Source organism: Rathayibacter sp. Leaf299, assembly GCF_001423055.1.
GTDB lineage: Bacteria > Actinomycetota > Actinomycetes > Actinomycetales > Microbacteriaceae > Rathayibacter > Rathayibacter caricis.
In genome coordinates this window covers 732,976-788,701 of the sequence record NZ_LMNT01000002.1, presented here as the reverse complement: position 1 = coordinate 788,701, position 55,726 = coordinate 732,976, and the positions used below count along the sequence as shown (strand labels likewise).

Sequence of the window (55,726 nt, the reverse complement as noted above, 5' to 3'; positions counted from 1 at the left end):
TGACGCTCGCCATGAGCGGAGCGCCGTACTGGGTGCCGTCGACCTGGCCGTACTTCTGCCAGTCCTCGGACCAGTTGTTCTGGACCTCGGTCAGGGCGCCCTCGGGCAGCTCCTGGACCTTGCCGGAGGCGACGGTGTCGGCGAGCAGACCCGGCTGAGGGAAGATCGCGAGGTCGGGGGTGTCGCCACCCTGGACCTTGATGCCGATCTGCTTCTCGAACTCCTTGTCGCCGGTGTACTTGATGTCGATGCCCGACTCCTCCTCCCAGTCCGCCCAGGACTGCTCGAGGAGGGTGGCCTCGTCACCGTTGATGGTGCCGTAGACGTTGACGACGCCGTCGGCCGTGCCGACGGAGTTGCCGGTGCCGCCACCGGCGTTCGGGTCGTTGGGGTCGCTGGCGCCGGAACAGCCGGCGAGCGCGATTCCGGCGGCCGCGAGAACGGCGACCGGAAGGGTGATACGGCGGTGCAGGGATGACCGCATGGTTCCTCCTCATTGAGTGGTGGTTCAGCCGAGGGCGAGGCCCGTCAGACTCGAGTGCCGCAGGGAGGTCCTCCGTGCGGATCACCGGTTTCACGTGGGCAGGGCTCCCACGGAGGGAAACCTTTCCACAACTTCGATGAAACCACAACGCCCACGATAGAGCGCTCTCTCAGATAACGATTCTGCGTCGAACCGCGGATCGCGCCGCGGAACGACGGCGTACGGCGCTGGCGCGGAATGGTGACGACCCCGCGGAAGGGGTATAACTTCCTGGAACCGTTTCCAGCATCGACGCCGGACGGGACGGGAGGTACGCCGTGACGGGCATCGAAGAGGTCGCCGAGCTCGCCGGGGTCTCGAAGGCGACGGTCTCGCGGGCCCTGAGCGGTCGCGGCTACGTCTCGGCGGGGACGAAGCAGCGGGTCGAGAAGGCCGCCGCGAGCCTGGGCTACGTGGTCTCGGCGAACGCCTCCAGCCTGGTCACCGGGCGCAGCAACAACGTCGCGGTGATCATCCCGGTGATCAACCAGTGGTTCTTCGGCGGCATCATCGACGGCATCGAGCACGCCCTCCTGGCGGCCGGCTACGACCTGCTGCTCTACAACATCGACAAGCACCGCGACGCCCGGCGCAGCGTCTTCGAGTACTACCTCGTCCGCAAGCGCGTCGACGCGATCGTCGCCGTGACCCTCGAGATCTCGCCCGGCGAGACGGAGGCGCTCCTCGCGCTCGGGAAGCCCGTGGTCGGCATCGGCGGCGAGCTCCCCGGCATCCCCACCTTCAGCATCGACGACGTCGCGGCCGCGCGGCTCGCGACCGAGCACCTGCTCTCGCTCGGGCACGAGCGCATCGTGCACATCGGCGGCCTGGCGGAGGAGGAGATGGACTTCCGCGTGCACACCAAGCGCCTCGTGGGCTTCCGCCAGGCCCTCGAGGCGGCGTCGCTCGAGTTCGACGAGAGCACCTTCGCCCCCACCACCTTCGACATCCCCGGCGGCCACCGCGCCGGGCGCCAGGTGCTGGGCGACCCGCGCACACGCCCCACCGCGATCTTCGCCGCCTCCGACGAGATCGCCATCGGCATCGTGCTGGCCGCGCGGGAGCTCGGGCTGTCGATCCCGGAGGACGTCTCGATCATCGGCATCGACGACCATCCGCTCGCCGACCTCTTCGGGTTGACCTCGATCCGCCAGGACCCGCGGCAGCAGGGCGAGCTGGCCGTCGAGCTGATCCTCGAGGCCCTGGCCGCGCTGGCCCGAGGAGAGTCCCCTCCCCCGGCCCGCCACACCACCATTCCGGCGTCGCTCGTGATCCGCACGAGCACCTCGGCGCCGCGGGGGGCCCGGATCGGAGCGTGAGGGCCCGGATCGGAGCGTGAGGGGCAGAATCGGAGCATGAGCGACTCCGACTCCCCCACAGTCCGCGACGTCCCCGAGCGATCGCGCTTCGAGATCTCGGTCGGAGGCGAGACGGCGGGCTACGCCGCGTACTCCCTCCGCGGCGACCGCGTCGTCTTCACCCACACCGTCGTCGAGGACGCCTGGGAGGGCCACGGCCTCGGCAGCACCCTCGCCCGCTCGGCGGTCGCCGCCGTGACGGAGGCGGGCGGCACGGTCGTCCCCCGCTGCCCGTTCATCGCCGCGTGGCTCCGCAAGCACCCCGAGGTGCAGGCCCGCGTGGAGTGGCCCGAGGACTGAGTCCCGGTCAGGCCGGCGGGCGGGCGTCGGCGCCGATCTGCTGCAGCGCCCACGAGTTGCCGTCGGGATCGGCGAAGTACGCGTAGAGCACGCCGCCCATGTCCTGCACCTCGCTGACCGCGAGGCCCCGGCCCACCAGTTCCTCCCGCGCCTCGGCCAGATCGTCGACGACCAGGTGGAGGTTGCGGACCACCCCGTCGGAGGGATCGAGCCCCATGCCGGTGCCGACGACGACCGAGCACGCCGAGCCCGGCGGAGTCAGCTGCACGATGCGCATCCCGTCGGCCGGGCGGACGTCATGGTCGATCGCGAAGCCGACGACACCGCTGTAGAAGGCCACGGCACGATCGACGTCGGCGACGGGCAGGGGGACGAGTTCGAGACGCAGGCGCACGGCCCCAGTGTGGCGCGCGACGCCGCCCGGCGGCCAGCCGGAGTTCCCCAGGACCGGATGCAGGAACGCGGGACGGCTTCAGCGGTAGACGGTGCGATCCCGTGACGCCTCGTAGCAGGAACGATCGAAGTTCGTGTTCCAGATCCTCCGGGGCGCAGTCGCTCTCAAGCCTCCGCCGCTCACGGAGCCTTCCTCACGCCACCGAGGGTTGAACCACGACACGGTCTCGATCCGCGCATACCGCTCAGGTTCCGCCTCGCGGAGATCGTGGACCTCGTCGAGGGCGGGAACGAGGTCGGTGTCTCTGGACGCGAGCACGACGAGATCGACGTCCGGCCGCGCAGCCTCCCGGACACAGGCGAGGGCACACAAGACGTCGATACTCTTCTCCCTCGGCCGTCCGATCGGAGCTGAACGTCGACACCGTCCTCTCGCCAGCGTGCAGCCTGATCCTGGGCACGTCGGTGCTGCTCCCGATGGTGGTCGACGTGATGCAGACCCCGGAAGGCGATGACGCGCTCGAGCCGCGCGAGGGCGAAGCCCTCCCGCTGCCTCTCGTTGCGTCCGATCATCGCCCGTCGGGCGAAGAGCATCGGATGGATGAGCGGATCGTGACGATCTCCACGCGGATCGAAGACATCGAACGCCGTGAGATGCACGTTCTGGTAGTCGACGATGAGAGTCGCGCGGAGCGGAGGACCGACCGTCACTACGTCAGCCTCCAGACAGAAAAGTCCCCGCCAATCCTGAGACGGCGGGGAACAATGCGACAAGTCTCTCCGCTCCTCGGAGGCGAGTCAACTTGGCGCGTGACACCTGCCCGGACGAAGGGCGACATCGTCTCGGGGGGGGGGGCAGGGCCGGTCAGCTGCGGGGGCCGACGACCAGGCGCTCGTGCATGATCTCGACGGCGCGCTCGAGGACGCGGCGGTCCTCCGGGGCGAGGTCGGCGAAGATCGGCGTGAGGGCGTCGCCCAGCTGGGAGCGCCAGGCCGCGAGGGCGGCGGCTCCGACGTCGGTGAGCTGGATCTGCCAGGCGCGGGCGTCGGCGGGATCGGCGATGCGGGCGAGCCAGCCGCTGTCGACGAGGTTCTTGACGATCTTGGTCATCGTCGGCTGCGAGACGCGGCTCTGCGAGGCGAGCTCCCCCAGGCGCATCGGGCCCATCGACAGGAGCACCGAGAGCGTGCGCCAGACGGCCTGCGACTCCTGGTTGTCGGTGGCCTGGGCGGCGAGACGGGTGATGCGGTGGGTGACCGAGACGAAATCGCTCAGCAGCTCGCTGAGCGAGACCTCGCTCGGCGGCACGTCGCGAGCGGGCAGGCCTGCGAGCGGATCAGGAGCGGACACGCACCGATTCTAGAGCCCGGGCGATTCCGCAGCCCGCGAGAACACGGCCACAGGAGCACGGCGCGGGAACGGCGAAGGGCGCCGCCTCCGAGGAGACGGCGCCCTGCGCGCATGCCGACCGGGGTCGGCGCAGTACTACTTGACGGTGACGGTCGCGCCGGCGGCCTCGAGCTGGGCCTTGGCCTTCTCGGCGGTCTCCTTGTTGACGGCCTCGAGAACGGCCTTGGGGGCGCCATCGACAACGGCCTTCGCCTCGCCGAGGCCGAGGCTGGTGAGCGCGCGGACCTCCTTGATGACCTGGATCTTCTTCTCGCCGGCGGCCTCGAGCACGACGTCGAACTCGGTCTGCTCCTCGACCTCTTCGGCGGGAGCGGCCGGGCCGGCGACTCCGGCAGCCGCGACGGGCGCGGCGGCGGTGACCTCGAAGACCTCTTCGAACTTCTTGACGAACTCCGAGAGCTCGATGAGCGTGAGCTCCTTGAAGGCCTCGATGAGCTCGTCCTGCGTGAGCTTTGCCATGATTTTTCTCCTAGTTTTTCTTGTCTACGAACCGCGTGCGCTGTCTCCCGGAGGAAGACGTCAGCTCGCGGACTCCTGCTTCTCGCGCAGCGCCTCGACCGTGCGAACGGCCTTGGACAGCGGGGCGTTGAACAGATATGCGGCACCGAACAGCGAGGCCTTGAAGGCGCCGGCGAGCTTGCCGAGCAGAACTTCGCGGGACTCGAGGTCGGCGAGCTTGCCCACCTCTTCTGCGGTCAGGGGGTTACCGTCGAAGTAACCGCCCTTCACCACGAGCAGAGGGTTTGCCTTGGCGAAGGCACGCAGCGACTTCGCGACGGCGACGGGGTCGCCGTGCACGAACGCGATGGCCGAGGGGCCAGCGAGCTCGTCGTCGAAGGACGAGATACCGGCGTTGTTCGCCGCGATCTTGGTCAGCGTGTTCTTCACCACGGCGTAGGTTGCGTGCTCACTGATGTCCTTGCGCAGCGTCTTCAGCTGCGCAACGGTGAGACCGCGGTACTCGGTCAGCAGAACGGCCGTCGAGCTCTGGAACTTCTCCGTGAGTTCGGCAACCGAGGCTTCCTTGTTCGCCATGGCTACTCCTGTGAATTCTCGTGCCGGTAGCCCGAAGGCACGCAAAGAAAAAAGCTCCGGCGCAGGCGCTCGGAGCTTCGGGAGACGCGATCTCTCGCGTGTCATGATCTCGTTCACACCTGCGCGGGCCATTCGCTTCGCGAATCCTTCGTCCGAGTGGCGATCTCGCGGGGCCGGGGCCCTGCTCGTGCGCACACCGGAAACCGGCGGTCTTTGGCTCCGGAGAGCGTACGACAGCCGGGCCCAGCGACGCAAGTCGACGAGGGGGCACCATGGAGGCATGACCGGTCAGAGCCCGCCCCCCGCCCGCGACGTCGACGCGGCCATCGCCTCCGTCGAGGCGGAGCTGAGCACGCTCTTCCGCCGGGTGAGGGCGATGACCCGCTCCTACGCCGAACGGGTGCACCCGGAGCTCACGGCCGCGGGCTACACGACGCTGTCGGCTCTCGAGCGGCGCGGGCCGATCTCCTCCGGAGCCCTGGCGGAGCTGCTCGAGACTGACAAGTCGACGCTCAGCCGGCAGATCACCGCTCTCGACCGCCTGGGGCTGCTCTCGCGGGCGCCCGATCCGGCGGACGGGCGCTCGACGATCCTGTCGGTGACGCCCGCGACCGCTGAGCGGCTGCGCGAGCTCCGCAGCTCGGACCAGGCGCAGCTGCACGAGGAGCTGCGCGGCTGGCCCGCCGGCGAGGTGGACCAGCTCGCCCGGCTGCTGCACCGCATCACCGCACTCGAGCTCTGACGCGCGGCGGTTAGCACCGAGCGCGCCTGCGGGCAACGCGCGCGGCGAGGGGCCCGTACTGCGTAGCGTCGGCGGAGATGGACCCTCTCACCTCCTCCCTCCCCCTGCACGCGCCCCTGCCGACGGACGTCGAGGGCGCGCTCTCCTTCGCCCGTGCGCTGGGCTCCGACGCACCGCTGCCCGGATCCGGCCGCACGGCCGAGCTGCTGGCGCTGCTGACGCGCCTCGCCCGGCACGATCTCGGGGTCGCCCGCACGGTCGAACCCCACCTCGACGCCCTGGCGATCCTGGCCGAGGCGGGCCTCGCTCCGGCCGACGTCGGCGTCGCCGCGACCGCCGCCTGGGGGGTCTTCGCGGCGGAGGGAGGAGAGGAGCCGCTCGTCGCGCGGCCCGACGGCGACGGTTGGCGGCTGGACGGCGTGAAGCCGTGGTGCTCACTGGCCGACCGGCTCGACGCGGCGCTGGTCACGGCGCACGTGGGCGAGGGCTCCGGCGAGCGCCGCCTCTTCGCCGTCGGGCTCCGCGACGGGTCGGCGGTTCCGCTCGAGGGCGCCTGGCACGCACGCGGTCTCGCCGAGATCCCGAGCGGCCCCGTGCGCTTCTCCAGTGCCGTGGCCGTGCCCGTCGGCGAGGCGGGCTGGTACCTCTCGCGTCCCGGGTTCGCCTGGGGCGGCATCGCCGTCGCGGCCTGCTGGTACGGCGGAGCGCGCGGCATCGGCGCCGTCGTCGCGGCGGCCGCCGCACGCCGCGACGACCCGCACCTGCTCGCGCATCTCGGCGCGGTGGACACGGCCCTCGAGGCGGCCCGACGGGCGCTGGCGGAGGCGGCCGCGCTCGTCGACGGCGGGGCGGCGACCGGGTCCGCCGGCGCGCTCCTGGCGAAGCGGACGCGGGCGAGCACGGCGGCGGCCTGCGAGGAGGTCCTCGCCCGGGCGGGCCGCGCCCTTGGACCCGCGCCGCTGGCGCTGGACGAGGAGCACGCGAAGCGGGTCGCGGATCTCGCGCTCTACGTGCGGCAGCACCACGCCGAGCGCGACGACGCGGCGCTCGGGCGGGCGGTGCTCGCCTCGGGCGGTTCGACAGCGTGGTGAGCTTCGACGGCCACCTCGAGGGGACGCCGCTCGAGGTGTGGCAGGAGGACGGACGCCGCGACCGGCTCCCCTCCGCCGACGTGCTCGCGGGCGTGCAGCGGGTGCTGGTGGTCGCCGCGCACGCCGACGACGAGACGCTGGGCTGCTCGGCCACGATCGCCCTGGCGCGCCGGCGGCGGCTCGCGGTCGACGTGGTGGTCGTGACCGACGGAGCCGCGTCGCACGGCGAGCCCTCCCCCTCGATCGCGGCCGAGCGCCGGAGCGAGGCGCGGGCCGCGCTCGACCGGCTCGGCGACGGCATCGGACTCGCCTTCCTCGAGGTGCCCGACTCCGCGACCCCCGAGCACCGCGACCGCATCGCGGACGAGGTGCGGCGTCGCGCCCGCGGACCCGCGGGCACGGTGCTCGTGCTCTCGACGTGGGAGGACGACGGGCACCGCGACCACCGCGTGGTCGGCGAGGTGTGCGCCGAGGCGGGAGCCGCGTGCGGCCAGCCGGTGCTCGCCGCGCCGATCTGGCTGTGGCACTGGGCGCGGCCGGACGACGCGGTCGTGCCGTGGTCGTCCCTCCTGCGCGTCGAGGCCGACGGGGACGCGCGGGCGCGGCGTCGAGCCGCTCTGGGCGAGTACGGCAGCCAGACGCGGCGGGGCGCGGACGGGGCGGCGGCGGTGCTGCATCCGCTCTTCCTCCGGCACTTCCTCGGCGACGACCACCTGATCCGGGTGGGCGGATAGCGCACCGCGGCCCCGCGGACAAGTGGCCGCCCGCCGCGCTCCGCGTGCCTAGGGTCGAGGGGATGGACGGCCGGACGACCTACTTCGACGAGCTCTACGCGCGGCACGAGGACCCCTGGGGCTACACGAGCCGCTGGTACGAGGAGCGCAAGCGCGCCCTCACGCTCGCGTGCCTGCCCGAGCGGCGCTACGACTCCGCCCTCGAGATCGGCGCATCGATCGGCGTGCTCGCCGAGGCGCTGGCCGAGCGCTGCGACCGCCTGCTCGCGGTGGACGTGTCGGAGGCCGCCGTGGATCGGGCGGCGCGCCGGCTCGCTCCGCTGCCCCACGTGCGCGTCGAGCACCACGACATCGCCGGCGGGGTCCCGGAGGGACCGTTCGACCTGATCGTGCTCTCGGAGGTCGGCTACTACCTCGGGTCGACGACGCTCGAGCGGGTGCTGCGGGGCGTGCGCGACGCGCTCTCCCCCTCCGGTGAGCTCGTGACGGTGCACTGGCGGCACCCCATCGCCGGGCTCGAGCTCGACGGGGACGCCGTGCAGGCCGCCGTCGGACGGCTCGGGCTGCACCGGATCGTGCGGCACGAGGAGGAGGACGTGCTGCTCGAGGTGCACACCCGCGATCCCCGCTCCGTGGCGCGCCGCACGGGCCTGCTGTGAGGGGCGTCGCACACGTGCTCGTCGTCGTGCCCGCGCACGACGAGGAGGAGCGGATCGGCGGACTGATCGCCTCGGTGCAGGCCAGCGCGACGCGGCTGCTCCGCTCGCACCCCGGGCTCGCCGTGCGGCTGCTGATCGCGGCGGACGGCTGCACCGACGCCACGGCCGAGCGGGCGAGGGCAGCCGGCGCCGAGGTGCTCGAGCTCGAGCGCTGCGGAGTCGGCGCGGCGCGCTCGGCGGGAATCGCGCACGCGCTCTCCTCCGCTCCCGCTCCCGTCGAGCGGATCTGGATCGCGAACACGGACGCGGACACGCGGGTGCCGGTCGACTGGCTCCTCGCCCACGTGGAGCACGCGCACCGGCACGACGTCCTGGTCGGCACGGTCCGGCCGGATCCGGACGACCTCGAGCCCGCGATGTACGCCCGCTGGCGGCGCACCCGCGAGCGGGAGCAGTCGATCGGGAGCATCCACGGGGCGAACCTCGGGGTGCGCGCGGGCTGCTACCTCCTCGCCGGCGGCTTCGGCGTGGAGCCGCTGCACGAGGACGTGCGCCTGGTCGAGCGGCTGCACGCGATCGGCGCGCGGGTCGGAGCGACCGACCGCGGCGAGGTCGTGACCTCGGGCCGTCGGGACAACCGGGTCGACGGCGGCTACGGCGGCTACCTGCACGAGCGCTTCGCCGGATCCTGCGCCTGAGCGGAACGCGCCGACGCGCTGCGAGCGGGAACGGCCCGGATGCGCCACTGCGCGCACGCGAACCAGGCCGGAGGGGTCGCTGTCAATGGTCGGGCCCTGAATTGCCACGCACTGCGCAGGAGAGTCAAATGGGGGTCGAGCACGTCCCTGTGCTCTCCGATGGAAGGGTCACCGCATGAATCCCCGCCTCGTCCTGCTGACGCTCGTCGCTCTCGCAGCGTACGTCTTCGGCGCTCGCGCCGGGCGTGCCCGCTACGAAGAGCTGCGTCACCTCGCGCTCGGCGTGTGGAACGACCCTGCCACGAAGAAGACGCGCAAGAAGCTCAAGAAGACCTCCAAGCGCGAGGCCAAGCACTTCGCCTCCATCGCGGACAAGGCCCGCGCGAAGGTGCAGCGCTCACTCCGCTGACCGGAAGAGAACTTCACAGGACGCCCTCACGACAGGCGTCCACGCTCGCATCGGAACGGCCGGTCGAGCACGAACACGAAGGAGAAACATCATGGGCATCATCGGATTCCTCATCCTCGGACTCATCGCCGGAGCCATCGCCAAGGCGATCCTCCCGGGCCGTCAGGGCGGCGGCTGGGTCATCACCCTGGTCCTCGGCGTCGTCGGCGCGTTCCTCGGAGGCTTCATCGGCAGCGCGATCTTCGGTCGCGGTCTCGAGGAGTTCTTCGACCTGGGCACCTGGGCCCTCGCCATCGTCGGCGCCCTGATCGTCCTGCTGGTCTACGGCGCGATCACCGGCCGCAAGTCCCGCGCGTAGTCACGCGCCCCGCACCCCCGGGTGCAGGATCGAAGGCCCCCGGCATCCGTGCCGGGGGCCTTCGTCGTTCCCGCGGGCGGCGCGACGGCGCCCGTACACTGGAAGCCCTCTACCGACGGGAGACCCTGCCGTGGTCCGCGCCTCCCTCGTCACGACCGTGGCGGACGCCCTGCTCGACGACATCGTCGCCGGCGTCCTCGCGATCGGCTCCGAGCTGCCCAGCGAGGCGGAGCTGGCCGAGCAGCACGACGTCAGCCGCGTCACGATGCGCGAGGCGCTGAAGCGCCTCCAGGGGCTGGGCGTGCTCGACGTGCGGCGCGGGAAGCGGGGCACGGTCGCTCCCCTCTCGCTCTGGACGGATCTGGGCGCGATCCTGCGGGTGACCGCGCACGGCACCGACCCCGGCACGACCGAGCTCGAACTGATCGAGGTGCGCGAGATGATCGAGAGCGGAGCGGCCGCGCTCGCGGCGACCCGTCGCTCCGATTCCGACCTCGAGGATCTGGAGCGGCTGCTGGGCCTCATGCGCGCGGCGCACGACGACGAGGACGTCGCCGCGTTCGTCGAGGCCGACATCGCGTTCCACGACGTGATCCTGCGCTCGACCGGCAACGTCTTCGTCGGCACGGTGTTCGCCCCGCTCTCCCGGGTCATGCGCGAGAAGCGCGCGCAGACGTCGGCCGTCGAGCGGATCCAGCGCAACGCGATCGCGAAGCACGCGGCGGTCCTCGAGGCTCTGCGGGGCGGCGTCGCCGAGGAGGCGCGCCTCGCGATGGCGGACCACATGAAGCAGACCGCGGACGACTTCCGCGAGCACGTCCTGCCGACGCTGCGCTGAGCGGTCCCTGCAGACCCGCTCTTGACGCGGCTCCATCAACTTGTATGATATCTGCTATCAGCTACAAAGGAGTGATGATGGAAGAGTCGAGCGCCCTCGCGGGCCACCCCGAGCACGTCCCCGTCGATGCGGCCGACGTCGCGGCGGCCGTCGGACGCGGCACCCGGGTCCTGATCGTCCTGGACGACGACCCCACGGGCACGCAGTCGGTCGCCGACCTGCCCGTCCTCACGTCGTGGGAGACGGCGGACTTCGACTGGGCGCTGGCGCAGGGCGCCCCCGCCGTCTACGTCCTCACGAACACGCGCAGCCTGGACCCCGAGTCGGCCGCCCGGCGCAACCGCGAGATCGTCGCCCACGCGACGAGCGCGGCCGCCGATGCCGGCACTCCGATCGCCTTCGTCAGCCGGGGCGACTCGACGCTGCGCGGGCACTACCCGCTCGAGACCGACGTCATCGAGGAGACGGTGCGGGAGTCGACCGGCCACGGCTTCGACGCGGTGCTGCTGGTGCCCGCGTTCCCCGATGCCGGCCGCGTCACGATCGGCGGCGTCCACTTCATGCGCTCGCCGGACGGCCTCACTCCGATCGCCGAGACCGAGTTCGCCCGCGACGCGACGTTCGGCTACGCCTCCTCCGACCTCGCCGACTACGTCGCCGAGAAGACGCAGGGCCGGTGGAGCGCCGAGCAGGTCGTGCGCCTGGACCTGAGCGTCCTGCGCGGCGGAGTCGACGGCATCGTCCGCGCGCTCCTCCCCCTGACCGGCTCCGTCCCGGTCGTCGTCGACGCCGTGACCGAGGACGACATGCGCCTGCTGGCCCTCGGACTCGCGGCGGCGGAGGAGCAGGGCAAGCGGTTCCTGTTCCGCGTCGGCCCGCCGTTCGTCCGCGCCCGCATCGGGCAGGAGGTGCACCCTCCGCTCACGGCGCCGGACGTCTTCGGCACCGACGGGAGCGACGCCGTCGGCGGTCTGATCGTGGTCGGCTCGCACGTCGGGCTCACCTCGCGCCAGCTCGCTGTGCTCACCGCTCAGGGCGCCCTCGAGCGGACCCTCGAGATCGACGTGGAGGCCGTGCTGGCCGAGGACGCCGCGCACCTCGACGGGATCGTGCACGCGGCGGTCGACGCGCTCGGCCGCGGAGACGTCGCCGTGCACACCAGCCGGCTCCTCCGCCGCACGGACGACAAGGACGAGAGCCTCGACATCTCGCGCCGGGTCTCGACCGCGGTCGTGGAGGTCGTGCAGCGGGTGCTGGCCCGTCGGCACCCCCGCTTCGTCATCGCCAAGGGCGGCATCACGTCCAGCGACGTGGCCACCCACGGGCTCGGCATCCGGCGCGCGATCGTGCGCGGCCCGATGCTGCCCGGGATCGTCTCGCTCTGGGAGCCGGTCGACGGCCCCGCGCGCGGCATCCCCTACATCGTGTTCGCGGGGAACGTCGGCGACGACGATTCGCTCGCCGCCGTCGTCAGCACGCTGACCCGTCCCACCCCCGCAGTCGCGTGACCCGCGAGCACCCCCTCCCCCACTCCCCAGGAAGAAGGACCACCGTGACCACCCCCTCCTACCGCGTCGCCGTGCTCGGGCTCGGCGCCATGGGCCTGCCCATGGCCACCCGCCTCGCCACCGAGCTCACCGTGCACGGCTTCGACATCGCCGAGCCGCGGCTGGCGCTGGCCGCCGACGCCGGCATCACCCCCTTCGACTCCGCGCGCGGCGCGGTGGCGGGCGTCGACGCCGTGCTGCTGGCCGTGCGCAACGGCGCCCAGCTGCGCGACGTGCTGTTCGGCGCGAACGGGGTCGCCTCGACCCTCGAGCCCGGCGCCGTCGTCATCATGACCAGCACGGTCGGGATCGACGACGTCGTCGCCGTGGCCGCCGAGCTCGACGCGCTCGGCGTGCACCTGGTCGACGCCCCGCTCAGCGGCGGGCCCGTCCGCGCCGGAGCGGGCGACCTGCTGATCGTCGTCGGAGCGGCTCCCGAGGCCCGCGCGAAGGCGCAGCCCGTGCTCGAGCTGCTCGCCTCGACGCTGAGCGTCATCGGCGACCGCGCCGGCGACGGCCAGGCCTTCAAGACCGTCAACCAGCTGCTGTGCGGCGTGCACATCGCCGCCGGAGCCGAGGCGCTCGCCCTGGCCGAGGCGCTCGGACTCGACGTCGCCGCCACCCTCGAGACGCTCTCGGCCGGCGCGGCGGGCTCGTTCATGCTCGGCAACCGCGGACCGCGGATGCTGCAGGCCTACGACGAGGACGGCGCCGAGGTGCTGAGCCGCCTCGACATCTTCGTGAAGGACATGGGCATCGTGACCTCCGCCGCCCGGGGCTCCGGCCTCGCCACTCCGATCGCCGCGGCCGCCGAGCAGCTCTACCTGCTCGGAGCCGCGCAGGGCCTCGCCGCCGCCGACGACTCCGCCGTCATCAAGGTCCTCGCCCCGCAGCACCTCACCCCGAAGGACGCCCGATGAACCTCGCCACCGCGATCCGCAGCGCCGCGGACGCACCGATCGCCCCGGCGGTCACCCTCGACACCCCGGTCCTGCTGGGGATCGCCGCGGCGGGCATCGCCCTGCTGCTCGTGCTCATCATCCGTTTCAAGATCCACGCCTTCGTGGCCCTGCTGCTGGTCAGCGTGCTCGTCGCCGTCTCGGCGCGGATCCCGCTCGAGGACATCTTCGTGCTCGTCGCCAACGGCGTGGGCAGCACGATGGGCAAGGTCGCCCTCATCATCGCGCTCGGCGCGATCCTCGGCCGCCTGATCGAGGTATCGGGCGGCGTGCAGAGCCTCGCCGACCACTTCACCCGCGTGCTCGGCCCCAAGCGGGTCGCGGTGGCACTGACGATCGTGGCGTTCCTCGTCGCGATCCCCGTCTTCTTCGAGGTCGGCGTCATCGTCCTCGTGCCGATCATCTACGCGTTCAGCAAGGTCGCCGGGCTCAGCCCGGTGAAGTTCGGCCTGCCGATGGTGGGCCTGATGCTCGCCGTGCACGTCGCCGTGCCGCCGCACCCGGGCATCGTCGCCGGAGCGGGCGTCTTCGGCGCCGACGTCGGGCTCATCGCCCTCATCGCGCTGCCCATCTGCGCGGTACTCGGCGTCCTCTCCTACGCGGTCTCGGCGATCATGAACCGCCGCGACTACGAGCTCGCCCCGGCCGTGGCAGCCCAGCTCGCCGAGGTCGGCGGAGTCACCTCCGCGATCCGCACGGTCGGCCGCGACGGCACCGAGCTGGCCCCGCCGCGCGCCGGGCTGATCATCCTGCTCGTCGCGATCCCCATCGTGCAGATCCTCGTCGGCACCGTCGGCGCCCTGATCCTGCCCGAGGGCAGCTTCGCGCACGGCCTCAGCGTCTTCGTCGGCACTCCGGTGCTCGCGCTGCTCGTCGCCGTCGGGATCGCATTCTTCGCCCTGCCCGTCAAGCGCGGCTGGTCGCTCACGCAGACGAACGAGATCTTCGAGAGCGCGCTGCCGCCGATCGCGTCGATCCTGCTCGTCGTCGCCGGCGGCGGGGTGTTCGGAGCGGTCCTGCAGGCCAGCGGCATCGGCGGGGCGCTCGCGAGCACGCTCGACACCCTCGGCGTGCCGCTGATCGTGCTCGGCTTCGTGGTGTCGCTCGTGCTGCGCGCCGCCCAGGGCTCGGCCACCGTCGCCATCGTGACGACCGGCGGACTGCTCGCCACGGGTGTCGCCGAGGGCGGTTACACCGCGCTGCAGATCGCGATCATCACCGTCGCGGTCGGCTTCGGCTCGCTCGGACTCTCGCACGTCACCGACGCCGGCTTCTGGGTCGTCACCCGCTACCTCGGCCTCAGCGTCGCCGACGGACTGCGCACCTGGACCGTGCTCACCACGATCCTCGGCGTGGTCGGGTTCGCGCTGACCTACGTCGTCTGGATCGTCGCGGGCGGTCTCGCGTGAGGGTCCGGATGGACGACCTGATCCGCGAGCGGCAGGCGGCGGGCGGGGCGGTCGGCGCCCTCACCTGCTACGACTTCTCGACAGCTCTCGCGGTCGTGGACGCGGCGGAGGAGCTGGGCCGCGGGGTGATCCTGCTGGTCACGCCGAAGACCGCGGCCGACCGGCACGGACCGCGGTTCCTCACCGCGCTGCGCGCCCTGGCGGACGGTTCCGCGGTGCCCGTCTCGGTGCAGCTCGATCACGCGACCGACCTCGCCCTGATCCTCCGCTCCGTCGAGGCCGGTGCGGACGCAGTGCTGGCCGACGGCAGCGCTCTGCCGTTCGAGGAGAACGCGGCGTTCACGGCTGAGGCGGTGCGCCGCTCCGGAGTGGTCGTCGAGGCCGAGCTGGGCGCTCTCGCGGGCGACGAGGACCGCGCGCTCGCCTCGCTGCCGTCGGGCCGCACCGACGCGGCCATGGTCGCCGCGTTCCTCTCCGCGGCGGGTGCGCACGTGCTGGCGACGTCGGTCGGGAACGTGCACGGGACCTACGCCGCGGAGCCCGAGCTCGACTGGCCGCTGATCGACGCGATCCACGCGGCGAGCGGGGTGCCGCTGAGCCTGCACGGCGCGTCCGGGATCCCCGAGGCCGACCTGCGCCGCGCGGTCGGCGCGGGGCTGGGCAAGATCAACATCAACACCGAGCTGCGGGCCGCAGTGCTCGACGCCGCCGCCCAGCAGCTCCCTGACTCGCGCGCGGCGGGCGACGACGTGCTGTCGCTGGAGCGCACGTGGCGCTCGGCGGCGTCGGCCTTCGCCCGCGAGGCGATGCTGCGGCTGGACAGCGCGGCCTGACGCCCGACCGGGGGTCGGCCGCATCGGGGCGGCGTTCCCGCCGTCGCTGGGACGGCCATCGCCGGCGGTCCGCCGGCTCCGAGCATCAGCTGCTGACGGCGCTCCGGCACCCGCCCCGACGTCCTCCAGCGGACACGTCCGCAATCGGAGCTTGCGCCGACACGGCCGGTGTCCCGAGAATCGGAGGTCGGCGACCGCTCCCGCGCCGAGCGGCCCGGGTGCCCCCGACCCGAAGGACGCCATGCGGCCCCGCCCCGACCGATCCCCGTCCGCACCTCGTACGTCGCCGTCGTCGTGGCTGCTCGTGGCCGCCGCGATGTCGGCCCTGGGCTGGGGCGGCAACCAGTTCATCCCCCTGATGGTCATGTACCGGCAGGTGGCCGGCTTCGAGCAGACCGAGGTCACGCTGCTGCTCGCCGTCTACGTGATCGGCATCGTGCCGGGCTTCGCGCTCGCCGGGGCGTGGTCCGACCGCTTCGGCCGACGGAGGATCATGCTGGCCGGAGTGGCGCTCGGCGCCCTCGCGAGCGTCGTGTTCGCACTAGCGGGGACGAACCTCGCGGGGCTCTGCGTCGCCCGTCTGCTCGCCGGGGTCAGCGTCGCCGTCGCGGCCGTGGTCGGCAGCAGCTGGGTGAAGGAGCTGTCGGCGGCGGCGGGCACCGGAGCGCGTCGGAGCGGCATCTCGCTCTCGATCGGGTTCGGCGGCGGGGCCGCGATCAGCGGGGTGCTCGCCCAGTGGGCGCCGAATCCGACCGTGCTGCCCTACCTCGTGCACGCCGGCGTCACGGCGCTCTCGCTGCTCGCGGTGCTCCGCGCGCCCGAGACGCGCACGTCGAGCCCGCACCGGCGCTCGCTCCTGGGCGACCTGCGCGTCCCGGCGGTCTACCGCGGCCGGTTCCGCGGCACGGTCGCTCCGATCGCCCCGTTCGTCTTCGGCAGCTGCGGCCTCTCGTTCGCCGTCGGCCCGAGCCTCGTGACCGGCGGACTCGGCACGCTCGGGATCGCGTTCGCGACCCTCGTCATGCTGATCACCCTCGGAGTCGGGACCTCGGTGCAGCTGCTCTCGGCGCGCATCGACCACGCTCTGCGGGGGCGCAACGGCCCGGTCGGCACGATCTGCTTCGCGGTCGGGGCGCTGGTGCTCGCGCCGGCCGCCCTCACGGGCTCGCCGTGGCTCGTGCTCCTCGCCGCCCCGTTCCTCGGCGCCGGCTACGGCATCTGCCTGCTCTCGGGACTCAAGGCCGTGCAGACGATGGCGGCACCCGACGATCTCGCGAGGCTCACGGCGACGTTCTACACGCTCACCTACCTGGGCTTCTTCTTCCCGCTGATCATCGCGGCGCTGGTCCCGGTGACCGGGCACGTCCCGCTCCTGATCGCCCTCGCGATCGCCGCGCTGCTCGGCGGGTCGGCCGCGGACCGCTCCGCGCGGCGACTCGACGCCGGCCTGACCTGAGGTCACTCCGTAGTCGGCCACCGCCGGTCGAGGCGGTAGTCCTCGATCCGCGCGTCGAGAGCCGCACGGACCTGCTCCGGGGCGTCGTCTCCGACGAGCAGGCGGAGGCGGTGGTCGTCGCGGTCGGCGACGTGCGCGAGGACGGCGGCGGCGATCGCCTCGGGTGGGGTTCCACCACCGGTTCCGCCGGAGGGCCACGGCACCTCGGCGGTGCCGAAGAGACGGGTCCTGAGGTCGTCGTACTCGGAGGAGGGAGTCGCGAAGCGCATGCCACCGGTGGCCCAGGCGGTGTCGATCGCCCCGGGCTGCACGATCGTCGTGCGGATGCCGAACGGAGCGACTTCGGCCGCCATCGCCTCGGTCCATCCCTCGAGGCCCCACTTGGCGGCGTTGTAGAGGCCGAGGGTCGGCAGGGTGCCGACAGCGCCGACCGTCGAGATCTGCAGGATGTGCCCTCCCCCCTGGCTCCGCATCACGGGCACGGCCGCCTGCGACAGCCAGAGCGGCCCGAGGAGATCCGTGTCGAGGATGTCCCGCGCCTCGCTCTCCCCGACTTCTTCGACCGTTCCGATCAGGCCGTAGCCGGCGTTGTTCACCAGCACGTCGAGTCGACCGAGCTCGGCGACCACCGACTCGACCGCGGCTCCCGCTGCCGCACGGTCGCGCACGTCGAGACGTCGGACGTGCAGCCGCTCGTGTGGAGGGAGGGTGTGCTCGCCGCGGACGGTCGCGACGACGACGTGCCCCTGGGACACCGCCGCGAGAGCGAGGGCACGGCCGAGACCTCGGGCGGCCCCGGTGATCATCCAGATCTGTCGAGTGCTCATGCCGACACCCTACTCAGAACGAGACGCTTCGTCTCGTTTCACTAGGATGGCGTCATGGCCAGCAAGCGGACGCGCGCACGCGTGCACGAGGCGGTGCTCGACCTGGTGGGCGACCGGGGAGTCGCGAGGCTGACGATGGAGGGCGTCGCGGTCCGCGCAGGAGTCGGCAAGCAGACGCTCTACCGCTCCTGGCCGTCGACGGCGGCGATCCTCTTCGACGCCCTTCTCGCCCGGAGCGAGACCGCTGAGGGCGCCGTCGCCGTCCCGGACAGCGGAGAGCTGAGGGAGGACCTGCTCCTGCTGCTGGAGGGGACGGTCCACGAGCTGACCTCGCCCGCGACCGAACCGCTGCTGCGCGCGGTCACCGCCGCGATCCAGACCGACCTCGATCTCGCCGGCGAGTACCGCGAGCGACTGCTCGTGCCCCAGATGGCCGCGATCGCCCGGCGGTTCGAGCAGGCCGGAGCCGTGGATCCGGCCGCGGCAACGGAGCTCCTGGTCGGCCCCGTCCTGCACCGCTGGCTCCTCCGCAGCGGCGCTCTCGACCGCGACTGGCAGGAGCAGCACGTCGACCGCACGCTGCTCGGCGCACGGATGACGAGCCCGGCGAGCCCACCCCTCGACGTTCCCTGAGTGTTCAAGGGGTTGCAGCCGACAGGCCCCCGGGCGTGGACTGGACTCCTGGCCGCGGGCGTCGAGCGCGCGGCCTCCCCGATGAAAGGACGAGACTCAGTATGAGCACGGACGCCACGACGGTCCCCACGATCACCCTCAACAACGGAGTGGAGATCCCCCAGCTGGGCTTCGGCGTGTTCCAGATCGATCCCGCCGAGACGAAGGACGCGACGCTCGCCGCCCTCGAGGTCGGCTACCGCCACATCGACACGGCCGAGATGTACGGCAACGAGGCGGGCGTCGGCGAGGCCGTGCGCGCCTCCGGCCTCGACCGCTCCGAGGTCTTCGTCACCTCGAAGCTGAACAACGGCTTCCACGCCCGCGAGGACGCCCTCGCCGCGATCGACGTGACCCTCGGCGAGCTGCAGTTCGACTACGTCGACCTCTTCCTGATCCACTGGCCGCTGCCGAACGTGGGCGACTACCTCGAGACCTGGAAGGCGATGGAGGAGATCTACCGCAGCGGCAAGGCGAAGGCGATCGGCGTCTCCAACTTCCAGACCAACCACCTCAACCGCCTGCGCGCCGAGGCCACGATCGTGCCGGCCGTGAACCAGATCGAGGTTCACCCCTACCTCGTGCAGGACGAGCTGCGCGCGTACGGCGTCGAGCACGGCATCGCCACCGAGGCGTGGTCGCCCATCGCCCAGGGCCTGGTGCTCGAGGACGACACGATCACCCGCATCGCCCGCAACATCGACCGCTCCCCCGCTCAGGTCGTGCTCCGCTGGCACATCCAGCGCGGCGACATCGTGTTCCCGAAGTCGGTCACCCGCGCCCGCGTCGAGGAGAACTTCGCGCTCTTCGACTTCGAGCTCGACGACGAGTCGATGACCGACATCACGGCACTGGACCGCGGCCACCGCACCGGTCCCGACCCCGACACCTTCAACTACATCCCCAGCTGATGCAGCAGTAGTCGGCAGGAACGCGACCGGCCCGCCGGATCCTCGGATCCCGCGGGCCGGTCGCGTCCGTTCAGCCCTGCTGCGAGTCGCGCCAGGAGTGCTCGGGCGCGTAGCCCAGCACCTCGCGGGCGTGGTCGATCGAGAGCAGGGTCTCGTTCGCTCCGACCTCGCCGCGCACCTCGACACCGGGGAACACCTCGGCGATCAGCTCGTCGTTGGGGCGCGACATGACCGTGTCGGCCGCCGCGATGATGAAGCGGTCGAAGCCGGTCGCATCGTGCACGAGCGCCTTCTCGACGGCCTGCGCGCCGTCGCGGCCGTCGATGTAGCCCCAGAGGTTCCACTTGCGCTGCAGGGCGTCGGAGTCGAACGACGGGAACTCGGCGTAGTCCGCCTCGTCCATCACGTTCGAGAAGCGCAGGCCGATGATCTTCAGGTCCGGGTGCCAGCGGCACAACTCGATCGCGAGCTGCTCCTCGAGGTGCTTGGTGAGCGAGTAGACCGACTCCGGACGGGCGGGGTACTTCTCGTCGACCGGGATGTAGGGCGGCGGCACGTCGAAGGGCAGGCCGAGCACCGTCTCGCTGGAGGCGTAGACGACGTTGCGGATGCCCGAGCGGATCGCCGCGTGGAACACGTTGAACGTGGACAGCATGTTGTTCTGGAAGGTGGCGATGTCGGGCACGATGCCCGGCGCGGGGATCGCGGCGAGGTGCACGACCGCGTCGATGCCCTCGTACTGGTCGCCCACGGCCTGGATGGCGTCGACGACCTGGCCGTAGTCGGCGACGTCGATGCGCACGAAGCCCGGGCCCCGCTCCCCCGCCCGGTCGAGGTTGTAGACGTCGTGGCCGGATGCGCGGAGGCGGGCGACGACGCTGCGGCCGAGTTTGCCGGATCCACCGGTGACTGCGATTCTCATGCCTCGAACGCTAGCGGGCCGGGCTCCACGCGAACGAGGGGTGGCGGATCAGGAGCGGGTGTACAGCGAGATCCCGTCGCCCGCCTCGGGGGTCGTCTCGTCGTCGACGAGCTCGGTCCAGCGGCGCAGCACCGCGGCTCCGGCCGCGTCGTTGACGAGGTCGTCGACCACCAGGATCGGGTACGGCTTCTCGGGGACGCCCTCGGCCGGGCGGACGTCGACGTGGGCGACCTCGTAGGCGTGCTCGTACAGCCAGTCGGCCATGGCGTAGTCGCTGCGGGAGTCGCCGACGGTGCGCCAGCGCTGCGGGATCGGCCCGGTCGCGCCGAGCAGCTCGACGGCGCGCTGGGCGCCGAGGTCCTTGCCGAGGCGGTTCGACTCGATGTCGGTCGAGATGACGGTGGGGTCGATGCGGTAGTCGACCGCTCCGGAGTCGTTCGGGTAGCGGATGCCGCGGCGCTCGACTCCGAGGCCGGCCGCGGTCATGATCTGCAGGGCGTCGGCGTCGAAGACGAGCTGGCGCGAGAGGTACTCGTCGCTGGGCAGGTCGACCAGCTGCTCCGCCGAGACCATCGAGCGCTTGGTCTCGTCGAAGAAGACGAGGTCGTCGTAGTCGGAGCGGATCATGCGCTCGAGATCGCGGGCGACCGGCTCGGGGATCGCGAGCGACTCGTCGACGATCGGCTCGGACGTGCCGCGGTAGTCGACCGTGAACCACACGGCGCCCTTCTCGCAGACGCAGACGATGCGGGCCTCGGGCGAGACCCCGCGCTCCAGGAGCGAGGGCAGCACGCGCTCGCGCAGGAACGCGTCCGAGCGTCCGGTGTTGAAGACGATCGGGATGCCGGCGTTGGCGAGGCGCACGAGGTCGTCGGCGATGGCGGGGATCGCGATGGTGCGGCTGATCGGGCTGGCGATGGGGCCGTCGACGTCGAGGAGGAGGCCGAGCGGAGGCGGTGTGGAGGTCATCGGGATCCATTCTGCCTCCCCGCAACACGCCCGACACGAGCGCACCGTACGCTCGCCGCGTGATCCCTCTCCTCATCGACACCGACACCGCCGCCGACGACTGCTTCGCCCTGCTGATCGGCCTCCTGGATCCGCGCGCCGATCTGCGGGCGGTGACGATGGTCGCGGGGAACGTCGGCTTCGATCAGCAGCTCCACAACGCGTTCCTCACCATCGCGCTGGCCGGGCGCGCGGGAGAGGTGCCCGTCCACCTCGGCGCGCGCACTCCGCTCCTGCGCCCGTGGGTGAGCGCCACCGAGGTGCACGGCGACGGCGTCGGCGGCATCCGCCGGCCCGAGGACTCGCAGCGGCCCGAGGAGGAGCACGCCGTCGACGCCCTGATCCGACTGGCCGCGGAGCACGCGGGCCGACTGCGCATCGTGGCGATCGGCCCGCTGACCAACATCGCGCTCGCGGCGCGGAAGGACCCGTCCTTCGTGCGGAACGTGGAGCGGCTGACCGTGATGGCCGGGTCCCTCAACGGCCGCGGCAACATCACGCCCGCGGCGGAGTTCAACGTGTACGTCGATCCGGAGGCGGCCGCGATCGTCACCGGGGCGGGCTTCACGGATCTGCGCTTCGTGACCTGGGACCCGCTGACCCTCCGCGACGCCGTCTTCGACGAGGGCCGGATCGCCGAGATCGCCGCGGCCGCGACTCCGCTGTCGGACTTCTTCGTGCGCGCCAACCGCGCCACCTTCGACTTCGACGTGCGCGTCGGGATCGACGGCTCGACGCACCCGGACTCGCTCTCGGTGCTGCTGAGCCTGGACGAGGACCTCGTGCTCGAGGAGCGCGCGTACGCGGTGGCGGTCGAGACCGACGGGCGGCTGACGCTCGGCGCGACCGTCTTCGACTGGACGTGCACGCCCGAGACGGCGAACGCGACGGCCGTCGAGCGGATCGACGGCGAGCGCTTCTTCGCCTACGTGCGGGACCTGATGGCCACCACTCCGCCGACCCCTCCCGAGGTGCGGGCGGCGATCAGCGCCTGAGGCCGAGCGGCCCTGCACCGGCCGCCCGCACGCCCGCGACGATCGCCTCCGAGACGGCGTCGACGTCGAGGTCGACGACGAGCCGGACGGTGCCCTCGGGATCGGGGGTGAAGACGCTGAGGCCGTCCTCGACGGGGTCGCCGCCGGGAACGACGGTCACCGTGCCCGGCTCCGAGAGCGTCACGAGCTCGGGCCGCAGCATCGCCAGGACCGCGACGGGGTCGTGCGGAACGTTCCAGGTCTCGCTCCAGAAGTCCCACCACTGGCGGATGTCGCGGTGCAGCGCGGCGCCGAGGGCACCGGAGGCGGCGATCGCCTCGACCTGCTCGCTGCGCATCGCGAGGCGCTGCGTGACCTCGAGTCCGGCGACGGTCGTCGGCAGGCCGGCGCCGAAGACCACCCGCGCCGCGTCGGCGTCGCTGCGGACGTTGTGCTCGGTCGCGCCCGTGCCGAACGCTCCCGCCATCAGCCAGAGGTGGCGGACCGCACCGGCGAAGCGCGGCTCGCGCCGGATCGCCTCCGCGATGTCGGTCAGCGGCCCCACGGCGATCACGTCGACCTCGCCCGGCCGCGCGAGCACGTGGCGGAGGAGGGCGTCGACGGCCGGCTCGGCCTGCACGTCCTCGGCGTCGAGCCCGTCGTGCAGGGTGCCCTCGTGGCCCGCCCACCACACCTCGCGGCCCGAGAGGGTGTCGCGCTCCCCCGCGTGGACGTCCAGGCGCACACCGGCGAGCCCCGCGTAGCGCTGCGCGAGGCGGGCGCGCAGGAGGGTGTCGCCGTAGACGGTCGTCGTGGCGAGCAGCTCGACCTCCTCCCGCGCACCGAGGAGGACGGCGAGAGCGAGGGCGTCGTCGACGTCCGTGCCGATGTCGGTGTCGAAGACGACGAGGTGCCGGGGAGCAGTCATGGCGACAGCGTGCCACGGATCGTCATACGGACGATACAAAACGTTTTGTACGCTGGGATCCGGCGGATCGGAGACCCATGGACCTCACCTCGCGACGCGAACGCGCGACCACCTGGGTCGACCACTCCGATCCGCTCGCCCGCCTCGCCAAGGTCTCGCTGCACGACCACCTCGACGGCTCCGTGCGGCCCGAGACCCTCCTCGCCCTCGCGGCCGAGAGCGGGGCGCCGGTGCCGCGCCGCGACCCGGAGGCTCTGCAGCACTGGTTCGGGAACTTCGCGGCGCTCGAACCGGGCGCCGACTGGGAGCTGCTGTTCGGGCTGACGACCTCGGTCATGCAGACCGCTCCCCAGCTGCGCCGGGTCGCGCGGGAGTACGTCGCCGCGCTCGCCGCCGACGGCGTGGTCTACGCCGAGACCCGCTGGGCGCCCGAGAAGCACCTCGCCCGCGGCCTCTCGATGGACGAGGCGCTGGCGGCCGTGCAGGACGGGCTCGAAGCCGGGATGCGCGACGCCGCGCGGGAGGGCCGCCCGGTGCTCGTGCGGCAGATCCTCTCGATCATGCGCACGGCGCAGCACGGCCGCGAGGTCGTCGAGACCGCTCTGCGCAACAGGGACGCGGTCGTGGGACTCGACCTCGCCGGGCACGAGGAGGGGCATCCGCCTGCCGAGCACGCGGAGTGGTTCCGCCTCGCCGCGGAGCACGGACTCTCGCGGACGGTGCACGCGGGCGAGGCCGCAGGCGTCGAGAGCATCCTCGGTGCGCTGGAGCACTGCTCCGCCCAGCGCATCGGGCACGGCGCCCGGCTCGCGGAGGACGTCGCGGTCGACGGCGCACGGCACCCGGTGGGCGACGTGGTCGCCGCCTGGCGCCGGGCGGGAGGCGGGGCCCGAGCGCTCGAGCTCGGACCGGTCGCCCAGCGGATCGTCGACGAGCGCATCCCGCTGGAGCTGTGCCCGAGCTCGAACTCGCAGCCCGGCGGCGTGGTGGACACCCTGGCGCAGCACCCGATCGGACTGCTCGCCGCGATCGGAGCGGCCGTCACGGTGCATCCGGACAACCGGCTGATCTCGTGGACGAGCGTCACGGGCGAGCTGCGGCTGCTCGTCGACCGCTTCGGCTGGGGCCTCGCGGACGTCGAGCGTGCGCAGCGGACCGCGCTGGCGGGCGGGTTCGCGGACCCCGAGCTGCGCGAGCGGATCCTCGAGGAGCGGCTCGCTCCCTCCTTCGACGCGGCCCGCTGACGGCGTCTCAGGCGGCGCGCACCCGCTCCATCAGGGTGTCGTGGTCGCGCTGCCGCTGCTCCACCGCCGCCGCGAGGTCGACCGTCGTCACGGCGCCGTCGCGCTTGAGCCAGCGCCCGGCGGTCATGACGTCGGAGGTGTCGAAGCCGGACGCCCCGTAGACGAGCGCGGAGTGGAGCGACTGCGCCGCGACGGGCCCGCGGTGCAGGGCCTCCACGGGGAGCGCGATCAGATCGGCGACGGCTCCGGGGACGAGCGAGCCGTCCTCCGCGGCGCCGCCGAGGGCGCGGTGCCCCCGCCAGGTCGCGAGGCCGAGCAGCTCGCGGGAGGTGATCGCGTTCGGCCGGCGCTCGGCGAAGGCCGCCAGTTTGCCGAGCGTGCGCAGCTCCTCGAACAGGTCGGCGTTGTTGTTGCCGCAGAGGTTGTCGGTGCCGATCGCGACGTTGACGCCAGCGTCCAGAGCCTGCCGGACCGGAGGGGCCGCTGCTCCGCTGATCATCGCGACGGAGGCGGCGGCCACGAGGCTCGCGCGCGACCCGGCGAGCAGCGCCAGATCCTCGACCACGATCTCGTTCGAGTGGGCGAGCAGGAGGGGGACGTCGAAGAGGCCGAGCCCGCCCATCGTCTCGAGGGCGCCGCGGCCGTAGCGCTCGCGGCAGGCGTCCTCCTCCTCCCCCGACGTGGCGAAGTGCGTGTGCAGCCCGACGCCGAAGCGGTGCGCGAGGGCGACCTCGGCCTCGATCGCCTCGACCTGGTTGTCGACGAAGAACGCGTGCGGTCCGACCCAGCCGCGCACCAACGGGTGCTCCTGTGAGGCCGCGACGAACGACTCCGCGGCGGCGAGCTCGCGGGCGCGGACGGCGTCGTCGCCGAGCTCGACGATGCCGTACGCGACCCGGGCGCGCAGACCCGAGTCCTCGATCGCGGCGAGGTACGACTCGGCGAACAGGTACTGGTCGGCGAACGACGTCGTACCGCTGCCGATCATCTCGGCGCAGGCGACCGACGCCGACGCCGCGAGGAGCTCGGGCGAGAGGTGCTCCTCGAGCGAGCGGATCGCTCCGAGCCAGCCCTCGAGGGTCAGCAGGGAGTGCCCCTCCGAGACGCCGCGGAACAGCATCATCGGCGCGTGGGCGTGCGCGTTCACCAGTCCGGGCAGCACGACGGAGCGGCCGAGGTCGACGACGTCCGCGCCGCGGGGGCGAGCACCGCGCAGCGGATCGACCGAGAGGACGATGCCGTCCTCGACCGCGACGACCGCCGGGCCGAGCTCGTCGGCCTCGACATCGGGCAGCACGTGGTCGGCGACGATCAGCGTGCGCGTCACGGGGCGCTCGTCTCGAGGTCGGAGCCGGCCATGAGCGCGCCGATCTCGGCGGTGTCGAGCTCGCCGCGGGCGAACGGCCCGGCGAGGCGGCCGTCGTACATCACGACGATCCGGTCCGAGAGCGTGAGGATCTCCTCGAGCTCGGCCGAGAGGAGCAGGACGCCCGCGCCCCGGCTGCGCGCGGCGAGCAGGGCCCGGTGCACGAACTCGATGCTGCCCACGTCCAGTCCGCGAGTGGGCTGGTTGGCGATGATCACCGCGGGGTCGCCGTCGAGCTCGCGGCCGATCACGATCTTCTGCAGGTTGCCGCCCGAGAGCGAGCCGATCAGACGCCGGGCGGAGGCGCCGCGGACGATGTAGTCGTCGATGAGCTGCACCGCGAACCGGTGGATCGCGCCGCGGCGGAGCAGACCAGCCCGGTGGAAGCGCGGCGAGCGGTAGGCGACCGAGACGGCGTTCTCCTCCAGCGTCGCGCCGCGGTTCAGGCCCACGTGCATGCGGTCCTCGGCGATGTGCGCGAGCCCGGCATCACGGGCGGCGCGCGGGCCGCGACCGGTGGTGTCGGTCCCGGCGATCTCGACCGTGCCCTCGCGCACCCGGCGGAGTCCGGCGATCGCGTCGACCAGCGCGCCCTGGCCGTTGCCGCTCACGCCCGCGACTCCGAGGATCTCCCCCGACGCGATGGTGAGCGAGACGTCGTCGAGTCCCGAGTCCCCCGCGCTCACCTGCGGCGCCGAGACCCCGGACACCCGCAGGACGTCCGCCCCGGGGCTGCCCGGCGGGATGTCGGCGCTGAGCAGCACGTCGCGGCCGACCATCATCCGGGCGATCGCCGGAGCGGTCGCCTCGGCGGCGGTCATCCCGCCGACCACGTGCCCGCGGCGCATCACGACGATGCGGTCCGCGACGGCCATGACCTCGGGCAGCTTGTGGCTGATGAACACGACCGAGGTCCCGAGGGAGGCGAGTCGGCGGACAGCGCGCAGCAGGTCCTCCGCCTCGGACGGGGTGAGCACCGCGGTCGGCTCGTCGAGGATCAGCAGCCTCGTGTCGCCGGCGAGCGCCTTCAGGATCTCGACGCGCTGCTGCAGGCCGATCGGCAGGGCCGCGACCAGCTTCGCCGGGTCCACCGGGAATCCGAGGCGATCGGCGAGGGCGCCGACCTCGCGCTCCGCCGCGGCGTCGTCGATCCGGCCGTCGCGGCGTCGGGGCTCGCGGCCCAGCAGCACGTTCTGCGCGACGGTGAAGGAGGGGACGAGCGCGAAGTGCTGCTGCACCATGCCGATACCGTGGTCGATCGCGTCCTGCGGCCCCCGGATCGCGACCTCTTCGCCGTCGATCTCGATCCGACCGGCGTCGAGCGGGAACGCGCCGAACAGCAGGTTCATCAGCGTGGTCTTGCCCGTGCCGTTCTCGCCCACCAGGGCGACCACCTCGCCGGCGCCGACGTCGAGCGAGACGTCGGCGACCGCCAGGACGCCGGAGGAGGCGAAGTACTTCCGCAGGCCGTCGAGCCGGAGGAACGGAGTGGTCATGGAGGGGCCTTCCTGGTGCGGGTGCCGCGGCGGGGCGCGAGAGGGGGAGCGCAGGAGCCGCCGACCGGGGGGTGATCGGCGACTCCTGCGGTCGGGGCGGATCAGCCGGCGAAGGGCGAGCAGGCGTCCGAGTCGGGGGCGTTCAGGGCGTCGCAGACCTCGAACGAGCCGTCGAGGATCCGCGTCTCGTAGTCGGCGACGGTGCTCTTGGCGGCGGCCACGGGCTCGGCGAGCTCGGGGTGGGCGTCCTCGAAGACCGTGGAGCCCTCGTCCCACGAGAGCCCGGTCGCGCCCTCGGCGAGTCCGACGTTGGTGGCGCCCGAGGTGAACTCCCCCTCCTGCGCCGAGGAGATCATCGTGAGGACGTTGGCGTCGACGTGCTTCATCATCGAGGTGATGACCGTGCCGGGCGCGACGGAGTCCTGGTCGCTGTCGACGCCGATGGCGTAGAAGCCCTCCTCCTCCGCGGCCTCGATGACGCCGGTGCCCGAGCCGCCCGCGACCTGGAAGATCACGTCGACCCCGTCGCTGTGCATGTCGAGGGCGGTCGACTTGCCCAGCGCCGGGTCGTTGAAGGTGAAGTTGAGGTAGGTGCGCTGCACGGTGCAGTCGCCGCACGCCTCCTTGACGCCCTGCTCGTACGCCCAGGCGAACTGGTTGAGCCCCGGAGCGTCGCCGCCGACGACCGCGCCGACCTTCTTGGTGGTGGTCATCGTGCCCGCGACCAGGCCCGCCAGGAAGCTGCCCTCGTGGGTGTTGATCGTGTAGAGCTCGAGGTTGTCGGGCACCTCGGAGTCCTCGAGGCTCTGGTCCGGCATGCCGATCTTCTGGTCCGGGTACTGCTCGGCGATCGCGATGACGGTGTCCAGCGGCAGGGTGATGCTCAGCACGAGGTCCGGCGAGGTCTGGATGGCCGAGCGGAGGAGGGTCTCGCCCTGCGCCACGTCGGGCGCCTCGATGTGCGAGGTCGCGACCCCGAGGGCGTCCTTCGCCTCGGTGAGGCCTGCCAGGGCGGAGTCGGTGTAGGAGAGGTCGCCCGCGACGCCGCCGACCAGCGCGACGGTGTAGGCGTCGGAGTCGGGGGCCGCGGTCGAGGCGGAGCCTCCGCCGCTGCAGGCCGAGAGGGCGAGGGCCGTGACGGCCAGGGCGGAGAGGGCGGACGCCTGCCGGACGCGGCGGCGGGAGGGTGCGGGGAGGGTCATGGCTGTGTCCTTCGTTCTCGTCGGGTGCGGGGTGGGAGGGAGGGGCGAGAGGGCGGCGCGAGCGTCAGCGCAGAGCGCCGGCCAGCTGACGGCGGGCGCGGCGGGGCAGGCCGAGGGTCTCCTTGGCGCGGAGTCCCCGATAGCCGACGAAGCCGAGCACGAGGAGCGTCGCGGCCATCGGGATGAGCTGCACGAGGACCTGGGGCAGGTCGGTGGTGCTCTGCAGGCGGATCGCGAAGGCGTCGGAGAAGCCGAAGAGGAGGGACGCCGGCACGAGGAACACGGGGCGGTTCACCGCGAGCAGCGCCGCGGTGATCGCGATCCAGCCGGCGCCGTCGGTCATGTTGCGGGCGAAGAGCCCGAGCTCGCCGACCGTCAGGAACGCGCCTCCGAGAGCGGCGAGGGCGCCGGAGCCGACCAGCGAGAGCGTCTGCACCCGCTCGACCGAGATGCCCGCGGCGGCCGCGGCTCCCGGAGCCTCGCCCACCGCCAGGAGGTGGCGGCCGGGCCGGTAGCGGAAGAGCAGGCCGAACGCAGCCGCGAGCGCGAACGCGAGGTAGACCAGCGCGTTGTAGCCGCTGAGCAGCGGGCCGAGCACGGGCACGCCCTCGAGGAACGGCAGCGGGATCGACGGCAGCGTCGCGACGTCGGGGGTCCAGACGCCCACGCCCCCGAAGAACTGACGCATGAGGTAGATCGACAGCTCCAGCAGCAGCATGTTGAGCCCGATCGCGAAGACGATCAGGTCGACCCCGACGCGGTGCGCGAGGGCCATCAGCCCGCCGGTGAGCGCTCCGGCCAGCGCGGCGATCACGACGGCGAGCAGCTGCGACCCGGTGCCGTCGAGAGCGACGAGTCCGACGAAGGCTCCGACCAGCATCTTCGCCTCGATCGCGAGGTTCAGGACTCCGGCCCGCGAGCTGAGCGCGGCGGCGAGGGCGCCGAAGAGGATCGGGGTGGTCAGCTGGATCCCGTTGTGGATGAGCTCGGGGGTCAGGAGGGCGAGGAGGAAGTCCATGCTCACTCCTCGTTCCGGGCGGCCGCGTGGGCGCGGACCTCGTCGGGGTCCGGCGGCGTGTCGACCGGTTCCGGGGGCGGCGGAGCGGCGGCCGCCCGCGCGGCGATCTCGCGGGCGCCCCGGCGCTTGCTGAGCCAGAGCTCCAGGCGTCCGGCGAGCGGCGTCTGGATCGCGACGAGGAGGATCATCAGCGCGAGGATCACGGCGCCGATCTCGCGCGGCACGCCCATCAGGATCTGCAGCCCGTTGATCGCGCCGACGGTGATCGCCGAGAACAGGATCGCGGCGAGGGACCCGCCGATCACGGTGGTGCCTCCGAGGATCGCCGCCGTCAGCCCGTTGAAGCCGGTGCCGTCGAGGAACCCGTCGATCACGCGGTAGTTCATGCCGAGGACCTGGATGCCGCCGCCGATGCCGGCGAGGGCTCCGCCGAGGGCGGCCGCTCGGAGCACGGCCGTGCGGGTGCGCATCCCGGAGTAGCGGGCGAAGACGGGCGCCTCGCCCGCCATCCGCTGCTCGTAGCCCCAGGTCGTCCGGGACATGTACACCGCGACGATCGCCACGAAGGCGAGGGCCACGACGAGGTTCGCGCCGAGCTTGGTCGCGGTGTCGAAGATCGGGAGCCGCGCCGTTTCGTCGATCTGCGGCGTGTAGGAGGCCGTCCCGCCCGTGTCCCGCAGCGGGTAGTTGATGAGGAAGCTCAGCAGCAGGGCGACCATCGAGTTGAGGATGATGCTGACGATCAGCTCGTTCGCTCCGAGGAAGACGCGGAAGACCGCGGGGACGAGTCCGACCAGCGCTCCCGCGACGCCCGCGGCCAGCAGCGCGACGATCGGGTGCAGCCCTCCGGGGAGCTGGACCTGGTAGCCCACGACGACCGCCGCGACGGCTCCGAGCCCGTACTGCCCCTCCTGGCCGATGCTGAACAGGCCCGCCCGCAGGACCATGACGGCGCCGAGCGTGGTCATGATCAGCGGCGTGGCCGTCGTGAGCACGGTGCCGAAGTTGCAGTACCCGGGATCGCAGGTGAAGGCGGCGCGGCCGATCGCCGCCATCGCGTCGACGGGCGAGCGCCCGGACACCGTGATCAGGATCGCTCCGATGACCAGCGCCAGCAGAACGGCGACGACGGGGACGGAGACGCGCTGGGCGGCGCGAGCGAGATCGAGGTCTTTCACGGTCACCTGGTCTTCCGGTCGGGTGTGCAAAAGGTTTTGCATTCGGGGCATCGCGCCTGAGGAGGATCTCCCGAGCCTAGGGTCGGCGCGGTGCCCGGCAGTCCCCGAGTGACGCTTCGTAATGGGGTCTTCTTCCCGCGGAAACGGGTCGGAAATGCGGGGTGACATCTCCCCCGATCCGGGGGGCGACGGTGAGCGCCATGCGCGGTCGAGCGCAGGGAGGCGCTTCTGTGATGTGATGGAATGCGGTGCAAAGCGTTTTGCAGGGCGAGGGAGTCGAGGCAACGATGCGAGCGGGCAGACCGACCATGCAGCAGATCGCGCAGTCGGCCGGGGTCAGCGTGACGACGGTCTCGCACGTGCTCTCGGGCAAGCGCCCGGTGAATCCGCGCACGGCCGAGCGGATCCTCGCGATCATCCGGCAGGCGGGCTACGTCCCCGATTCGGCGGCCCGCACCCTGCAGTCCGGGCGGAGCCGACTGCTCGCCGTCGCGGTGCCGGACATCACCACCTCCTACTTCAGCCGCATCGCGAAGGGCGTCGAGCTGGTCGCGGGTCCGCTCGACTACGGCGTGCTGATCTGCAGCACGTCCTTCGGCGGTCAGCGCACTCAGCGTTACCTCGATCTGCTGCGGAACCGCACGGTCGACGGCCTCGTCTACGTCGCGAGCGACTCCCCCGTCGATGCGGAGGAGCTGCGGCCGTTCGCCGCCGAGTACCCGCTCGTGCTCGCCGACGAGGAGATCCCGTCGCTCGAGAACGTGACCGTCGTCACCTCGGACAACCGGCGAGGAGGGCACCTGGCCGGAGAGCATCTGGCCGCGCTCGGGCACGAACGGGTGCTGATCATCGCCGGGCCGCGCGGCCTGGTCTCGACGCGGGACCGCACCGCGGGCGTCCGGGAGTCGTTCCCCGACGCGCTGATGCTCACCGGCGACTACTCCGCGCCGTCGGGGGCCGCTCTGGTGGACGAAGCGCTGCGCAGCGGGACGCCGTTCACGGCGATCGCCGCCGGCAACGACGAGATCGCGATCGGAGCCGTCGACCGGCTGCGGACCGCGGGCCTCCGGGTTCCGCAGGACGTCTCGGTGATCGGCTTCGACGACATCGAGTCGGCGGCGCTCGTCGGGCTGACCACGATCCGCCAGCCCGCCGTGGCGATGGGATCCCGGGCGGCTCGACTGCTGCTGGACGCCCTGGCGGATCCGGCGGAGGCCCGGGTGCGGGAGAAGCTGCCGGTCGAGCTCGTGGAGCGGACCTCGACGGCCGCGGTGGCGGGGTCCCGGTGACCCGTCGTCACTGAGGAGGCGCGGCTCCGCTCACCGGAGAGCCGTGCGCACCGCCTCGACCGACGCCTCGACCACCGCCTCCAGGATCGCCTCGCCCTTCTCGGCGGACGCCGAGGTCGGATCGCCGAAGACGGCCGACTCCGAGAAGGGGTCCAGTGGCATCTCGACGGTGCCGAACTCCGGCGGGAAGTCCGGGTAGCAGACGACGTAGCGCTCGCGCAGCACCAGCTCGGGAGCGAGGGCCAGGACCAGCGAGGTCTCGAGCTCCTCCGCATGCGCGAGTCCGGGTGCGGCGGGGCGGGATTCGCGGACCCTCGCGGCCGCCTCCTCGAAGCCGGGGTAGTCGAGCAGCAGCACCTCGATCCCGTCGGCGGTGAGCGCGTCGACCGCCGCGCGCAGCGGGGCGCGGTTGCCGTAGTCGCCGTTGACGATCACGAGGAGGCCCACGCCCGAGGCCGCGAGCGCCCGCGCGATGTCGACGGCGACCACCGTCACGGTCGGTGCCGACAGCGAGACGGTGCCCGGGTAGCCGGCGGTGCCGGCCGTCGCCCCGTAGGGGATCGCCGGCAGGAGCAGCGCGTCGAGACGGTGCGCCATCCGCTCGGTGACCGCTTCGGCGACGAGCGTGTCGGTCGAGAGCGGCAGGTGCAGCCCGTGCGCCTCGAGCGCGCCGAACGGCAGCAGCGCGAGCGCCGGGCGGCGGTCCCGGATGAGGTCCCAGGGCATGTCGGTCGCTCGCAGCATGCGGACCATCCTGGCGCACGGCGGGGCACGGCGCGGCAGGCAAGCAGGTACGGCAGAACGCAGCACTGCGCTGCTTCGAACGGCGAAGCGGAGGGTCCGGTCGGGTAGCTGGTCGACGGCGCCCCGGGTTCAGAACGGAGGCGGCTCCGTGAACCGCGGTTCGGGCTGGAGGCGCGCGGGGTCAGCGAGGAGGGTCTCCGGTCGCGTGGTGATGCGGCGCCCGGTGGGAGTGGTCCAGTGGGCGGTGCCGTCGGGGTGGAGGACGTAGGTCCAGCGGTCGCCGTGGCGGACGTGGTGGTGGGCGGTGCAGAGGGAGGCGAGATTGTCGAGGCTCGTCTGCCCGCCGTGACGCCATTCGAGGGTGTGGTCGGCCTCGGTGCGAGCTGCGGGGCGGGTGCAGCCGGGGAAGCGGCAGGTCCGGTCGCGCAGGTGGAGGGCGAGCCGCATCCGGGGTGGCGGGACGCGGTGGGTGCGGCCCACCGAGAGGACCGTGCCGGTGTCGGGGTCGGTGAGGACGCGGGTGATCGTCGTGGCGGCTCCGGCGAGTTCGCGGGCGACGTGGGCGGGGATGAGTCCGTAGCCGTCGAGGTCGGCGGGGGCGTCGTCGCGGCCGGTGGCGGTGCTCGCGGCGAGGGTCAACCGGACCTCGGCGCGCACTCCGGAGACGAACGTCGGAGTCGCCGCATCGCCGGGTGCAGCGCCGGCGACGTCGGGAGCGGTGCCCGTGACGTCGCCGTGGCAGAGCAGGTCGGCGAGCGCGTCGGCGCGCAGCTGCGCGAGGGTGCGGGCGTCGTCCGGCCGGTCGACGTCCCCTCCTCCGCTGTCGGTCCCGTCGCGGAGGCAGCGGGCGATGCGGTCCAGCCGCGCGTAGGCTCCGATGGCGACCGGGGCGGGCAGCAGTGCGCACAGCAGCGCCATGCCGTCCGCGTCCGGGACCACCCAGACCGCGCGATCCTCACGCGCCCGCGCATGCCGCGCAGCGAGCGGCTCGACGTGCAGCTCATCGCGCAACCGCGCCACCCGGCGCCGCAGCTGCGTGGGCGTCAGCACGAGCGCCAGCTCGCACGCCCGCTCGTCGAACACCGCCCGCGACTCCGGCGGCAGGCTGCCGGCGGTCGCGCAGATGATCCGGCCCGCCTCCCACCGCAGCCTCGCGCCAGCGAGCGCCTCCCGCGTGCGCGGGAGATCCTCGATCAGCAGCCGCGCGTCCTCCAGATCGCGGGACACCACCCGCTCCGACACCCCGCACCCCACCGCGAGCTCCGCCCGGACCGAGCGCTCCACCAGATCCGCCGACCCGCCCCGCGGCAGACCCCGCGCGAACGCCTCCGGACACGACACCGCCGCTCGGTAGGCCGCATGCAGCTCCACCGCCGCCGCCACCGAACAGGTCCTTCGCCATCCGGGTGNACCGCGAGCTCCGCCCGGACCGAGCGCTCCACCAGATCCGCCGACCCGCCCCGCGGCAGACCCCGCGCGAACGCCTCCGGACACGACACCGCCGCTCGGTACGCCGCATGCAGCTCGACCGCCGCCGCCAGCAGCACCGGCGATGCCGACCGCGCCAACTCACCCGCCCGATCCCCGCGCTCCCGCACGACCTCGAGCACCTCCGCCATGTCTGATCCCGTCATACGAGTACGAAACCAGTGACTACTGACATCCGCTCATGTTCTCGCGGTGTCGCGAGCGGTTCACGCCAGGGACGCGCCACACCGCTGCCGCACCGGCCGCCGACCTCTCGAGCGACCGCGATCGCCGACGAAGCCCTGCGACCGGAAGCCGCCCCGGTCACTCCGTCCGCGACTCCGACCGCACGCCCGGGCCGCCCCCTCGCCGCACAGGAACTCCCTCAGACAGGACCACACCCCCTACAGGAACAGCGACAGCACCAGCGTCATCCCGAGCGCCAGCACCGACGCCAGCGACACCCCCACCGTCACCGTCTTGAGCGCCCCGCGCACCGACTGGTCGAGGAAGGACTGCAGCAGCCAGAACGTGTTCGACGTGACGTGGATGCAGAACAGCGCGCCGGAGCCCGCGGCGAGCGCGATCAGCAGCGGGTCCAGTCCCAGCGACGCGGCGACGGGCGCGATGACTCCGGCGGCCGTGATCGCCGAGAGGGTGACCGACCCGACGGCGATGTGCAGCACGGCGGCCATGAGCCAGACGAGCAGCAGCGGGGCGAACGAGGACGCCGAGAAGTAGCCCTTCAGCACGTCGCCGAGGTCGCCCTGCGCGATCACGGCGGCGAGCGAGCCGCCGATGCCGGTGAGGAGGAAGATCTGACCGCCGTCCTGGAAGCCCTTCACGACGGCCTTCTCGATGCGCTTGGTGCCGACGGCGAGGCGGCCGATCAGTCCGGTCGCGATGACGGCGAGCAGCAGGGCGATGATCGGGTTGCCGAGGAACTGCATCACGGGCACCTCCGCGCCGGCCACGCTCAGCACGGCCTGCGACGCGATGAGCAGGAGCGCCACGAGCATCGGCGCGAAGAGCAGCAGGAGGGGGCGCCGGCGCTCCTCGACGGCACCGGGCCGGAGGGCGGCCGGTCCGCGGGGCACTCCTCCGACGGCGGTGCGGACGGTGCCGGTGGCCGGGGCGGCGGCGGAAGCCGAGGCGCCGGACGAACCGGAGGACGCCGACGCGTCGGCGAGCACGGCCTCCTCGTCGTCGTCGCGCACGACGACCTGCTGGTCGCGCGCCGGATCCCAGAAGCCGAGCCGGAAGGCCAGCGACATCAGCAGGATCGTGAGCACGACGGTGGGCGCGACGACGGCGAAGCCGCCGAGCATCATGACCCCGAGGGGCACGCCGAGCAGGCCGGCCAGGGCGACCGCCGCGAAGCCGGGCACCATCATCACGATGCCCATCTCGAGGCCGACCGCGAAGGTGACGCCGATGATGCCGGTGCCGGCCGGGCCCAGGCGCGGGGCGATCCTCCGGGCCAGCGGCGCGGCGATCACGATCAGCACGTCGACGAAGATCGTCTGCAGGTACGTGGCGAGCGAAAGGCCGAGCGCGTAAGGGATCCCGCGGCGCCCGAAGACGCGCATCAGACCCTCGACGAGGCGGACGATCGCGCCCATCTCGTTGAGCATGGCACCGATCAGCACGCCCCAGCCGATCAGGATGCCCGCCTCGGCCATCACCTCGCCGAAGCCGGTCGACATGGTCGAGACGGTGTCGACGGGTCCGAGTCCGGTCAGGAGGCCGATCGCGGCGGCGCCCAGCGCGAGCGCGATGACCGGGTTGATGCGGAACCGGACGATCACGACGACGACCACGACGATCACCAGCGCGACGACTCCGAGGGTGTACCACTCGGGCATGACGAGCCTCCTCTTGCCCGCGGCGGCGCGTGCGAACACACCCTAGGGCGAGATGGACACTCGCGCGCGACGTCCTCGAGCATCTCGACTGAAAGGACTCATCGGCCCTGTTCCCCGCGATGCCGGGCGTGTTAACGTGAACACACCCCCGCTCTCCCCGATGGAGGGGAGTGCGGACCGGGCCGAGCGTCCGCGCCGACCCCGGGAGCCCCACCCCACGATCGGAAAGGTCTCGATGATGAGACGACGCTCTTCGGAGCACCCCGCGCCCCGGCGCCGGACCCGCACCCTCCTCCTCTCCACGCTCGCGTGCACGAGCGTCGCCCTGACCGGCGTCCTCGTGCCGATGTCCGCCTCCGCGGTCGACGTCCCCGCTCCGACCGCCCATTACGACATGTCGCACGCGGGCTCGGCCCTCCTCGACATCTCGGGCAACGGCCGGAACGCGACGCTCACCGGGCTGACCGACGCGTCCTTCGCGGACGCGGGCGGCGACCAGGTCGCCCGCTTCCGCGCCAACGGCTACGCGGCCCTGCCGAAGAACCTCGTCACGGGCACCGACAACTCCTTCGCGGTCGAGTACACGGTGAAGACGCAGACCTCGGCGAACCAGTTCGGCTGGGTGATCGGCGACGGCGTCGGCCCCTGGAACACGACGACGCTGGGCAACCACGTGTTCGTGAACCCGCGCAGCTCGGAGGGCGGGTACAGCAACCAGGTCCTGTCCGGCATCCGGGTCAAGGACAGCGGGAACGGCGAGCAGCGGCTCCCGGCCGGCGGCGGCCTCAACCCCGGCTTCACGACCCTCACCATGGTCGGATCGGGCACCGGCTCGAGCACCACGCTCACCCTCTACCGCGACGGCGCGCAGATCTCGACGGTCACCGCGGCCAAGTCGATGGCGAGCATCATCCCCTCCGGCAGCACGCTCGGCTACCTCGGCCGCTCGCTCTACCAGGGCGACGCCCTCTTCACCGGCGACGTCACCGACGTGAAGTTCTGGGACACCTCGCTGACCGCCGAGCAGGTCGGAGCGAGCATGCCCACCGCCGACGCCAAGCGGGCCTCGACGGCGGCGCTGCTGCGCTCCGACCTCCTCCCGGTCGTGCTCAACGGCAACCCGTCGCTCACCGCCGTCTCAGGGAACCTGAACCTCCCCACGACCAGCAACGGCATCGCGCTCACCTGGGCGTCGTCGAACCCCGCGGTCGTCTCGACCACCGGAGCCGTGTCGCGCTCGATCACGACCGACACCCCGGTCACCCTGACGGCCACCCCGAGCTCCGGCGGCCCGATCACCTTCGAGCTCGTCGTCCTCGCTCCGAGGATCAACGACGACCTCGACGCGATCGTGCTCGCGCCGCGCACCACCGAGAACCTGCCCCTCGTCGTCAAGGGCGTGAAGAACGGCACCGCGATCACGTGGACCTCCTCGAATCCGGCGCTCGTCACTCCGACGACCGCCGGCTACGTCGCCCCGGCCGTGGGCGCCGCCGACCCGTACCAGGGCGGCGGAGTCGTCGCGCGACCCGCGTACGGCAGCGGTGACGCGACCGTGACCCTGACCGCGAACGCGACGCTCAACGGAGTGTCGGAGTCGCGCAGCTTCACCCTGACGGTGGCCGAGCTCGGCCGCACCGCTCCCGACGCGGGCTACGCCTCGGCGTACTTCAAGTCGGACGGCGACGAGAAGATCTACCAGGCGGCGACGTCCGGCAACGACTTCTTCACCTTCTCGCCGGTCAACGACGGCAAGGCGGTCATCACCTCGACGACCGACACCCGCGGACTCCGCGACCCGTTCATCCTCCGCTCGCACAACGGCGACAAGTACTACATGGTCGCCACCGACCTCTGCATCTCGTGCGGCACGAGCTGGGGCGACGCGCAGTCCAAGGGCAGCCTCAAGATCGAGGTCTGGGAGTCGACCGACCTCGTGACGTGGACCCGCACCAACGGCGCTGATACCGGCATCACGGTCAACCAGCCGGCCGCGGGCATGACCTGGGCGCCGGAGGCGTACTGGGACGACGCTCTGCAGTCGTACGTCGTCTTCTTCTCGTCGCGCCTCTACTCCGACGCCACGAAGTCGAACGGCGACAAGCTCTACTCGCGGGTCTTCTCGGTGATCACCCGCGACTTCCGCACCTTCACGCAGCCGCCGGCCACCTGGCAGGACACCGGCTACGCGCGGATCGACTCGACGATCACCAAGATCGGCGACTACTACTACCGCTTCACCAAGAACGAGGAGGGCGGCGCCGCCGGCATCCTCGAGGCGGGCAAGGACATCTTCCTCGAGAAGTCGACGGTGCTCACCGCCCCGACGACCTCGTCGAACTGGAGCGCCGACCCGACGACGACGTGGCAGCTCACCGACACCAACATGACGCGTCTCGAGACCGGCCAGGAGGGCGAGGGCCCCGAGATCGTGAAGCTCAACGCCGGCGACCCGAACGACACCACGGGCACCGGTGACGGCTACGCGTTCCTCGTCGACAACTACGGCAGCGGCGGCTACAAGGCCTTCGTGACCTCGGGCGCGGCCATCGCCGGCAGCTCGCAGGCCTCGCGCCTGTCGAAGTCGGCCGACTGGAACGTCTCGACGAAGGGCGGCCTGCCGGCCAGCCCGCGCCACGGCGCGTTCGTCAGCGTCCCGCAGACGGTGCTCACCGCCATGAAGGAGTGGGCGCCGGTCAAGGCCGTCGGCTCGACCACGACGCTCGCCGTCGACGGCCGGACCGCGACCACGACGGTGACGGCCGCCGACTCCGGCGACGTGGCGGGCACCGTCACGTTCCGCGGCGGCAGCTGGAGCCAGACCGTGCGGCTGACCGGCGGCGCTGCCACGGCGACGGTCCCGGCCGGAGTGACGGGCGTCACCGCCTCGTACGACGGCTACTCCGACGCCCTCGTGCTCGCCTCGACCTCCGCTGCGGTGAGCCTCGACACCCTCGAGCTCGCTCCCACGGTGACGACGCGCTGCGTCGCCGGCAAGGTCGTGCTCACGGTGACGGTCCGCAACGGCGACACGGTTCCGGCCGCCGTCACGATCGACTCCGCGTACGGCACGAAGTCGTTCGCCTCGGTCGCTCCGGGCGCTGCGGCCTCTGCCGCCTTCACCACCCGCCTGCGCGCGATGCCGGAGGGAGCGGTGTCCGTCTCGGGGACCGCGGTCGACCAGCCGGCCTTCTCGGCCTCGGTGCGGTACGCGGCGGCCACCTGCTGACACACCCTCGGCACGACGGCGCCCCTTCCTCCCGCGTGGAGGGAGGGGCGCCGTCGTCTGCGCGACCCCTGGGAGCGGACTCGGAAGGGTCGCGTAGGGTGCCCGGGACGCAGTGCGCTCCCGGACCCGAGCCGCGCTGCTCGCGCTCTTCCCGCGCGGGCGGCCGCTCCGATCCGATCGAGAGCCCCTCCCCCGCGGCGAGTTGCCGTCGGCCGCCTCGTGCGCCGCGGTGACGGCGGACCGGTACCCGGCGGTCCGTCGAGGGGCGGGCGGTCCTGGTCCCGCCCGTCCCCGTCCCCCACCGCAGTCGTCCCCGTCGTTCCCGCCCGGCGTCATGTCAGCCGACGCTGTATGGTCAGTGCATGCTGACCATCGCCTCGCGTCTGGACGTCATGAATCGGCTGGGTCGGGCGATGGCCGATCCCACCCGGTCGCGGATCCTGCTGTCGCTGATCGGGAGGCCCGGGCATCCGGGCGAGCTGGCGCAGGAGCTGGGCCTCACGCGCTCGAACGTCTCGAACCACCTGACCTGCCTGCGGGGGTGCGGCATCGTCGCCGCGATCCCGGAGGGACGCAGCACCCGGTACGAGATCGCGGATCCGCACCTCTCGAAGGCGCTGCTCGCGATGGTCGACGTCGTGCTCGCGATCGACGACGGCGCGGACTGCACGGACGAGGACTGCGACGTGCCGCTGTGCTGCGAGGTGCCGGAGTGAGTGCGGAGTGCTGCGGCGGGGACGAGCCGGCCGCCCTGACGCTCGGCGCGCGGCCGACCGGGCAGGCCGGGCCGCACGAGCACGCGGCGTCCGAGCACGAGCACGACGAGCACGACCACGGCGCAGAGCCGGAGGACGCGGTGCCGTGGTGGCGGGACAGGACCGTCCTCGTCCCGATCGCGGCCGGTGCGCTGCTGCTCCTCGGCTCCGTCCTGGAGTGGACCGGCCGGGGGCCCGCCGGCACGATCGTGCTCGGCGCGAGCCTGGTCGCGGGCGCGTCGACGTTCGCGCCGGGCGCCGTGCGGCGGCTGCTGCGCGGCGGGCTCGGCGTCGGCCTGCTGATGACGATCGCGGCCGTCGGCGCCGTCCTGCTCGGGCACGTCGCAGAAGCGGCCGCGCTGGCGTTCCTGTTCTCGATCGCGGAGGCGCTCGAGGACCGGGCGATGGACCGGGCCCGCGGGAGCCTGCGCGCCCTGCTGGATCTGCTCCCCGACACCGCGATCGTCTCGCGACTGCACGGCGACGTCACGATCCCGGCGCGGCAGCTGCGCGAGCTCGACGTGCTCGTGGTGCGCCCCGGCGACCGGATCGCCACCGACGGCGTCGTCGTCTCGGGCCGCAGCAGCCTCGACACCTCCGCGATCACGGGCGAGTCGATCCCCGTCGAGGTCGGCCCGGGCGATGCGGTGAGCGCCGGATCGATCAACGGCGGCGGCGCGCTGCAGGTCGAGGCGACCGCGGCGGGCACCGACAATTCGCTGACGACGATCGTGCGGCTGGTCGAGCAGGCCCACGCCCGCAAGGGCGGGCGGGCCCGGCTCGCGGACCGCATCGCGAAGCCCCTCGTCCCGGCCGTGCTCCTGCTCGCCGCAGGGATCGCCCTGGTCGGGGTGCTGATCGGGGACACCACCACCTGGACCGAGCGCGCGCTGGTCGTGCTCGTCGCCGCCTCGCCGTGCGCGCTGGCGATCGCCGTACCGGTGACGGTGATCTCGGCGATCGGCGCCGGCAGCCGCTTCGGGCTCGTCATCACCTCCGGCGAGGCGTTCGAGCGCCTCGGCACGGTGCAGGTCGTCGCGTTCGACAAGACCGGCACCCTCACCGCGGGCCGCCCGAGCGTCGCCGACGTCGCCACCGCCCCCGGCGCGACCCGCGAGGACGTGCTGGCGGTCGCCGCGGCGCTCGAGGCGCGCAGCACCCATCCGCTCGCCGCCGCGATCCTCGCCGCCGGCTCGACGCCGGCCGCGGTCGAGGACGTCACGGAGCATCCCGGCGACGGCATCACCGGCAGCCTCTCCGGGGTCCCGGTCCGCGTCGGCAGCCCCCGCTGGGTCCCGGCCGGAGCGCTGACGGCAGAGCGCGAGGCGATGGAGGGCGGCGGCATGACGGCCGTGGTCGTGGAGCGCGGCGGCGCGGTCCTCGGCGTGATCGGCGTCCGCGACGAGCTCGCGCCCGAGGCGGCCGCGACGATCGCGGAGCTCGCCCGCCTCCGCATCGACTCCGTCATGATCACCGGCGACAACGCCCGCACCGCGCACGCCCTCGCCGACCGGGCGGGGATCGCGGAGGTGCACGCGGAGCAGACGCCCGCCGGCAAAGCGGCCTCGATCGAGCGGATCGCCCGGCACCGACGCGTGGCGATGATCGGCGACGGCATCAACGACGCCCCGGCTCTCGCCGCAGCCGACGTCGGCATCGCGATGGGCGCGACCGGCTCGGCGGCCGCGATCGAGTCCGCCGACGTGGCCTTCACCGGCAGCGACCTGCGCCTGATCCCCGCCGCGCTCCGGCACGCGCGCCGGGGCCGGCGGATCATGACCGCGAACGTGATCCTCGCGCTCGGCGTGATCGTCGTCCTCCTGCCCCTCGCGCTCCTCGGCGTCCTGGGCCTCGCCGGGGTCGTGCTCGTGCACGAGCTCGCGGAGGTCGTGATCATCGCGAACGGCGCCCGCGCCGCCCGCCGAGGCGGAGGACGGACGGTCGGATCCGCTCAGCTCTCAGGGAGCTCGGCGTAGGCGCGCTTGACGCCGTTGTACCAGTCGAGCGCCTTCTTCGGCCGCATCCAGCGGCCCTTCATCGCCTCGCGCGCCTCGCGGTGCGACTCGTCGCCCGCCTTCACCGCGTCCTTCAGGTGGCGGTCCTGGGCGTTGATGATCTCGTCGGCGGTGGCCCCGCGGTGCTCGAGGGCGCACTGCCCGCCGAGGTCGCGGCACGTCATGGTCTTCACGGTGTCCTCCTCCTGCCGTCGCGCTGCACGACGGCTCCTGCTCCTACGACGGGCCAGGGCCCTCGGATGTGACCGCCGGCGTGTCGCGGGGCCGTCGCACGACGCCGGCCAGGGCCTCGGGAGCGGCGCGGAACACGATCGACTCGACCCGGCCGTCCCGGACGGCGAAGTCGAACAGCACCCTGGCCTCGCCGAGGTGGAACCAGGCGAACGCCGGTCGCCCGGCGGTGAGCACCGGGAGCGCGGCGTGCGCGCTGCCGTCGAAGAACGCGGCGACGGCCGCGCGTCCGTCGATCCGCTCGGGAGTGCCCGCCGTGATGGCGTCGGCGTCGGCGCGGACGGTCGCCCCCGGAGCGAGCAGCGCGAGGAGGCCGGCCAGGTCCCCTCCGCGGGCCGCCGCCATGAACGCGTCCAGGACGCTCCGGTCGGACGCCGGCCCGTCCTGCTCGGCGCTCGCGACCTTCTCGCGCGCCCGAGAGGCGAGCTTGCGCGCGGCCGCCGGCGAGCGGTCGAGGGTCCCGCCGATCGCGTCGAAGGAGTAGCCGAACGACTCGTGCAGCACGAGCGCGACCCGCTCGTTCGGGCTGAGCCGGTCGACCACGACGTGCAGCGCCCGGCCCACCTCGTCGCGCCGTTCCGCGGACTCGGCGGGGTCGGCACCGGAGGCGGGTGCATCCTCGACGGCTTCGACGGGCTCGGGGATGCGGGCGCGCAGCCGGTCGAGGCAGAGCCGCGTGGTCACCGTGGTCAGCCAGGCGGCGGGGTTCTCGAGCACGGCGTCGCTGCCGTGCAGTCGCAGCCAGGCCAGCTGGACGGTGTCCTCCGCCTCGTGCCGGTCGTCGAGCAGCCGGGTCGCGAGCCCGGTCAGCCGACCGCGCTCCGCCTCGAACACCGCCGTCCACTCCACGGGGACACCCTACGGCGGGCAGTGCGCTCCCGCCCCTTGCCTGCACGCCCCACCCGTGGGACGGTCTCCTCGTCCGCCGGGACGCGGCGGCCCTGAGCGGAGGAGCAGCCCGTGGGCACCGTGCGCATCGATCTCTTCACGTCCCTCGACGGTGTCGCCCAGTCGCCGGGCGGGCCCGACGAGGATCCGCAAGGCGGTTTCGCCTTCGGCGGCTGGCAGGCCCCGCTGCTGGACGACGTCGCCGGTGGCTGGGTGCAGTCCGGCATGGAGGGGATGGACGCGCTGCTGCTCGGCCGGAGGACCTCCGAGATCTTCGCCGACTACTGGCCGCGGCACGACGACTCCGGCATCGGTCGGCTGCTGAACTCGATCCCGAAATACGTGGCGTCCCGTCGGGACGTCCCCCTGCCGTGGGAGCGGTCGACCCTGCTCGGGCCGGACCTCGCGGCGGCGGTGCGCGAGCTGCGGACGCGCCACGAGCGGATCCACGTGATCGGCAGCCTCGACCTCGTGCAGACCCTGCTCGCCGAGCGCCTCGCCGACGAGCTGACGCTCTGGATCCATCCGATCGTGCTCGGCGCGGGCAAGCGGGTCTTCGAGGGCGGTGCGGCCCCCGCGATGCTCGAGCTGCTCGAGCCGGCGGCCACCTCGCCCCGCGGAGTCGTGCAGCTGCGCTACCGGATCCTCGGATCCGAGCCGCCGGTGGGCGACATGACGGTCTGAGCTCCGCGGGCTCAGGTCAGGGTCGTGTAGACCTTCGCGATGCGCCCGTCCACGACGAGGCAGATGTCGAGCCCCGACACGACCGGAGGCGCTCCCTCGGGCCCGAAGTTCCAGGCGAGGTGGCCGAGGTCGTGGTTCTCGTAGGCGGGGCCGGCGGCCGAGAAGACGAAGCCGGGGGCGTCGTCGAGCAGGCGCTGCGCCTTCGCGTGCAGGGCGTCGTGCCCGACGACCACCTCCTCGGGGTCGAGGAACTCGACGTCGGGCGTGTAGAGGCGGGTGATTGCGGCGCGGCGCTTCTCGGGGTCGCGCTCGCCGAAGACCTCGACGAGGTTCGCGTGCAGCAGGGCGTCCAGGGGCATGGTTCTCCTTCGGTGGTGGCGGTGGTGGGGGGGCGCGTCAGGGCGCCGAGGCCGAGCGGTCGGTCCAGTCGATGACGAGGCGGCGCTGCGCGATCCTCCATCGGCCGTCGATCCGCTCGAAGCGGTCGAGGTAGCGGATCGACATCGTCAGGAGGTACCGCTGCCCGGCCTCGCGCAGCAGGTGCAGCGCCGTGCAGTACGTCTCGCCCTCGGCCGCGTCGGCGGTGACGAAGCGGACCGACGACTGCCCGTTCAGGTAGGTCGTCGCGTCGTACTGCGCGATCAGGCCCTCGAAGGTCCGCACGAGCGCGTCGCGTCCGCGGATCGTGTCGACAGGCCCGGTCGTCTCGCGGTCGCCGACGAAGAGGAGCACCTCGCCGTCGTCGGCGAACACCGACGCCTCCAGCACCGCATCCCGGCGGTCGGCACCGCGCGCGTAGGTGTCGACGAGCTCGCGGATCGCGACGCGGTCGATCAGGGTCTCGAGAGTCTCGTCCACAGCGCTCCTCGGGTCGGTGCGCTCAGAATAGGTGAAGTTTCACGCAGAAGGGAAGAGGCGCCTACGGGTGGTCCGCAGGCCGCGGCAGAGTTCCGTGCTCGATCAGCCGGTCGTAGACGGCGTCGAGCGACTCGCGCATCGCCGCCATCCGCTCCGGGTCGAGCGCGTCGAGGAACGCGCGGCGCACGAAGTCGATGTGGCCGGGCCCGGCGTCCCGCAGCGCCGTGCGCCCGATGTCGGTGAGCACGACCTCGGTGCTCCGCAGATCGCGGGGTGCGGGCCGCGTCTCGATCAGCTCGCGCTCGCGCAGACCCCGGAGCCGGTGCGAGACGCGGCTGCGCTCCCAGCCGATCCGCGCGGCGAGGTCCGCGACGCTCATCCGCCCGTCGGGTTCGCTCGTCAGCGCGACGAGCACGTCGTAGTCGGCCAGCGACAGCCCGGTCGCCGTGCGGAGCTGGTGGTTCAGCTCGTAGCGGAGCCGCAGGTGCACCTTCATGTAGGAGTACCAGACGGCCGCCTCCTCGTCGCCCAGGAGGGCGAACGGCGACTCCGGCGGGACCTCGCGGGGCTCGCTCACGGCTCCTCCTCCTGCAGCCCCTCACCGACAGGGCGCTCCGACGCTACCGCGCCGTGTCAGCGGATGGTGTGGGCGGTGATCACCGCGGCGGCGAGGGCGAGCTCCTCCACCACGTCCGCCTCGCCCAGGCGCGGCGAGGCGCGCAGCACCTCGGCGCTGACGGCGCCGTAGCGCTCCTCGACGCGCGCCGGCAGCGCCGCGCCGGCCTCGGTCAGGCGGAGCAGCACGCTGCGGCGGTCCTTGGGGTTGGGCAGGCGGTCGACGAGACCGGAAGAGGCGAGGCGGTCGAGCAGAGCGGTCACGGCTCCGGTCGTCAGGTTCAGCTCGAGGGCGAGCATCTTGGGCGTGAGGCCCGGGAGGTCGTCGATCGTCTCGAGGGCGGTCAGCTCCGAGAGGCCGACGCCGAGCTCGGCGGCGATGCTGCTGCGCAGCTGGCGCTGAGCGCTCTCGAGCAGGCGGAGCGCGTGGCGCAGCGCGGCGACGGGTGCGTCGGCCGCCGCGCCCTCGGGCGGTGGAGTGGGAGTCATGGGGTCCTTTCTGCAAGGGGGAGCACCTCGGCGCGGTGCCCCTCTGACAGGGGTGTTTCTGAGAATTGCAAAGTATCTTGATCGCGGAGTAGCTTAATCATCAAGCAATCGCACCAGCGAGACGAACTGCCCGGCAGTTCACCTTCTACCCGATCAGGAGTCCTGTCATGTCGAACCACACCGCTACCGTCAAGACCAAGCGCGTCCGATTCGCTCCGCTGGTCATCGCGACCAGCATCGCGGCCGCCGCCCTGCTGTCGGTCTCGATGTCCGGAACCCTGTCGGGCTTCGTCGCCAGCATCACCAACTCCAACAACACCGCGGCCTCCGGCACGCTCGTCATGGAGGAGAAGTCGACCGGCACCACGCCCGTCACCTGCCTCAGCACCGACGGCGGCACCGTCAGCACCAACACCGCGACCTGCTCCACCATCAACAAGTTCGGCGGCTCGACCAACATGACCCCGGGTCAGACGGTCACCACCGCGATCACCATCAAGAACGCGGGCACCGTCGCCGCGAACACGTTCACCCTCACCCCCGGCGCCACCTGCGCCCAGACCACCAACGGCACCCTCAGCGGCACGGCGACCGACTTCTGCGCCAAGGTCAAGGTCGTCATCACCTCCGGCACCACCGAGATCTTCAACGGCACCGCCGCCACCCTCGCCGGTTCCGCCGCCAAGTCCCTCGGCGCCGTCGCCGCCGGTGTCAGCACCCCGTTCAGCATCGCGGTCACCCTCGACTCCGCCGCGAACAACACCTACCAGGGCCTCTCCGCCTCGCTCCCCCTGACCTGGTCCTTCGCCAGCTGATCCACGGCCCTCGGCTTCCCCTCCCCCCAGCACCACCCCGCCGCCCCCACGGCACCCGCACCACCCGCACCACCCCCGAGAAGCACCCACCCGAGGAGCGGGGCCGCCACCCTGAGGCGGCCCCGCTCCGAACACCGTCGAGGAGGCGGAGGACATGACGCTCACGGACACCCCCGTCGCCTCCGCCCCCTCCGACACCCCCGCTGCCTCCGACACCCCCGCCCCGTCGCGCCGCCCGAGTGCCCTGCGCACCGCCGCGATCTGGACCGCCTCCGCCGTCCTCGTCGGCATGGTCGCCGTCGCCCTCCTGTTCCACTCCGCCGGCGGACGCTGGTTCATCGTGCAGACCCCCTCGATGGGCACCTTCGCCCCGGTCGGCACCCTCGTCCTCACCGCTCCCACCGCGATCGAGGACGTCCGGGTCGGCGACGTCGTCAGCTTCCACCCCTCCACGACCCCGGACGAGACCTACACCCACCGCGTGGTCGACCTGGCCGCCGACGGCACGCTGGTCACCCAGGGCGACATCAACGGCGCGGTCGACCCGTGGGCCACCGGCCCCGACCAGCTGATCGGAGTCGTCACCACGTCGCTCCCGGGCCTCGGCTGGCTCGCCAAGGGGCTCCCGCTCCTGCTCGCCGGCGCCGTCCTGGTGCAGCTGCTCACCCGCCTGCTGCCCTCGCCCACGCACCGCGCGGCGATGCGGATGCTCGGACTGTCGCTCGTCGCCTCGATCACCGTGTTCCTCCTCCGCCCGTTCGTCGGCCTGGTGGTCCTCGAGGCCACCGTCGAGAACGGGTACACCGACGCCACCCTGGTCTCGACCGGCCTCCTCCCGATCCGCGTCAGCGCCGAGGGAGCCGCTCCGCTCGATCTCGTCTCGGGCGAGGTCGGCCGCCTCCGCGTCCCGGCGAACGAGCAGGACTGGTACAGCGTCTCCTCCGCTCTGCACCTGCCGTTCTGGGGCTGGGTCGTGTTCGCGCTGCTGTGCGCGCTGCCCCTGATCTACACGTTCGTGATCGGTCTGCCCGCGGCGACCGAGCGCACCGGAGAGCACGGTCGCCGTGCCGCGGGGAAGGACGCGGCCCGATGAGCCGCCACCGCGTCGCCCGGATCCCGCTGCTCGCCCGCCTCCGTGCCGCGCTGGCCCAGCCGCGGAAGGCCACCGCGGCCGTCGCCGTCGCCGCCCTCGCCGGGGCACTGCTGCTCACCCCCGCCACCTCCGGCGCCTACACGGCGTCGATCCTCAACTCGACCAACACGGTCGGCAGCTCCGCCGCGTTCTTCACCTGCGACTCGGCCTTCGCGGCCGACAGGAGCAGCGCCCTCTTCGCCTACACCCTCGGGCAGGCCTCCAACTCGGCGACCGCCCCCGATGTCGTCACCGGCACCGCCAACCGCGCCGGCACCTACCGCAACGGCATGGTCAGCTCACCCACGACGCCCAAGGCGTGCCCGCGCGACCCCGGCGGCTCGTGGCAGCTCGCCGCCTCGAGCAGCCAGCACATGACCACGCCGCTGCAGATCACGAACCCCACCACGTTCAGCACCGAGATCTGGTTCAAGACCACCGTCGCCGGCGGGAAGCTGTTCTCCTTCGGCGCCTCGCAGACGGCCGGCGGCAGCCAGTACGACCGGCACACCTACATCGGCGCCAACGGCAAGCTGATGTTCGGCATCTACAACAACGGCGTCGAAGCGATCACGAGTCCCGGCGTCGTCAACGACGGTGCCTGGCACCACGTGGTCTCGACCCTGTCCCCCACGACCGGGCTGAGCCTCTGGCTCGACGGGCAGCGCGTGGCGTCCAACACCGCGTTCCGGAACCCGGAGAACACCACCGGCTACTGGAAGATCGGCGGCGACACCCTCGGCGGCTCCTGGACGAACGTCGGTGCCGCCTACTTCACCGGCAGTCTCCGCTACGCCGCCGTCTACTCGACGGTCCTCACGCAGGCCCAGATCCAGAACCACTACGACGCCGGGCGCTGAGCCCGGGCGCGAGTCGTCAGGAGAGGCCGACGCCGATCAGCGGAGGCAGGATCAGCGCCGACAGCTGCACGATCACTCCGTTGGCCCCGGCGCCGAGAGCGATCGCGGCCAGCACCTTCGGGAGTCCGCGGCGCGAGACGCCGACGACGCCCAGGATCGCGGTGAGCGCCGCGAGGATCAGCTGCCCGATCCCGATCACCACGAACACCGCTCCGATGTCGGTGGCGCCGAGCCCGTTGCGGTAGGCGAGCACCGGCACGATCGTCGTCAGGCACACCTGGACGATCTGCGTGACGGTCAGCAGCACGGCGAGGACGAAGGCGATCACGCCGGGGACGTTGCGGCGGCGGGGTGCAGGAGCGGTGGAGGTCACGGGCCGAGCCTAGAGGGGCCCCGGAGGGCGCCGTGTACCCTTGTCCGTTTCGACGAGAGGGTTCCACCATGTCCGAGTCACCGGTCACGACCGGCTCCGCCCGGCCCACGGAGCGCCTGGCGCCCTGGGTCTTCTGGCCCGCCGTCGCACTGATCCTCGCGATCGTCGCCTTCGCTCTGCTCGCACCCGGCACCGCGACGGCGGTGTTCTCCTCCCTCCAGACGACGGTGGTCGACACCTTCAGCTGGTACTACGTGCTCCTCGCCGCCGCGTTCGTGGCCTTCGCGATCTGGATGGGCGTCAGCCGCTTCGGCGACATCAAGCTCGGCAAGGACGACGACGAGCCCGAGTTCTCGATGCTCGCCTGGATCTCCCTCCTCTTCGCCGCCGGCATGGGAATCGGCCTCGTCTTCTACGGCGTCGCCGAGCCGCTGAACCACTTCTCGAACCCGCGGCCCGGAGTGACGGGGACCGAGCAGCAGCTCGCGCAGAGCGCCCTGTCGCAGACCTACCTGCACTGGGGCGTGCACGCCTGGTCGATCTACGTCGTGGTCGGCCTCGCCCTCGCCTACGCGATCCACCGCCGAGGGCGCCCCGTCTCGATCCGCTGGGCGCTCGAGCCGCTGCTGGGCCGTCGCGTGCGCGGAGGCTGGGGCAACGCGATCGACGTGGTCGCGCTGATCGGCACGGTCTTCGGAGTCGCGACCTCGCTCGGCCTCGGCGTCACGCAGATCTCGGCCGGGCTCGAGGCGGTGGGGATCGTCGAGTCCTCGCTCACCGTCCAGCTCGTCGTGATCGCCGTGGTCATCGGCCTCACGATCCTCTCGCTCGTCTCCGGCGTCGGCCGGGGCATGAAGTGGCTCTCGACCGGGAATCTGATCCTCGCGGGCGCCCTGCTGCTGTTCGTGCTGTTCGCCGGCCCGACCCAGTTCCTCCTGCGCGAGTTCGTGCAGTCGATCGGCAACTACCTGCAGAACTTCCTCGGCCTCTCGTTCACCGTCAGCGCCTTCGCGGGGGCGGACGGCGAGGCGTGGCAGGGGAGCTGGACCACGTTCTACTGGGGCTGGTGGATGTCGTGGGCGCCGTTCGTGGGCATCTTCATCGCCCGCGTCTCGAAGGGCCGCACGGTGCGGGAGTTCGTCGCCGGGGTGCTCCTGGTGCCGACGATCATGACGTTCCTCTGGTTCAGCGTGCTCGGCGGCACGGCCCTGTACCGCGAGCTGTACGGCTCGGGCGGACTGGTCGGAGCGGACGGCTCCGTCGACTCGAACCTCGCGCTCTTCCAGATGCTGGCGGACCTGCCGGGAGGCGTCGTCGTGACGTTCGGCGCGATCCTCCTGATCGGCGTCTTCTTCGTCACCTCGGCCGACTCCGGCGCCCTGGTGATGGCCATGATCGCGACCGGGGGCTCCGTCGAGCCGAAGAACCCGATCCGCGTGTTCTTCGCCCTCGCGACGGCGCTGCTCGCGATCGCGCTGCTGATCGCGGGCGGTCTCGACGCCCTGCAGACGGCGGCGATCCTGTCGGCGTTGCCGTTCAGCGTGGTGATGATCCTGATGTGCGTCGCGACGGTGATCGCGTTCCGCCGCGAGCTGCGCGCCTACGACAAGGCCCGGCGTGCGGCGTTCGTCGGCGACATCGGCCGCTTCTACGGACTCGAGGTGGAGGAGCCGACGGAGCGGGAGCCGGTGCCGCTGCTGCAGCGGGTGCTGCGTCGCGGGCGCTGACCCCTCCGTCGTCGACCCCTCGCGCGCGCCCGCACCCGGGCCCTAGCGTGGAGGGATGGCACTGACGCTCCCGGAACCCCGTCTCCCCTCCCTCCTCGACTCCCCCGTTCTGAAGTGGGGGATCCTGGCCCCGGGCGGCATCGCCACGAGCTTCGTCACGGCGCTGCGAAAGCACACGCGCCAGGAGGTCGTGGCCGTCGGCTCGCGCTCGCTCGAGCGCGCGCAGGAGTTCGCGAACCGCTTCGGCATCGCCAGGGCCTCCGCGGGCTACGAGGCGGTCGTGAACGACCCCGAGGTCGACGTCGTCTACATCGCGTCCCCGCACTCCGAGCACGCCCGGCAGGCGCTGCTCGCCATCGCCGCGGGCAAGCACATCCTGGTCGAGAAGCCGTTCGCGCCGACTCCGGGCGAGGCCGAGATGATCGTGCACGCCGCGCGCGACGCCGGCGTCTTCGCCATGGAGGCGATGTGGATGCGCTACCTCCCGCACATGGACGTCGTGCGCCGCCTGATGGAGGACGGCGCGGTCGGCGCGCCCGCCCTGGTCTCGGCCGACTTCGGGGCGGCGTTCCCGTTCGACCCGACCAGCCGCATCTTCGACCCCGCGCTGGCGGGCGGCGGGCTGCTCGACGTCGGCGTCTACGCGTCCTCGTTCGTGTCGATGGTCGCCGGCACCCCGCAGAGCACCGTCGTGTCGGGCGGGCTGACCGAGACCGGAGTCGACGCGACCGCCACGATCGTCGGCCGCCACGCGGGCGGCGTGCAGTCGCTCGCCACCTCGACCGTGCTCGCCGACACCCTGCAGGCCGCGAGCGTCGCGGGCAGCGAGGGCCGGATCGACGTGCACCCGGCCTTCTGGCGACCGGGCGGAGTGACGCTCACGCGCGGGGACGACTCCGGCACCTGGCTCGACGAGTCACCGCTGCGCGACGGCGAGGGTCTGGCCTGGGAGGCCGTGCACCTGGCGACCTACCTGGCCGAGGGGCGTACGGAGTCGCCGCTGCATCCGCTCGACGAGGTCGTGCAGGTCGTGCGGACGCTCGACGACGCCCGGCGCCGCATCGGGGTGTCGGTCTAGACGGGCGTCAGCCGGCCGGCAGCTCGACGCGGAACGCGGTGCGGCCGGGCTCCGAGTCGACCAGCACGCGTCCGCCGTGGGCGTCGACGACCGCGGCCACGATCGCGAGGCCGAGGCCGGTCGAGCCGGTCGTGCGGGCGCGCGAGGAGTCGCCGCGGGCGAAGCGCTCGAACAGCACGGGCACGAGCTCCGGCGCGATGCCCGGGCCGGAGTCGGTGACCGTCACGACCGCGATCGGCCGGCCGGCGGGGTCGCGCTCCTCGGCGAGCGCCGCCACCACCCGGGTGCCGGCGGGCGTGTGCACCGACGCGTTCCGCAGCAGGTTCGCGACGACCTGGTGCAGTCGGAAGCCGTCGCCGCGGATCTCGACCGGCTCCTCCGGCAGGTCGAGGTCCCAGTCGTGGTCGGGGCCGGCGACGTGCGCGTCCGAGACCGCCTCGATCAGCAGCATCGTCAGGTCCACCGGTTCCTTCTCGAGGTCGCGGCCCTCGTCGAGCCGGGCGAGGAGCAGGAGGTCCTCGACGAGCGAGGTCATGCGGGTGGCGGCCGACTCGATGCGGTCGAGGGAGTGGGCGGCCGTCTCGGGCAGCTCCGATCCGGAGCGGCGGGGCAGCTCGGCGTAGCCGCGGATCGCGGCGAGGGGCGTGCGCAGCTCGTGCGAGGCGTCGGCGACGAACTGCCGCACCTTGTTCTCGCTCGCCTCGCGGGCCTGCAGCGCCCCGGTGACGTGGTCGAGCATCCGGTTGAAGGCGGCGCCCACCCGGCCGACCTCGGTGCGGGTGTCGGCGTCCTCCTCCGGGACCCGCTCGACCAGCTCGACCTGGCCGCGCTCGAGCGGCAGCTCGGCGACGCGCGTGGCCGTCGCCTCCACCCGGTCCAGCGGCCGCAGGGCGACCCGGATGATCGCGGTCGCGATCAGCGCGACGAGCAGCATCGCGAGCAGCGTGATCGCGATCACCACTCCGGTCAGCGAGCTCAGCACCTGCGTCGTCTCGCCCAGCGGCACGCCGACGACGACCACGGAGCCGTCCACGACGGCCGCCCGCGTGCGGTACTCCCCGAGGACGCCGCCCAGATCGACCGTCGTCTCGGCCCCGCCTGCGGCGATCGACTGCGCGAGCACCGAGTCCGGCTGCTCCGCGAACTCGCGGCAGTCTCCGTCCGCATCGATGTAGGCGCCGACGAACGAGCCGTCGGCGTTCTGCACGGCCGTGATCGTGCTGAGGTTCTGGTTCGGGCCGCCGAACGAGCCGGTCGGGCAGGTCGTGGCGCGTTCGATCGCCGAGGGCCCGGCGAACTGCCCGGGGCCGTCGAACTCCTCCAGCCGATCCAGCGACTGGCCGAGCTGCGCGTCGGTGCTCTCGTAGAGGATCCCGCGCAGCGACAGCACGCTGACGGCGCCGACGACCCCCGCGGTGATCGCGACCATCAGGACGACGGCGAGGACCATCCGGCGCCGGAGAGTCCACGGCGCGCGCCCGCCGGAGCGGCGAGATCGGGAGCGGGAGCCGCGCAGCGCCGAGCGGGTCGCGAAGTCGCCGAAGCCGGGCCGCGCCACTAGTCGGCGGGCTTCAACAGGTAGCCGGCGCCGCGCACCGTGTGGATCATCGGCGCGCGTCCGGCGTCGATCTTCTTGCGCAGGTAGGAGATGTAGATCTCGACCACGCTCGACTTGCCGCCGAAGTCGTAGGACCAGACCCGGTCGAGGATCTGCGCCTTGCTCAGCACCCGGCGGGGGTTCCGCATCAGGAAGCGCAGCAGCTCGAACTCGGTCGCGGTGAGCTCGATCTCGGTGTCTCCGCGGCGCACCTCGTGGCTGTCCTCGTCGAGCACCAGGTCGCCGACGATCACGCGCGGGTCGTCGACGTCGTTCGCGAGCAGGGTGCTGCGGCGGATGAGGCCGCGCATCCGGGCCACGAGCTCCTCGAGCGAGAAGGGCTTGGTGACGTAGTCGTCGCCGCCCGCGGTGAGTCCCGCGATGCGGTCGTCGAGCGCGTCCTTCGCGGTGAGGAAGAGCACGGGGGTCTGGCTGCCGTCGGCGCGCACCCGCTGCAGGACCTGCAGTCCGTCGATGTCGGGCAGCATCACGTCGAGCACGATCACGTCGGGGCGGAACTCGCGGGCGATCGTGATCGCCGAGCGGCCCTCGGCCGCGGTGCGCACCTCCCAGCCCTCGTAGCGCAGCGCCATCTGCAGCAGGTCGGTGAGGGTGCTCTCGTCGTCGACGACGAGGACGCGGATCGGGGATCCGTCGGCGCGCGTGAGGCGGGTGCGCTGCGCGGGGGCGAGGTGCTTCGAGGGAGCGGGCATGACTCCCAGTATCGGGAGAAGCCTATGAGGACGCTATGGGCGGTCGATGCGGTCGCTGTGCGCATCCGCCGGCTGCTCGGGCTCCTCCACCGCCGCCGAGCGCGCATAGCCGCGGACCCGCCGGTCGACGAAGGTCGCGAACCAGAGCAGCACGCCGATCACGAGGAGCACCGCCGCGATCTCGTACTGCGCGATGTCGCGCCCGGAGGTGATCGGCAGCACCAGGTAGACGCACGCGATCGCGCCCAGCACCGGCAGCACCGTGGGCGTCCGGAAGTGCTGGTGGTCCACCGGCTGCCGCCGCAGCACGAGGACCGAGACGTTCACCACGGCGAAGACCGCGAGGAGCAGGAGCGACGTGGTGCCGCCGAGCAGGACCGCGATGGGGTTCTGCGGGTCGCGCGACACGTACGCGGTGAGCAGCAGCGCGATGACGGTGGTGAAGAGGATCGCCGCCCACGGCGTCCGACGCCCCGGCAGCACGTTCTTCAGGAACGGCGGCAGCACGCCCTGCTTGCTCATGCCGTAGAGCAGGCGGCTCGCCATCATCATGTTGATCAGCGCGCTGTTGGCGACCGCGAACAGCGAGATGAACGGCAGCAGCGTCGAGATCGGGAAGTCGGGCGCGGCGGTCTCGACGACCGTGACGAGCGGAGTGTCGTTGCCGGCCAGCTCGCCGACCGGCACGATCGCGACCGCGAGGGTCGAGACGAGGATGTAGACCACCGCGGTGATGCCGAGCCCCGTGAGCATCACCTTCGGGAAGATGCGGCTGGGCTCCTTGGTCTCCTCCGCCATGTTCACCGAGTCCTCGAAGCCGACCATCGCGAAGAACGCGAGCGACGTCGCCGCGCTGACCGCCAGCAGCAGCGACTTGTCGCCCGACGTCTCGAACGCGACGACCCGCGAGAAGTCGGCCTGCCCGCCGAACACGGCGAAGAAGCAGACGAAGATCACGAGCAGCAGGCCCGAGAGCTCGATCAGGGTCAGGACCACGTTCAGGCCCACGCTCTCGGCGACCCCGCGCAGGTTCACCAGGGCGATCAGCACCATGAAGACGAGCGCGATCGTGATCTTGACGCCGGCCCCCTCGCCCAGGCCGAAGCCGATGGCGAAGTTGCTCGCGAACGCTCCGGAGGCGGCGGACGCCGAGGTGATGCCGCTCGCCATCACCGTGAAGCAGACCAGGAACGTGACGAAATGGATCCCGAACGCCTTGTGGGCGTAGAGCGCCGCTCCGGCCGCCTGCGGGAACTTGGTCACGAGCTCGAGGTACGAGCAGGCGGTGAGGGTGGCGACGACGAAGGCGATCAGGAACGGCAGCCAGGCCGCTCCGCCCACCTCGGCGGCGACCTGCCCGGTGAGGGCGTAGATGCCGGTGCCGAGGATGTCCCCGACGACGAACAGGAGGAGGAGCTTGGGTCCGAGGACCCGCTTCAGCTCCGGCGGTGCGGTCGTGCTCTCGCGTGTCGCAGTCATGATCGGCGCCTCCGTCGGCTCGTTCCGGTTGAGCGCGAGCCTAGGACCGGGCGAGCGGTGACGGGAAGTCCTCGGCGGTGGACGGACCACTCCGGGAACGACGAAGCGCCAGGACCCCGAGGAGGTCCTGGCGCTTCCGCGGTCGTGGGGTCAGAGGACGCCAGCGCCGACGGGCACGGTGATGGTGCTCGTCGCCGACAGGGTCCTGCCCGCGACGACGACGGAGAGGGTCACCGGGAAGGTCGCGACAGCGCTGATGGCGAGCAGGTCGCTGAAGCCGGCCAGACCGAACACGACGGGCACAGTCAGAGTGCCGTTCGACGC

The 55,726-nt window shown here is 72.4% G+C and carries 56 protein-coding genes and 1 pseudogene (2 of these 57 running past the window's edge); 29 read left to right on the top strand and 28 right to left on the bottom strand.

Going from position 1 to position 55,726, the window contains the following annotated elements; translation table 11 throughout:
- Positions 1–484, bottom strand: a pseudogene (locus tag ASF48_RS20125) (ABC transporter substrate-binding protein) (its annotated part extends 161 nt beyond the left edge of the window); the annotation flags it as partial.
- Positions 485–801: 317 nt separating this feature from the next.
- Here ASF48_RS20125 and ASF48_RS10965 point away from each other — a divergent pair.
- Positions 802–1,842 (top strand): LacI family DNA-binding transcriptional regulator, encoded by a 1,041-nt coding sequence (locus ASF48_RS10965; RefSeq protein ID WP_055791031.1) that lies wholly within the window; start codon positions 802–804, stop codon positions 1,840–1,842.
- A gap of 36 nt (positions 1,843–1,878) precedes the next feature.
- Positions 1,879–2,181 (top strand): GNAT family N-acetyltransferase, encoded by a 303-nt coding sequence (locus ASF48_RS10960; RefSeq protein WP_055791027.1) that lies wholly within the window; start codon positions 1,879–1,881, stop codon positions 2,179–2,181.
- A 7-nt stretch (positions 2,182–2,188) separates the two neighbouring features.
- Here ASF48_RS10960 and ASF48_RS10955 read toward each other — a convergent pair whose 3' ends face one another.
- The 4 genes from ASF48_RS10955 to rplJ form a co-directional block, all read right to left on the bottom strand.
- Positions 2,189–2,575: a VOC family protein gene (locus ASF48_RS10955; protein WP_055791025.1), complete on the bottom strand. Its 387-nt coding sequence runs from the start codon at positions 2,573–2,575 to the stop codon at positions 2,189–2,191.
- 864 nt (positions 2,576–3,439) lie between these two features.
- Positions 3,440–3,925 (bottom strand): MarR family winged helix-turn-helix transcriptional regulator, encoded by a 486-nt coding sequence (locus tag ASF48_RS10945; RefSeq protein ID WP_235577231.1) that lies wholly within the window; start codon positions 3,923–3,925, stop codon positions 3,440–3,442.
- 135 nt (positions 3,926–4,060) lie between these two features.
- Positions 4,061–4,444: a 50S ribosomal protein L7/L12 gene (rplL, locus tag ASF48_RS10940; RefSeq protein ID WP_055791021.1), complete on the bottom strand. Its 384-nt coding sequence runs from the start codon at positions 4,442–4,444 to the stop codon at positions 4,061–4,063.
- A 60-nt stretch (positions 4,445–4,504) separates the two neighbouring features.
- Entirely contained in the window at positions 4,505–5,020 is a 516-nt protein-coding gene (gene rplJ, locus ASF48_RS10935) for a 50S ribosomal protein L10 (protein WP_055791018.1), read from the bottom strand.
- 280 nt (positions 5,021–5,300) lie between these two features.
- Here rplJ and ASF48_RS19675 point away from each other — a divergent pair, with 280 nt between their 5' ends.
- The 13 genes from ASF48_RS19675 (at position 5,301) to ASF48_RS10870 (ending at position 16,753) form a co-directional block, all read left to right on the top strand.
- Complete coding sequence (locus tag ASF48_RS19675; RefSeq protein ID WP_055791014.1) at positions 5,301–5,762, top strand: MarR family winged helix-turn-helix transcriptional regulator; 462 nt, start codon at positions 5,301–5,303, stop codon at positions 5,760–5,762.
- Positions 5,763–5,839: 77 nt separating this feature from the next.
- Complete coding sequence (locus tag ASF48_RS10925; RefSeq protein ID WP_055791011.1) at positions 5,840–6,853, top strand: acyl-CoA/acyl-ACP dehydrogenase; 1,014 nt, start codon at positions 5,840–5,842, stop codon at positions 6,851–6,853.
- Complete coding sequence (locus ASF48_RS10920) at positions 6,847–7,587, top strand: PIG-L deacetylase family protein (RefSeq protein WP_082481279.1); 741 nt, start codon at positions 6,847–6,849, stop codon at positions 7,585–7,587. Before ASF48_RS10925 ends, ASF48_RS10920 begins: the two co-directional genes overlap by 7 nt.
- Positions 7,588–7,649: 62 nt before the next feature.
- The gene (locus tag ASF48_RS10915) at positions 7,650–8,246 is read left to right on the top strand and encodes a class I SAM-dependent DNA methyltransferase (protein ID WP_055791003.1); all 597 of its coding nucleotides are present in this window, start codon (positions 7,650–7,652) and stop codon (positions 8,244–8,246) included.
- Positions 8,243–8,944 (top strand): glycosyltransferase, encoded by a 702-nt coding sequence (locus ASF48_RS10910; protein ID WP_082481276.1) that lies wholly within the window; start codon positions 8,243–8,245, stop codon positions 8,942–8,944. The genes ASF48_RS10915 and ASF48_RS10910 overlap by 4 nt, the downstream gene beginning before the upstream one ends.
- A 175-nt stretch (positions 8,945–9,119) precedes the next feature.
- Positions 9,120–9,353 (top strand): hypothetical protein, encoded by a 234-nt coding sequence (locus ASF48_RS10905; protein ID WP_055791000.1) that lies wholly within the window; start codon positions 9,120–9,122, stop codon positions 9,351–9,353.
- Between the two features lie 91 nt (positions 9,354–9,444).
- Positions 9,445–9,711 (top strand): GlsB/YeaQ/YmgE family stress response membrane protein, encoded by a 267-nt coding sequence (locus tag ASF48_RS10900; protein ID WP_055790998.1) that lies wholly within the window; start codon positions 9,445–9,447, stop codon positions 9,709–9,711.
- Positions 9,712–9,841: 130 nt separating this feature from the next.
- On the top strand, positions 9,842–10,549 hold the full coding sequence (locus ASF48_RS10895) for a FadR/GntR family transcriptional regulator (RefSeq protein WP_055790995.1): 708 nt from the start codon (positions 9,842–9,844) through the stop codon (positions 10,547–10,549).
- A 74-nt stretch (positions 10,550–10,623) separates the two neighbouring features.
- Positions 10,624–12,057, top strand: a complete 1,434-nt coding sequence (locus tag ASF48_RS10890) for a four-carbon acid sugar kinase family protein (protein WP_055790992.1) — start codon at positions 10,624–10,626, stop codon at positions 12,055–12,057.
- Positions 12,058–12,101: 44 nt separating this feature from the next.
- Positions 12,102–13,016, top strand: coding sequence for an NAD(P)-dependent oxidoreductase (locus ASF48_RS10885; protein WP_082481274.1), 915 nt, complete (start codon positions 12,102–12,104; stop codon positions 13,014–13,016).
- Complete coding sequence (locus tag ASF48_RS10880) at positions 13,013–14,464, top strand: GntP family transporter (protein ID WP_055790989.1); 1,452 nt, start codon at positions 13,013–13,015, stop codon at positions 14,462–14,464. Before ASF48_RS10885 ends, ASF48_RS10880 begins: the two co-directional genes overlap by 4 nt.
- Positions 14,465–14,472: 8 nt before the next feature.
- Positions 14,473–15,297 carry a class II fructose-bisphosphate aldolase gene (locus ASF48_RS10875; RefSeq protein WP_235577230.1) on the top strand — a complete coding sequence of 275 codons (825 nt, stop codon included), beginning with the start codon at positions 14,473–14,475 and terminating at the stop codon, positions 15,295–15,297.
- Positions 15,298–15,538: 241 nt separating this feature from the next.
- Entirely contained in the window at positions 15,539–16,753 is a 1,215-nt protein-coding gene (locus tag ASF48_RS10870) for an MFS transporter (protein ID WP_082481272.1), read from the top strand.
- Between the two features lie 2 nt (positions 16,754–16,755).
- Here ASF48_RS10870 and ASF48_RS10865 read toward each other — a convergent pair whose 3' ends face one another.
- Positions 16,756–17,580, bottom strand: coding sequence for an SDR family NAD(P)-dependent oxidoreductase (locus ASF48_RS10865; protein ID WP_235577229.1), 825 nt, complete (start codon positions 17,578–17,580; stop codon positions 16,756–16,758).
- Between the two features lie 54 nt (positions 17,581–17,634).
- Here ASF48_RS10865 and ASF48_RS10860 point away from each other — a divergent pair, with 54 nt between their 5' ends.
- Positions 17,635–18,213, top strand: coding sequence for a TetR/AcrR family transcriptional regulator (locus ASF48_RS10860; RefSeq protein WP_055790979.1), 579 nt, complete (start codon positions 17,635–17,637; stop codon positions 18,211–18,213).
- Between the two features lie 101 nt (positions 18,214–18,314).
- Positions 18,315–19,163, top strand: coding sequence for an aldo/keto reductase (locus tag ASF48_RS10855; RefSeq protein WP_055790976.1), 849 nt, complete (start codon positions 18,315–18,317; stop codon positions 19,161–19,163).
- A 70-nt stretch (positions 19,164–19,233) separates the two neighbouring features.
- On the opposite strand, the gene ASF48_RS10850 is transcribed toward ASF48_RS10855, so the two are convergent.
- Together ASF48_RS10850 and ASF48_RS10845 are read right to left on the bottom strand one after the other, a co-directional pair.
- Positions 19,234–20,085, bottom strand: a complete 852-nt coding sequence (locus tag ASF48_RS10850) for an NAD-dependent epimerase/dehydratase family protein (protein WP_055790972.1) — start codon at positions 20,083–20,085, stop codon at positions 19,234–19,236.
- 48 nt (positions 20,086–20,133) lie between these two features.
- On the bottom strand, positions 20,134–21,054 hold the full coding sequence (locus ASF48_RS10845) for a hypothetical protein (protein ID WP_055790969.1): 921 nt from the start codon (positions 21,052–21,054) through the stop codon (positions 20,134–20,136).
- A gap of 59 nt (positions 21,055–21,113) precedes the next feature.
- On the opposite strand from ASF48_RS10845, the gene ASF48_RS10840 reads away from it, so the two are divergent.
- The gene (locus ASF48_RS10840; RefSeq protein ID WP_055790967.1) at positions 21,114–22,088 is read left to right on the top strand and encodes a nucleoside hydrolase; all 975 of its coding nucleotides are present in this window, start codon (positions 21,114–21,116) and stop codon (positions 22,086–22,088) included.
- Here the strand turns inward: ASF48_RS10840 and ASF48_RS10835 are convergent.
- Positions 22,078–22,995, bottom strand: a complete 918-nt coding sequence (locus ASF48_RS10835; RefSeq protein ID WP_055790964.1) for a nucleoside hydrolase — start codon at positions 22,993–22,995, stop codon at positions 22,078–22,080. The two genes, ASF48_RS10840 and ASF48_RS10835, sit on opposite strands and share 11 nt — an antisense overlap.
- Before the next feature lie 77 nt (positions 22,996–23,072).
- Between ASF48_RS10835 and ASF48_RS10830 the strand changes: the two genes are divergently transcribed.
- On the top strand, positions 23,073–24,239 hold the full coding sequence (locus ASF48_RS10830; protein WP_055790961.1) for an adenosine deaminase family protein: 1,167 nt from the start codon (positions 23,073–23,075) through the stop codon (positions 24,237–24,239).
- Between the two features lie 7 nt (positions 24,240–24,246).
- On the opposite strand, the gene ASF48_RS10825 is transcribed toward ASF48_RS10830, so the two are convergent.
- The 5 genes from ASF48_RS10825 to ASF48_RS10805 form a co-directional block, all read right to left on the bottom strand.
- Positions 24,247–25,566, bottom strand: coding sequence for an amidohydrolase family protein (locus tag ASF48_RS10825; protein WP_055790958.1), 1,320 nt, complete (start codon positions 25,564–25,566; stop codon positions 24,247–24,249).
- Positions 25,563–27,101 carry an ABC transporter ATP-binding protein gene (locus ASF48_RS10820; RefSeq protein ID WP_055790955.1) on the bottom strand — a complete coding sequence of 513 codons (1,539 nt, stop codon included), beginning with the start codon at positions 27,099–27,101 and terminating at the stop codon, positions 25,563–25,565. Before ASF48_RS10820 ends, ASF48_RS10825 begins: the two co-directional genes overlap by 4 nt.
- A 101-nt stretch (positions 27,102–27,202) precedes the next feature.
- A complete protein-coding gene (locus ASF48_RS10815; RefSeq protein WP_055790953.1) occupies positions 27,203–28,303 on the bottom strand; it encodes a BMP family ABC transporter substrate-binding protein in 1,101 nt (366 codons plus the stop codon).
- A gap of 64 nt (positions 28,304–28,367) precedes the next feature.
- Positions 28,368–29,321, bottom strand: coding sequence for an ABC transporter permease (locus tag ASF48_RS10810; protein ID WP_055790950.1), 954 nt, complete (start codon positions 29,319–29,321; stop codon positions 28,368–28,370).
- Positions 29,322–29,323: 2 nt separating this feature from the next.
- Positions 29,324–30,499, bottom strand: coding sequence for an ABC transporter permease (locus tag ASF48_RS10805; protein WP_162238035.1), 1,176 nt, complete (start codon positions 30,497–30,499; stop codon positions 29,324–29,326).
- Between the two features lie 308 nt (positions 30,500–30,807).
- Between ASF48_RS10805 and ASF48_RS10800 the strand changes: the two genes are divergently transcribed.
- Positions 30,808–31,788, top strand: coding sequence for a LacI family DNA-binding transcriptional regulator (locus ASF48_RS10800; protein WP_055790942.1), 981 nt, complete (start codon positions 30,808–30,810; stop codon positions 31,786–31,788).
- A gap of 30 nt (positions 31,789–31,818) precedes the next feature.
- On the opposite strand, the gene ASF48_RS10795 is transcribed toward ASF48_RS10800, so the two are convergent.
- The 3 genes from ASF48_RS10795 to ASF48_RS10785 form a co-directional block, all read right to left on the bottom strand.
- Positions 31,819–32,532 (bottom strand): creatininase family protein, encoded by a 714-nt coding sequence (locus ASF48_RS10795; RefSeq protein WP_055790938.1) that lies wholly within the window; start codon positions 32,530–32,532, stop codon positions 31,819–31,821.
- 129 nt (positions 32,533–32,661) lie between these two features.
- Complete coding sequence (locus tag ASF48_RS10790) at positions 32,662–33,903, bottom strand: HNH endonuclease signature motif containing protein (RefSeq protein ID WP_268788512.1); 1,242 nt, start codon at positions 33,901–33,903, stop codon at positions 32,662–32,664.
- A gap of 500 nt (positions 33,904–34,403) precedes the next feature.
- Positions 34,404–35,864, bottom strand: coding sequence for a GntP family permease (locus tag ASF48_RS10785; RefSeq protein WP_055790934.1), 1,461 nt, complete (start codon positions 35,862–35,864; stop codon positions 34,404–34,406).
- Between the two features lie 238 nt (positions 35,865–36,102).
- Between ASF48_RS10785 and ASF48_RS10780 the strand changes: the two genes are divergently transcribed.
- From ASF48_RS10780 to ASF48_RS10770, 3 genes are all read left to right on the top strand, one after another.
- Complete coding sequence (locus tag ASF48_RS10780; protein ID WP_235577228.1) at positions 36,103–39,093, top strand: immunoglobulin-like domain-containing protein; 2,991 nt, start codon at positions 36,103–36,105, stop codon at positions 39,091–39,093.
- A gap of 362 nt (positions 39,094–39,455) precedes the next feature.
- The gene (gene cmtR, locus ASF48_RS19440; protein WP_055790928.1) at positions 39,456–39,809 is read left to right on the top strand and encodes a Cd(II)/Pb(II)-sensing metalloregulatory transcriptional regulator CmtR; all 354 of its coding nucleotides are present in this window, start codon (positions 39,456–39,458) and stop codon (positions 39,807–39,809) included.
- The gene (locus ASF48_RS10770) at positions 39,806–41,824 is read left to right on the top strand and encodes a heavy metal translocating P-type ATPase (RefSeq protein ID WP_442965570.1); all 2,019 of its coding nucleotides are present in this window, start codon (positions 39,806–39,808) and stop codon (positions 41,822–41,824) included. Before cmtR ends, ASF48_RS10770 begins: the two co-directional genes overlap by 4 nt.
- Here ASF48_RS10770 and ASF48_RS10765 read toward each other — a convergent pair.
- Together ASF48_RS10765 and ASF48_RS10760 are read right to left on the bottom strand one after the other, a co-directional pair.
- On the bottom strand, positions 41,800–42,027 hold the full coding sequence (locus tag ASF48_RS10765; protein ID WP_230674080.1) for a DUF1059 domain-containing protein: 228 nt from the start codon (positions 42,025–42,027) through the stop codon (positions 41,800–41,802). The genes ASF48_RS10770 and ASF48_RS10765 overlap by 25 nt on opposite strands.
- Positions 42,028–42,079: 52 nt before the next feature.
- On the bottom strand, positions 42,080–42,943 hold the full coding sequence (locus ASF48_RS10760) for a sigma-70 family RNA polymerase sigma factor (protein WP_055790922.1): 864 nt from the start codon (positions 42,941–42,943) through the stop codon (positions 42,080–42,082).
- A gap of 111 nt (positions 42,944–43,054) precedes the next feature.
- Between ASF48_RS10760 and ASF48_RS10755 the strand changes: the two genes are divergently transcribed.
- Positions 43,055–43,666, top strand: a complete 612-nt coding sequence (locus ASF48_RS10755; protein ID WP_055790919.1) for a dihydrofolate reductase family protein — start codon at positions 43,055–43,057, stop codon at positions 43,664–43,666.
- A gap of 11 nt (positions 43,667–43,677) precedes the next feature.
- Here the strand turns inward: ASF48_RS10755 and ASF48_RS10750 are convergent, their stop codons facing one another.
- The 4 genes from ASF48_RS10750 to ASF48_RS10735 all read right to left on the bottom strand — a co-directional run bounded on the left by ASF48_RS10750 (position 43,678) and on the right by ASF48_RS10735 (position 45,628).
- Complete coding sequence (locus ASF48_RS10750; protein ID WP_055790910.1) at positions 43,678–44,025, bottom strand: nuclear transport factor 2 family protein; 348 nt, start codon at positions 44,023–44,025, stop codon at positions 43,678–43,680.
- Between the two features lie 37 nt (positions 44,026–44,062).
- Positions 44,063–44,524 (bottom strand): nuclear transport factor 2 family protein, encoded by a 462-nt coding sequence (locus ASF48_RS10745; protein ID WP_055790907.1) that lies wholly within the window; start codon positions 44,522–44,524, stop codon positions 44,063–44,065.
- A gap of 61 nt (positions 44,525–44,585) precedes the next feature.
- Complete coding sequence (locus ASF48_RS10740; protein ID WP_055790904.1) at positions 44,586–45,101, bottom strand: MarR family winged helix-turn-helix transcriptional regulator; 516 nt, start codon at positions 45,099–45,101, stop codon at positions 44,586–44,588.
- A gap of 56 nt (positions 45,102–45,157) precedes the next feature.
- Entirely contained in the window at positions 45,158–45,628 is a 471-nt protein-coding gene (locus ASF48_RS10735; RefSeq protein ID WP_055790901.1) for a MarR family transcriptional regulator, read from the bottom strand.
- Between the two features lie 167 nt (positions 45,629–45,795).
- On the opposite strand from ASF48_RS10735, the gene ASF48_RS10730 reads away from it, so the two are divergent.
- From ASF48_RS10730 to ASF48_RS10720, 3 genes are all read left to right on the top strand, one after another.
- Positions 45,796–46,443: a hypothetical protein gene (locus tag ASF48_RS10730; RefSeq protein WP_055790898.1), complete on the top strand. Its 648-nt coding sequence runs from the start codon at positions 45,796–45,798 to the stop codon at positions 46,441–46,443.
- Positions 46,444–46,597: 154 nt separating this feature from the next.
- Positions 46,598–47,536 carry a S26 family signal peptidase gene (locus ASF48_RS10725; protein WP_055790896.1) on the top strand — a complete coding sequence of 313 codons (939 nt, stop codon included), beginning with the start codon at positions 46,598–46,600 and terminating at the stop codon, positions 47,534–47,536.
- Positions 47,533–48,435, top strand: a complete 903-nt coding sequence (locus tag ASF48_RS10720) for a LamG domain-containing protein (protein ID WP_082481255.1) — start codon at positions 47,533–47,535, stop codon at positions 48,433–48,435. Before ASF48_RS10725 ends, ASF48_RS10720 begins: the two co-directional genes overlap by 4 nt.
- A 16-nt stretch (positions 48,436–48,451) precedes the next feature.
- Here the strand turns inward: ASF48_RS10720 and ASF48_RS10715 are convergent, their stop codons facing one another.
- The gene (locus ASF48_RS10715) at positions 48,452–48,808 is read right to left on the bottom strand and encodes a hypothetical protein (protein WP_055790893.1); all 357 of its coding nucleotides are present in this window, start codon (positions 48,806–48,808) and stop codon (positions 48,452–48,454) included.
- Positions 48,809–48,876: 68 nt separating this feature from the next.
- On the opposite strand from ASF48_RS10715, the gene ASF48_RS10710 reads away from it, so the two are divergent.
- Complete coding sequence (locus ASF48_RS10710) at positions 48,877–50,535, top strand: BCCT family transporter (RefSeq protein ID WP_055790890.1); 1,659 nt, start codon at positions 48,877–48,879, stop codon at positions 50,533–50,535.
- Positions 50,536–50,590: 55 nt separating this feature from the next.
- Positions 50,591–51,613 carry a Gfo/Idh/MocA family protein gene (locus ASF48_RS10705; protein ID WP_055790887.1) on the top strand — a complete coding sequence of 341 codons (1,023 nt, stop codon included), beginning with the start codon at positions 50,591–50,593 and terminating at the stop codon, positions 51,611–51,613.
- 7 nt (positions 51,614–51,620) lie between these two features.
- Here the strand turns inward: ASF48_RS10705 and ASF48_RS10700 are convergent, their stop codons facing one another.
- From ASF48_RS10700 to ASF48_RS10685, 4 genes are all read right to left on the bottom strand, one after another.
- On the bottom strand, positions 51,621–53,063 hold the full coding sequence (locus ASF48_RS10700; protein WP_082481370.1) for a sensor histidine kinase: 1,443 nt from the start codon (positions 53,061–53,063) through the stop codon (positions 51,621–51,623).
- Between the two features lie 107 nt (positions 53,064–53,170).
- Positions 53,171–53,923, bottom strand: coding sequence for a response regulator transcription factor (locus ASF48_RS10695; RefSeq protein ID WP_055790884.1), 753 nt, complete (start codon positions 53,921–53,923; stop codon positions 53,171–53,173).
- 33 nt (positions 53,924–53,956) lie between these two features.
- Entirely contained in the window at positions 53,957–55,402 is a 1,446-nt protein-coding gene (locus tag ASF48_RS10690) for an APC family permease (protein WP_055790882.1), read from the bottom strand.
- A gap of 150 nt (positions 55,403–55,552) precedes the next feature.
- On the bottom strand, positions 55,553–55,726 hold the end of the coding sequence (locus ASF48_RS10685; RefSeq protein WP_055790879.1) for a hypothetical protein. Its footprint extends 459 nt past the window's final position; only the last 174 of its 633 coding nucleotides appear in the window; its start codon lies beyond the right edge, outside the window; it ends in the stop codon at positions 55,553–55,555.

Bases quoted from the DNA above. Each gene is read 5' to 3' on its own strand.
- ASF48_RS10960 (WP_055791027.1), top strand. From the start codon at position 1,879: ATGAGCGACTCCGACTCCCCCACAGTCCGCGACGTCCCCGAGCGATCG.
- rplL (WP_055791021.1), bottom strand. From the start codon at position 4,444: ATGGCAAAGCTCACGCAGGACGAGCTCATCGAGGCCTTCAAGGAGCTC.
- rplJ (WP_055791018.1), bottom strand. From the start codon at position 5,020: ATGGCGAACAAGGAAGCCTCGGTTGCCGAACTCACGGAGAAGTTCCAG.
- ASF48_RS19675 (WP_055791014.1), top strand. From the start codon at position 5,301: ATGACCGGTCAGAGCCCGCCCCCCGCCCGCGACGTCGACGCGGCCATC.
- ASF48_RS10925 (WP_055791011.1), top strand. From the start codon at position 5,840: ATGGACCCTCTCACCTCCTCCCTCCCCCTGCACGCGCCCCTGCCGACG.
- ASF48_RS10915 (WP_055791003.1), top strand. From the start codon at position 7,650: ATGGACGGCCGGACGACCTACTTCGACGAGCTCTACGCGCGGCACGAG.
- ASF48_RS10905 (WP_055791000.1), top strand. From the start codon at position 9,120: ATGAATCCCCGCCTCGTCCTGCTGACGCTCGTCGCTCTCGCAGCGTAC.
- ASF48_RS10900 (WP_055790998.1), top strand. From the start codon at position 9,445: ATGGGCATCATCGGATTCCTCATCCTCGGACTCATCGCCGGAGCCATC.
- ASF48_RS10890 (WP_055790992.1), top strand. From the start codon at position 10,624: ATGATGGAAGAGTCGAGCGCCCTCGCGGGCCACCCCGAGCACGTCCCC.
- ASF48_RS10880 (WP_055790989.1), top strand. From the start codon at position 13,013: ATGAACCTCGCCACCGCGATCCGCAGCGCCGCGGACGCACCGATCGCC.
- ASF48_RS10875 (WP_235577230.1), top strand. From the start codon at position 14,473: ATGGACGACCTGATCCGCGAGCGGCAGGCGGCGGGCGGGGCGGTCGGC.
- ASF48_RS10870 (WP_082481272.1), top strand. From the start codon at position 15,539: ATGCGGCCCCGCCCCGACCGATCCCCGTCCGCACCTCGTACGTCGCCG.
- ASF48_RS10865 (WP_235577229.1), bottom strand. From the start codon at position 17,580: ATGAGCACTCGACAGATCTGGATGATCACCGGGGCCGCCCGAGGTCTC.
- ASF48_RS10860 (WP_055790979.1), top strand. From the start codon at position 17,635: ATGGCCAGCAAGCGGACGCGCGCACGCGTGCACGAGGCGGTGCTCGAC.
- ASF48_RS10855 (WP_055790976.1), top strand. From the start codon at position 18,315: ATGAGCACGGACGCCACGACGGTCCCCACGATCACCCTCAACAACGGA.
- ASF48_RS10850 (WP_055790972.1), bottom strand. From the start codon at position 20,085: ATGAGAATCGCAGTCACCGGTGGATCCGGCAAACTCGGCCGCAGCGTC.
- ASF48_RS10845 (WP_055790969.1), bottom strand. From the start codon at position 21,054: ATGACCTCCACACCGCCTCCGCTCGGCCTCCTCCTCGACGTCGACGGC.
- ASF48_RS10835 (WP_055790964.1), bottom strand. From the start codon at position 22,995: ATGACTGCTCCCCGGCACCTCGTCGTCTTCGACACCGACATCGGCACG.
- ASF48_RS10830 (WP_055790961.1), top strand. From the start codon at position 23,073: ATGGACCTCACCTCGCGACGCGAACGCGCGACCACCTGGGTCGACCAC.
- ASF48_RS10820 (WP_055790955.1), bottom strand. From the start codon at position 27,101: ATGACCACTCCGTTCCTCCGGCTCGACGGCCTGCGGAAGTACTTCGCC.
- ASF48_RS10815 (WP_055790953.1), bottom strand. From the start codon at position 28,303: ATGACCCTCCCCGCACCCTCCCGCCGCCGCGTCCGGCAGGCGTCCGCC.
- ASF48_RS10810 (WP_055790950.1), bottom strand. From the start codon at position 29,321: ATGGACTTCCTCCTCGCCCTCCTGACCCCCGAGCTCATCCACAACGGG.
- ASF48_RS10800 (WP_055790942.1), top strand. From the start codon at position 30,808: ATGCAGCAGATCGCGCAGTCGGCCGGGGTCAGCGTGACGACGGTCTCG.
- ASF48_RS10795 (WP_055790938.1), bottom strand. From the start codon at position 32,532: ATGCTGCGAGCGACCGACATGCCCTGGGACCTCATCCGGGACCGCCGC.
- ASF48_RS10785 (WP_055790934.1), bottom strand. From the start codon at position 35,864: ATGCCCGAGTGGTACACCCTCGGAGTCGTCGCGCTGGTGATCGTCGTG.
- ASF48_RS10780 (WP_235577228.1), top strand. From the start codon at position 36,103: ATGAGACGACGCTCTTCGGAGCACCCCGCGCCCCGGCGCCGGACCCGC.
- cmtR (WP_055790928.1), top strand. From the start codon at position 39,456: ATGCTGACCATCGCCTCGCGTCTGGACGTCATGAATCGGCTGGGTCGG.
- ASF48_RS10765 (WP_230674080.1), bottom strand. From the start codon at position 42,027: ATGACGTGCCGCGACCTCGGCGGGCAGTGCGCCCTCGAGCACCGCGGG.
- ASF48_RS10750 (WP_055790910.1), bottom strand. From the start codon at position 44,025: ATGCCCCTGGACGCCCTGCTGCACGCGAACCTCGTCGAGGTCTTCGGC.
- ASF48_RS10735 (WP_055790901.1), bottom strand. From the start codon at position 45,628: ATGACTCCCACTCCACCGCCCGAGGGCGCGGCGGCCGACGCACCCGTC.
- ASF48_RS10730 (WP_055790898.1), top strand. From the start codon at position 45,796: ATGTCGAACCACACCGCTACCGTCAAGACCAAGCGCGTCCGATTCGCT.
- ASF48_RS10725 (WP_055790896.1), top strand. From the start codon at position 46,598: ATGACGCTCACGGACACCCCCGTCGCCTCCGCCCCCTCCGACACCCCC.
- ASF48_RS10720 (WP_082481255.1), top strand. From the start codon at position 47,533: ATGAGCCGCCACCGCGTCGCCCGGATCCCGCTGCTCGCCCGCCTCCGT.
- ASF48_RS10710 (WP_055790890.1), top strand. From the start codon at position 48,877: ATGTCCGAGTCACCGGTCACGACCGGCTCCGCCCGGCCCACGGAGCGC.
- ASF48_RS10705 (WP_055790887.1), top strand. From the start codon at position 50,591: ATGGCACTGACGCTCCCGGAACCCCGTCTCCCCTCCCTCCTCGACTCC.
- ASF48_RS10700 (WP_082481370.1), bottom strand. From the start codon at position 53,063: ATGGTCCTCGCCGTCGTCCTGATGGTCGCGATCACCGCGGGGGTCGTC.
- ASF48_RS10695 (WP_055790884.1), bottom strand. From the start codon at position 53,923: ATGCCCGCTCCCTCGAAGCACCTCGCCCCCGCGCAGCGCACCCGCCTC.
- ASF48_RS10690 (WP_055790882.1), bottom strand. From the start codon at position 55,402: ATGACTGCGACACGCGAGAGCACGACCGCACCGCCGGAGCTGAAGCGG.